The organism is Pseudomonas pichavaramensis (assembly GCF_050473265.1).
In the GTDB taxonomy this organism is placed as follows: domain Bacteria; phylum Pseudomonadota; class Gammaproteobacteria; order Pseudomonadales; family Pseudomonadaceae; genus Aquipseudomonas.
In genome coordinates this window covers 55,926-112,509 of the sequence record NZ_JBJKFJ010000008.1, presented here as the reverse complement: position 1 = coordinate 112,509, position 56,584 = coordinate 55,926, and the positions used below count along the sequence as shown (strand labels likewise).

Sequence of the window (56,584 nt, the reverse complement as noted above, 5' to 3'; positions counted from 1 at the left end):
GCAGACCCGCCCGCTGGTCGATACTCCCTGGCACCTGACGCTGCTCAGCCCACTGCAGGAGCAACGCAGCGCGGCGTTGCTGATTGCCCTGCTGGCTGCAGTGGCCTGCGCCTTGCTGGCCTTTCTGCTGATTGCCTGGAACGAACGGCGCAAGGTCATCGCCACCCGCCTGGCGGCACGCGAGGCATTGCAGGCGGCCAACGACGAACTGGAACGCAAGATCACCGAACGCACCGCCGACCTGCAGGCCAGCAATGCACGCCTGCTGGCGGAAGTGAGCGAGCGCGAGCAGGCCGAAACCACCCTGCGCCAAGCCCAGGACGAACTGGTCCAGGCTGGCAAACTGGCGGTGATCGGGCAGATGTCCACCAGCATCGCCCACGAGCTCAACCAGCCATTGGCCGCCTTGCGCACCCTGTCGGGCAATACGGTGCGTTTTCTCCAGCGCGGTGCCCTGGATGTCGCCAGCAGCAACCTGCAGAACATTGCCGAACTGGTCGACCGTATGGGCAAGATCACCGCCAGCCTGCGCGCCTTCGCCCGCCGCGCCGGCGACCAGGGTGAAGCCTCGCTGCAGCAGGCCGTAGACGCCGCCCTGCTGCTGTTGCACCCGCGCCTGCAACGTACGCGACTGCAGATACATCAGGACTTCGCCGACACCCGCCTGGCCATCGAGCAGATTCGTCTGGAGCAGATTCTGGTCAACCTGATCAGCAACGCGCTCGATGCACTGCAACCACAGGCCGACCGGCAGATCTGGCTGAGCGGCAACGCCGAAACCGAGCACTATCAGCTGGAAATCCGCGACAACGGCCCCGGCATCGCGCCGGAAACCCGCGCCCATCTGTTCGAGCCGTTCTTCACCACCAAACCGGGTGAACAGGGCCTGGGACTCGGCCTTACCCTCTCCGCCAGTCTCGCCGCCGCCGCGGGCGGCAGCCTTACCGTGCGCCACCCGGCAGAGGGCGGTACCGCCTTCATCCTCAGCCTGCCCTATCCGCGAGAGCCACAAGCATGAGCGACAGCCTCACCGTCCTGATCGTCGAAGACGACCCCCATGTGCTACTCGGCTGCCAGCAGGCCCTGGCCCTGGAAGACATTCCCAGCATCGGCGTGAGCAGCGCCGAGGAAGCGCTGGCGCAGGTCGACGCCGATTTCGCCGGCATCGTCGTCAGCGATATCCGCCTGCCCGGCATCGATGGCCTGGAGCTGCTGACCCGCCTCAAGCAGCGCGACGCCAGCCTGCCGGTGGTGCTGATCACCGGCCACGGCGACATCGGCATGGCCGTGGGGGCAATGCGCAACGGCGCCTATGATTTCATGGAAAAACCCTTCTCCCCCGAACGCCTGGTCGACGTAGCCCGCCGCGCCCTGGAACAACGCGCCCTGGCCCGCGAGGTCAGCGCCTTGCGGCGGCAACTGGCCGGGCGCCAGGCGCTGGAACAACGCATCATCGGCCGCTCGCCTGCCATGCAGCAGTTACGCGAGCTGATCGCCAACGTCGCCGATACCAACGCCAACGTACTGATCGAGGGCGAGACCGGCACCGGCAAGGAACTGGTCGCGCGCTGCCTGCACGACTTCAGCAGGCGGCAGGGCAAGCAGTTCGTCGCGCTCAACTGCGGCGGCCTGCCGGAAAGCCTGTTCGAGAGCGAGATATTCGGCCACGAGGCGCATGCCTTTACCGGCGCCGGCAAACGCCGCATCGGCAAGATCGAGCACGCCAACGGCGGCAGCCTGTTCCTCGATGAAATCGAGAGCATGCCGATCAACCTGCAGATCAAGTTGCTGCGCGTATTGCAGGAACACAGCCTGGAGCGCCTCGGCTCGAACCAGTCGGTAGCGGTCGACTGCCGGGTGATCGCCGCGACCAAGTCCGATCTGGATGAGCTGGGCAAGCGTGGCGAGTTCCGTAGCGACCTGTACTACCGGCTGAACGTGGTGACCCTGGAGTTGCCACCGCTGCGCGAGCGCCGCGAAGACATCGCCCTGCTCTTCGAGCACTTCCTGCAACTGGCGACCCTGCGTTTCGACCGCGCCGTGCCGGAACTCGACCGTCAGACCCTGGCTGCGCTAACCGCACATGACTGGCCCGGCAACGTGCGCGAACTGCGCAATGTCGCCGAACGCTTCGCCCTGGGTTTGCCGGTGTTCAAGAAGAGTGGGCAGGCCGACACCAACACGCTGGGTTTCAACGAAGCGGTGGAAGCCTTCGAGCGCAGCCTGCTCAGCGCCGCGCTGGAGCGCCATGCTGGCAATCTCAGCCAGGCAGCACAGACCCTCGGCATGGCCAAGACCACGCTGTTCGACAAGGTCAAGAAGTACGGACTGTAGGAGCGGCTTCGGCCACGAACGGGCCAGATAGCGCCATACCGAAGCGCAGAGTGCACTTGGTGTCCTACAACAGAAAAAGGGAGCCCGAAGGCTCCCGAAGAAAGGCGCGGACCAATGCGCCCAGGGCCGTGAAACTCAGGCTGCGCTGAAGGTCTTGTGCGGGTCGATGACGAATTTTTTCGGCGCACCAGCGTCGAATTCGCCATAACCGCGCGGCGCGTCATCCAGGCTGATCACCTGTACGCCCACCACTTCAGCGATGTTGATGCGGTCCCACATGATGGCCTGCATCAGCTGACGGTTGTACTTCATGGTCGGGGTCTGACCGGTGTGGAAGCTGTGCGACTTGGCCCAGCCCAGACCGAAGCGAATGCTCAGCGCGCCCATCTTGGCAGCGGCGTCGACAGCGCCCGGATCTTCGGTCACGTACAGGCCCGGAATACCGATGTTGCCGGCCACGCGGGTTACCTGCATCAGCGAGTTGAGAACGGTAGCCGGCGCTTCGTGCTTGGCACCTTCGTGACCATGGCCACGGGCTTCGAAGCCTACGCAGTCGATGGCGCAATCCACTTCCGGCTCGCCCAGCAGGTCAGCGATCTGCTCGTGCAGCGGGGTGTCCTTGGACAGGTCGGCGATTTCGAAGCCCTGGGCCTTGGCGTGAGCCAGACGAGCCGGGTTCAGGTCACCGACGATGACCACGGCAGCGCCCAGCAGGCGGGCCGAAGCAGCAGCAGCCAGACCAACCGGGCCAGCGCCGGCAACGTATACGGTGCTGCCTGGGCCAACGCCAGCAGTCACAGCGCCGTGGTAGCCGGTCGGCAGGATGTCGGACAGGCAGGTCAGGTCACGGATCTTCTCCATGGCCTTGTCGCGGTCCGGCAGTTTCAGCAGGTTGAAGTCGGCGTACGGAACCATCACGTACTCGGCCTGGCCACCGGTCCAGTCGCCCATGTCGACGTAGCCGTAGGCACCGCCGGCACGTGCCGGGTTGACGGTCAGGCAGACGCCGGTGTGCTGCTCCTTGCAGGAACGGCAGCGACCGCAAGCGACGTTGAACGGAACGGAAACCAGGTCGCCGATCTGCATACGCTCGACGTCGGAACCCTTCTCGACGATTTCACCGGTGATCTCGTGACCCAGAACCAGGCCAACCTGCGCGGTGGTGCGACCACGAACCATGTGCTGGTCCGAGCCGCAGATGTTGGTGGATACCACTTTCAGGATGACACCGTGCTCGATCTTCTTGCCGCGCGGGTCCTGCATTTTCGGGTAGTCGATCTTCTGTACTTCGACTTTGCCCGCACCGAGATATACAACACCACGATTACCAGACATGCGTAACTCTCCTTTCTTTTTGTGGACACAAGGCGCGGCCGACGACCACGCGGTCTTGCACTGGAGCTTTTCGTCTGTTGCCATTCACCGCCGACAACACTGGCAGAGCGATGAAAGAAATTGTCCCGAAGGTCGTTCGGGTAGGTTTCAAGCGTTGAGCACCACCGTACGGTTGGCGTTGAGGAACACGCGACGGTCGATGTGATAACCGACAGCGCGCGCCAGGGTCAGACACTCGATGTCCCGCCCTTTGGCGATCAGATCTTCGGGGTAGTGGGCATGATCCACCGCCTCCACACCCTGGGTGATGATCGGCCCCTCATCGAGATCGTTGTTGATGTAGTGCGCCGTGGCACCAACCAGCTTGACGCCCTTCTGATACGCCTGATGGTAGGGTTTGGCGCCCTTGAAACCGGGCAGCAGCGAGTGATGGATATTGATCGCCCAGCCGTCGAGTTTCTTGCACAACTCGGGCGACAGCACCTGCATGTAGCGCGCGAGCACCACCAGTTCGGCGCCGGTATCCTCGATCACCTGCAGCACGCGACGCTCTTGCGCGGGCTTGTCGGCCGGATCCAGCGGGAAGTGGTGATAGGGAATACCGTGCCAGCGTGCCAGAGGTTCCAGATCAGGGTGATTGGACACCACTGCCACAACATCCATGGCCAGTTGGCCAATACGCTGACGATAGAGCAGGTCGTTCAGGCAGTGGTCCGCCTTGGAGACCATCAGCACGACCTTGGCGCGATAGCCTGGCGGGGTCAGCTCGACCTGCATGTCGAATGGCGACAGACGCTCGGCGAGGCCGGAGCGAAAGGCCTGTTCGTCAAACCCTTCGGGCTGACGGAACTCGACACGAATGAAGAAGCGCGACGAGAGTCGGTCATCGAAACTGTGATGCTCGGTGACGTAGCAACGCTGCTCGACGAGAAAGCGGGTAACCGCATCCACGGTGCCGAGCACGCTCGGGCAGTGGGCCGTGAGAATCCAGGTATCGGGGGTGCGGCTCATAATAGACTCCGAGACAAACTCCGTTGCTGTTCACCCCTCTCCCATTCATGGGAGAGGGGCCGAGGGAGAGGGCTGTCCGAGTCAACACGGTCTGCCCTTCCCGTCTCCCCAGAGGGAGCCGTTCGTGTCAGCCTCAGGCCTCGACCGCCAACCCGTACTCGGCACTGGCATCCTGCAGCCACAGCCAGAAGTAGTCGGAGAAGCTGCGGCGAACCAGCAGCTCCCAGGTGTCTTCGCCAGTGTGGCGAATCACCAGTTGCGACTTGGCGAATACAGTGCCGACTGCCTTGCCTACCGGGAAGTTGCTCGGGTGCACGTCATAAGACGTGGACTTCATCAGCAGCTCGCGCACTTTCGGCCCGGACAGCTCCAGCAGGGTCTGACCACCGCTGACGTTGACCACCGAGATGTGCTGACCGGCCAGGGCCTCACGCAGCTTGCCCTCGACCTCGAACTCGGTACCACCGGGTACGATCAGCAGCCATTCGTCCGGGCCCAGCCACTGCAGCGAGGTATCGCCGTCGGCAACCAGAGTAAGCGCCACCGGCAACTCCAGGCCCAGTGCCTTGTGCACACCGCCAGCGAAGTTGGCATCGTCAGCGTCGCCGCGCAGCACCAGATGGCCGAGCAGCTTCTTCTCACGCAGGGTCACCCCAGCGCCTTTACGACCCTTGCCGACCAGCTCGGGCAGGCCGGCGTGGTGCAGGGGCGATTGCCCGGCGATGTCCGCAGGGCGTTGCTGATAAACATTGATGTTAGACATGCTGGCGATCCCCTTTCGGGTCATAGAACACGGGGCTTACGATTTCGGCTTCAATCACGCTGCCATCGACCAGCGGCGCGAATACACGCTCACCGATACGCGACAGGCCACCCCTGACCAGTGCCATGGCGAAGCTGTAACCCATGGCCGAACTCATGTAGCTGGAGGTGACGTGACCGACCATGGTCATCGGGATCGACTGCTTGGGATCGAACACCAACTGCGCGCCTTCCGGCAGAACCTTGTTCGGGTCCAGCGGCTTGAGGCCGATCAGTTGCTTGCGGTTTTCCTTCAGGCAGTCCTCACGGTTCATACCGCGCCAGCCGATCCAGGAGAACGGTTTGGTGCGACCCACGCACCAGCCCATGCCCAGGTCGTCCGGAGTGACCGAACCATCGGTATCCTGACCCACGATGATGAAGCCCTTCTCGGCACGCAGCACGTGCATGGTCTCGGTGCCGTAAGGCGTCAGGCCGTGTTTCTTGCCGGCTTCGACGATCTTCTCCCACACGCCCAGGGCATAGTCGGCCTGTACGTTGACTTCGTAGCTCAGCTCACCGGTGAAGGAGATGCGGAACACGCGAGCCGGTACACCACCGACCTTGCCTTCCTTCCAGGTCATGAAGGGGAAGGCGTCTTTATCCAGATCGATGTCCGTGACCTCGGCCAGCAGCTTGCGGCTGTTGGGGCCGGACAGGGTCATGGTCGCCCAGTGGTCGGTAACCGAGGTGAAGTACACCTTCAGCTCAGGCCACTCGGTCTGGTGGTAGATTTCCAGCCACTCCATCACACGCCCGGCACCGCCAGTGGTGGTGGTCATGACGAAATGGTTGTCGGCCAGACAGGCAGTGACGCCGTCGTCGAAGACCATGCCGTCTTCCTTGCACATCAGGCCGTAGCGGGCCTTGCCCACGTCCAGCTTGGTCCAGGCGTTGGTGTAGACGCGGTTGAGGAACTCACGCGCATCCGGGCCCTGGATGTCGATCTTGCCCAGAGTCGAAGCGTCTAGGATGCCCACCGCGTTGCGTACGGCCAGGCACTCGCGCGCCACGGCGGCATGCATGTCTTCGCCGTTCTTGGGGAAGTACCAGGGACGCTTCCACTGGCCGACGTCCTCGAACTCGGCGCCGTTCTCCAGGTGCCATTTCTGCATGGCGGTGTAGCGCTTGGGCTCGAACAGTTCGCCACAGTGACGGCCGGCGATGGCGCCGAAGGTCACCGGGGTGTAGTTCGGGCGGAACATGGTGGTGCCCATTTCGGTGATGCTGATGCCGATCGAACGGGCCGCGATGGCCAGACCGTTGATGTTGCCCAGCTTGCCCTGGTCGGTACCGAAGCCCAGCGCGGTGTAGCGCTTGACGTGCTCGACCGACTCGAAGCCCTCACGGGTGGCCAGCTCGATACCAGCAGCGGTGACGTCGTTCTGCTGATCGACGAACTGCTTCGGCGCACGCGCGGTGCCCTTGTCGTGCGGCACCTGGAACAGCGCGACCGTGGCTTCCTCGATACGCTTCTCAGCCTTAGGCACGCTGCCGCTCACGGCCTTGAAGCCTACTTCGGCGGCTGCCTTGGCACCGGCTTCGAAACCGTCGGCGAGGCTGTCGCCCAGACCGAACACACCGTTGACTGCGCCAGCGCAATGACGCTTCTGGAAGCCTTCACCCGGCACGAAGGCCAGGATGTCTTCACGCCAGACAGGACGGCCGCCAAGGTGCGATGCCAGGTGCACGACCGGGCTGTAGCCACCGGAGCTGACGATCAGGTCACAGTCGACCACTTCGCCCGGGCTGGTGACTTTATGCTTGGCCAGATCGATGGCGCAGATGCGCGCACCGCTGACACGCTTGCTACCACGCGCTTCAACCACGGCGCTGCCGGTGAGTACGCGCACACCACGACGGCGTGCTTCTTCGACCCAGCTGCCACGCGGATTGCTACGGGCGTCGGCCACCGCAACCACCTGGCGACCGGCATCGAGCCAGTCCAGTACCACGCGGTAGGCGTAATCGTTGTTGGTCGACAGCACCAGCTTCTGACCGGGCGCCACGCCATAACGACGGACATAGGTCGACACGGCATCGGCCAGCATGTTGCCGGGCACGTCGTTGTTGGCATACACCAGCGGACGCTCGTGGGCACCGGTGGCCAGCACGACACGACCAGCACGCACGCGATGCATGCGCTGACGCGGCTGCCCCATGGGCGCGACTTCGCCGAGGTGGTCGGTAAGACGCTGATGAATGGTGAGGAAGTTGTGGTCGTGGTAGCCGTTGACCGTGGCACGCGGCAGCAGGGTCACTTCCGGCAGGCTCGAGAGCTCAGCGATGGCCTTGGCAGCCCAATCGGCAGCCGGCTTGTCATCGAGCATCTCGCGGGTGGAGAGCAGACTGCCGCCGAACTCTTCCTGTTCGTCGGCGAGAATCACCCGAGCACCACTGCGACCGGCAGCCAGGGCTGCAGCCAGACCGGCAGGGCCGGCGCCGACCACCAGCACGTCACAATGCTGGTTCAGGTAATCGTAGATGTCCGGGTCGTTTTCCTTCGGCGAACGGCCGAGACCGGCGGCCTTACGGATGTATTTCTCGTAGGTCAGCCACAGGTTCTGCGGATACATGAAGGTCTTGTAGTAGAAACCGGGCGGCATCATGCCACCGCCGACCTTGCCGAGAATGCCCATCAGGTCGGTGTTGACGCTCGGCCAGCCGTTGGTGCTGGTAGCGTTCAGGTTCTGGTACAGCGCCTGCTGGGTGGCCCGCACGTTGGGGATCTGCGCCGCTTCGGCGGAACCGATCTGCAGCACGGCATTGGGCTCTTCGGCACCCGCGGCGACGATGCCGCGCGGACGGGAATACTTGAAGCTGCGGCCAATGACGTCAACGCCGTTAGCCAGCAACGCGGCAGCCAGGGTATCACCGGCATAACCCTGGTAGGTCTGGCCGTTGAAGGTGAAGTTCAGGGGCTTGCTGCGGTCGACGCGGCCACCCTGGGAAAGACGATTGACCTGGCTCATGCCGTTACTCCTTGGTCGACGGCCTTTTTCGCGGCGAGCGAAGCCTCAGTCACGCTGGGGCGCTCGCCGATCTTGTAGGTTTCGAGAATCTCGTAGCTCACCGTGTGACGGGTGACGTTGAAGTACTGACGGCAACCCGCCGCGTGAATCCACAGTTCGTGGTGAATGCCGCGCGGGTTGTCGCGGAAGAACAGGTACTCGCCCCACTCCTCGTCGGTGCAGGCGTTCGGATCAAGCGGGCGGGCGATGTGCGCCTGGCCGCCGGCGTGAAACTCTTCTTCGGAACGCAGTTCGCCACAGTGAGGGCAGAAGATATGCAACATGCTCGGTACCTCCAGAAAACCATCGGCCCTCTCTCACCGAGAGAGGGCGCCATAATCAGTGCGCCACACCGGCTGCGCCGTGTTCGTCGATCAGCGCACCATTGTGGAAACGCTCGATGGAGAACGCCTTGGCCAGCGGATGCATCTCGCCCTTGGCCAGGCTGGCAGCGAACACGTTGCCCGAGCCCGGAGTGGCCTTGAAGCCGCCGGTACCCCAGCCGCAGTTGAAGAACAGGTTCTTCACTGGCGTCTTGGCGATGATCGGGCAGGCGTCTGGCGTGGTGTCGACGATGCCGCCCCACTGGCGGTTCATGCGCACGCGCGAGAGCACCGGGAACATCTCGACGATGGCCTGCAGGGTGTGTTCGATGGTCGGATAGGAACCACGTTGGCCGTAGCCGTTGTAGCCGTCGATACCGGCGCCGATGACCAGGTCGCCCTTGTCCGACTGGCTGATGTAGCCGTGTACGGCGTTGGACATGATCACGGTGTCGATGATCGGCTTGATCGGCTCGGATACCAGCGCCTGCAGCGGGTGCGATTCCAGCGGCAGACGGAAGCCCGCCAGCTTGGCCAGGTGCCCGGAGTTACCGGCTGCGACCACGCCGACGCGCTTGGCGCCGATGAAGCCCTTGCTGGTCTCGACACCGATCACGGCGCCGTTTTCCTTGCGGAAACCGACCACTTCGGTCTGCTGGATCAGGTCGACGCCCAGGGCGTCGGCGGCACGAGCGAAGCCCCAGGCCACGGCATCGTGACGGGCAACGCCGCCGCGGCGCTGCAGCGAGGCACCGAGAATCGGATAACGGGTGTTCTTCGAGCAATCCAGGTACGGAATCATCTCCGCCACCTGCTTGGCGTCCACCACTTCACCGTCGATACCGTTGAGACGGTTGGCACTGACGCGGCGCTCGATGTCGCGCATATCCTGCAAAGTGTGGCCGAGGTTGAACACGCCGCGCTGGGAAAACATGACGTTGTAGTTGAGGTCCTGCGACAGACCTTCCCACAGCTTCATCGCGTGCTCGTACAGGTGCGCGGACTCGTCCCACAGATAGTTGGAACGCACGATGGTGGTGTTGCGCGCGGTGTTACCGCCGCCGAGCCAGCCCTTCTCCACCACAGCGACGTTCTTCACGCCGAATTCTTTGGCCAGATAGTAGGCCGTGGCCAGGCCATGACCACCACCACCGACGATCACTACGTCGTAAACCGGCTTGGGCGTCGGATTGCGCCACATGCGCTGCCAGTTCTCATGATGGCTGAACGAGTGCTTGAACAGGCCGAAGCCGGAATAACGTTGCATAAGGGTGCTCCTGGGCTCTACTCCCCTCTCCTGTTACGGAGAGGGGCTGTGACGGCCCGCTTAAGAGGGTCGACTCTACTTAGCGATACACAGGATAGTCGGCGCACAGCGCGGCCACTTGCTTGGCGACCTGCGCCTCGACATCGGCATCACCCAGGTGATCGAGGATGTCGCAGATCCAGCCTGCCAGTGCCTCACACTGCGCGACTTTGAAGCCACGCGTGGTCACGGCCGGAGTACCGATACGGATACCGGAGGTGACGAAAGGCGACTGTGGGTCGTTAGGCACAGCGTTCTTGTTCACAGTGATGCCGGCACGGCCAAGGGCGGCATCGGCTTCCTTACCGGTCAGGCCCTGCTTGATCAGGCTGAGCAGGAACAGGTGGTTGTCGGTACCACCGGAAACGACTTCGTAACCGCGCTCGACGAATACCGCGGCCATGGCCTGGGCGTTGTCGATCACTTGCTGCTGATAGGCCTTGAATTCCGGTTCCATGGCTTCCTTGAAGCACACCGCCTTGGCAGCGATCACGTGCATCAGCGGGCCACCCTGCGCGCCCGGGAATACAGCGGAGTTGAGTTTCTTCTCGATCTCTTCGTTGGCCTTGGCCAGGATCAGGCCGCCACGCGGACCACGCAGGGTCTTGTGGGTGGTGGTGGTGACCACATCGGCGAACGGGATCGGGTTCGGGTACAGGCCAGCGGCGACCAGACCGGCCACGTGCGCCATATCGACGAACAGCAGCGCACCGACCTTGTCAGCGATGGCACGGAAGCGCGGGAAGTCCAGGGTCTTGGAGTAGGCGGAGAAGCCGGCCACGATGATCTTCGGCTTGTGCTCGACAGCCAGACGCTCGACTTCGTCGTAGTCGATCAGGCCAGTGGCAGGATTCAGGCCGTACTGCACAGCATTGTACAGCTTGCCCGAGGACGACACCTTGGCGCCGTGGGTCAGGTGACCGCCGTGAGCCAGGCTCATGCCCAGAATGGTATCGCCCGCGTTGAGCAGCGCCAGGTAGACCGCCGAGTTGGCCGAGGAACCGGAGTGCGGCTGAACGTTGGCGTAGTCGGCACCGAACAGCTCCTTGGCGCGATCAATGGCCAGTTGCTCGACCTTGTCGACATACTCGCAACCGCCGTAGTAGCGCTTGCCCGGATAACCTTCGGCGTACTTGTTGGTCAGACCGCTGCCCTGCGCTTCCATCACGCGCTGGCTGCAATAGTTCTCCGAGGCGATCAGCTCGATGTGCTCTTCCTGACGGCGCTCTTCCTGATTGATAGCGGCGAGCAACGCGTCATCGTAACCCTGGATCTTGTCCTGCTTGCTGAACATCTCGTTTCTCCTGCGGCGCTTACTGGCCACGGTCTCTTGGACGGGAGGGCTGGTGGGCCCATTTGCAGCGATGGTAGGGCCGGCCCTGCGCCATCAGATGCCTGCCAACGCCGTGAGAGCATTCGTTTGCGACATACCTCTGTCGCTATCAGATGCGCCTTCCCAGAGGCCGTTCTTGCGCACAGAAACAGGGGATCAAACGGTGGATAAAACGTGCATGAAAGGCCACAGAGCCGATACGCCGGGGGCTTGCCCAGCAAGAGCATTTATTGAGCATTTTCAATAAGTTAATAAAAAGGATGATTCACAGAAGCTGTGCAACAGCCTGTGGACAAGCTGTAGGCATTCGACGCCGAGGCCCAGCAGCCATGGCTTTGCGGAAAATGTTCGATATCCGTACAAGCAGACGAACGGACAGGCTTATCCACTCGCGACATCGACGGCCGCCAGCAAGAAGCCTGGGATATGCACAGATGCTGTGGATGACGCTGTGCATAGACTGTTCGGCCAGCGCCCCAGCCCAGCACCGGCGCGGCCTCCGGAGGAAAGAACAAAATATGAACAGAATCAGATAGATAGGCTTGGCTTGTGCACAAATACTGTGAGCACCGCTGTGGTCTACCTGTGAATAGTTGGCGCAAAGCCAGAGCCCGCAAGGCTCCGGCTCAGGCGCCTGCTATTTGCTCAATCACCCATCAGGACTTGAGCTTGCTGCTGCAACTGCTGGATGCATTCACCAGGCGCTGCTGCATGGCCTGATCAGGCGGTGACTGGCGACTCATGGCCTGCAACTCGGCCTCGCTGAACTCCTGGCTGACCTTGGTTGCCGCGCACTCGCAATAGGCACGCAACTGCGGCTCCTCGTAGCCTGCCGGAGCACCAGCGATGCACTGCTGAACAAACTCGGTCTTGGCGTTATCGGACCACTGCGCAGCGGAGGCCGGTACGGCTACGACCAAAGGCAGAGCGATGGCGAGCAGGTGACGATACGTCATGTGCAACTCCTTCTCTTGATTTGAGCGAACCGAATGCCGCCCTCTAGGCTGGGAGCCGCATCCATGCCGCGGAGTTCCCCGCCCGCGCTGAATGGCAAGCCGGAATTCGACTCAGCAGTACGCATCGATACAACAAGTCGTCGCGGCGTCGGACCCGTATCAGCCAGCTTGCGCGGTACAGTTACGTTTTGCTGGCGACTCCGCCAGCCCGCTTCTCAGAAGGACCCGTCAATGCCCGAAAATGCCCAGCAATTTGCCAGCGACAACTACTCCGGCATCTGCCCGGAAGCCTGGGCCGCCATGGCCGAAGCCAACCAGGGCCATCAGCGCGCCTACGGCGACGACGAGTGGACAGCCCGCGCGGCCGACCACTTTCGCCGCCTGTTCGAAACCGACTGCGAAGTGTTCTTCGCTTTCAATGGCACGGCGGCCAATTCGCTGGCCCTGGCGTCGTTGTGCCAGAGCTATCACAGCGTGATCTGCTCCGAGACGGCGCACGTGGAAACCGACGAATGCGGCGCGCCGGAATTTTTCTCCAACGGCTCCAAGCTGCTGCTGGCCAGAACCGAGAGTGGCAAGCTGACGCCGCAGGCGATTCGCGACGTGGCACTCAAGCGCCAGGACATTCATTACCCGAAACCCCGAGTCGTGACCCTGACTCAGGCCACCGAGGTCGGCACCGTCTACCGCCCCGAGGAAGTCCGCGCCATCAGCCAGATTTGCGAGGAGCTCGGCCTGCACCTGCACATGGACGGCGCGCGCTTCTCCAACGCCTGCGCGTTTCTGGGCTGCAGCCCGGCCGAGCTGACCTGGAAGGCCGGCGTCGACGTACTGTGCTTCGGCGGCACCAAGAACGGCATGGCCGTCGGCGAAGCCATCATCTTCTTCGACAAGGCACTGGCCGAGGACTTCGACTACCGCTGCAAGCAGGCCGGTCAGCTGGCCTCGAAGATGCGCTACCTGTCCGCGCCCTGGGTCGGCATCCTGCAGGACGACGCCTGGCTGAAGTACGCCAACCATGCCAACCGCTGCGCGCAACTGCTGGCCACACTGGTCGCCGACGTACCGGGCGTCAGCCTGATGTTCCCAGTGGAAGCCAACGGCGTGTTTCTGCAATTGTCGGAGCCGGCCATCGCCGCCCTGACCACCCGCGGCTGGCGCTTCTACACCTTCATCGGCGCCGGCGGCGCACGCTTCATGTGCAGCTGGGACACCGACGAAGCCCGCGTACGCCAACTGGCCGCCGATATCCGCGAAGTGATGAGCGCCTGAAAACGACAGAAGCCCCATACGGGGCTTCTTGTTATGCAGAATATAGCCCGGATGCAGTCCGGGAAAATCTATCGACCTCCCCCGGATTGCATTCGACCTAATAAATGCATCCTGCCATCCCCGGATTTCATCCGGGCTACAACCTCGCGGCGATCGATCAGTAATCGATCGCCACGTCGCCTTTCGGCACACTGCAGCACGACAGGATGTAGCCTTCGGCCACGTCCTCGTCGGTGATACCGCCGTTGTGCTCCATGTCTACGTCACCGGAGGTCTTCATGACCTTGCAGGTGCCGCAAATCCCCATACCGCAAGCTTTGGGAATATGCAGGCCGAGCTTGGCAGCCGCCGCATGCACCGTCTCACCCGGGGCCACGCGGATGCTCTTGCCAGTGCTGGTGAACTCGACCTGGTGCAGATCACCAACCGGAACTTCCGGCGCCTCGGCGGCTTCGGCGGCGAGCTCCTTGACCTCGGCACGAATCTCCGGCGGTGTCGGGCCGAACGCCTCTTCGTGGTAACGGCTCATGTCGTAGCCGGCCGCTTCCAGCAAGCGCTTGACCGCACTCATGTAAGGCGTCGGGCCACAGCAGAAGATTTCCCGCTCAAGGTAGTCGGGCGCCATCAGCTCCAGCATCGGCTTGTTCAGGTAGCCGCGATAGCCCGCCCAGGACTCGCCCAGACCGTGCTTTTCGCAAATCACATGCAGGCTGAAGTTGTTGATGCGCGCCGCCATGTGCTCCAGCTCGCGCTGGTAGATGATGTCCTTCGGCGAACGCGCGCTATGTACGAACACCATATCGACGTTGGCATTGGTGTCGTAAAACCAGCGCGCCATCGACATCACAGGCGTGATGCCGACGCCCCCCGACAAGAACAGCACCTTGTCGGCCGGGAAGTCGATGGCATTGAACAGCCCGACAGGACCATGCACCGGTACCTCGTCGCCTTCCTTCAGGTTGTCGTGCAACCAGTTCGACACCTTGCCACCCGGCACACGCTTGATGGTGATGGAGAAGCTATAAGGCACCGAAGGCGAGCTGGAAATGGTGTACGAGCGCATGATCGGCTGCCCGTCGATCTCCAGCTCCAGGGTCACGAACTGCCCGGGTTTGAAGAAGAACAGCACCGGCAGGTCTGCCATGAAACAGAAGGTGCGCACATCCCAGGTTTCCTGAATGACCTTGACGCAGCGCACCAGGTGGCGGCCATTGGTCCAGGTCTGAGTAGTAACCGGATTGAGGAAGGCGTTGGCGGTCATGAACGGCTCTCCACATGGCCGGACATCGGCCTAATTGGGGCGGATTGTGCGAAAGGCCGAGGGAGGTCATTTATCTACCTGCGACATCCGCATACTTATCGCGACCTGCCCCAATACACGGGGTTTGGCGCGTCGGAAACAAATCCGGCCATGTCGCCCATGGATAAGGATTCACCTTTGCCCGGCTCCACACTCCGCCTCACCAAGCATGCGTGCCCTTAGCAGGCAGCAGCGGTCTATCAACACCTTGCGGCACATACCGTATCAGCCACTATTTTCGGCAGGTGCAAGGCACCAGCCACTTGAGGAGTCATCATGGACTGCACCCAAAACCTGAGCCTGGGCGACCCGCTGGAGCCCGTCCGCAAGGCCACCGCCCAAATGCTGCACGAGCGCGACCACAGCTTCTCGCTGCCTCAACCCTTTTATAACGATGAGCGCCTGTTCCAGGTCGACATGCAGGAGATCTTCCTCAAGGAATGGCTCATCGCCGGCATGGTCAGCGAGATCCCGGCCAAAGGGAACTTCATCACCCAGCAGATCGGTGACAACCCGGTCGTCATCATCCGTGGTAACGACAACCAGATTCATGCCTTCCACAACGTCTGCCGCCACCGCGGCTCGCGCCTGTGCGTGACCGACAAGGGCAAGGTGGCCAAGCTGGTCTGCCCGTACCACCAGTGGACCTATGAGCTGGATGGCCGCCTGCTGTTCGCCGGCACCGAAATGGGCGCCGACTTCAAACTGTCCGACTACAACCTCAAGCCGGTTGCCTGCAAAACCTCTGGCGGCTTCATCTTCATCTCCCTGGCGGAAAACCCGCCTGCCATCGACGAGTTCCTGGCCACCCTGGCCCATTACATGGAACCGTACGACATGGAGAACACCAAGGTTGCCGTGCAGAGCGTCATGCGTGAGCAAGCCAACTGGAAGCTGGTGCTGGAAAACAACCGCGAGTGCTACCACTGCAACGGTTCGCACCCGGAACTGCTCAACACCCTGCTGGAATGGGACGACGTTACCGACCCACGCGCCAGCCAGGCGTTCAAGGACCAGGTCGCCGAGTGCACCACCCGCTGGGACAAGGACAACATCCCGTACGCCCACGCCAGCTTCGGGCTGCGCAACCGTATCGTGCGCATGCCGCTGCTCAAGGGCACCGTATCCATGACCCTGGACGGCAAGCAAGGCTGCAAGAAGCTGATGGGCCGCATCACCGATCCGGACCTGGGCTCCATGCGCATCCTGCACCTGCCGCACTCGTGGAACCACTGCATGGGCGACCACATGATCAACTTCACCGTGTGGCCGGTCAGCGCCCAGGAGTCGATCGTCATCACCAAGTGGCTGGTACACAAAGATGCCGTAGAAGGCGTCGACTATGACGTGGCTCGCCTGCGCGAAGTCTGGGATGCGACCAACGACCAGGATCGCCGTCTGGGCGAAGAGAACCAGCGCGGCATCAACTCCACCGCCTACCAGCCCGGCCCGTACTCCAAGACCTACGAGTTCGGCGTGATCAACTTCCTCGACTGGTACAGCGAGCGCATGCTCAACAACCTTGACGACACCCCGGCGCAAACTCTGCGCCAGGTCGCGGGCGAGTGATGACGCTCAGCCTGCTACTGTTGATCGGGCTCACAGCCTACGGGCTGCTGGCCTGTCGACCGAACGCAGGCTAAGGCAAATAAAAGAAAACCCCGGCTCCGCAAGGAGACCGGGGTTTTCTTTTGCCATCTGATCGCCCTCTAAAGCAGCACTCGACAAAAAATTACCGCGAGCATTTTTTTGCGTCACCCCACAACGCCGCAGGGTAGTCGCGCAGACCATAAAAAAGCCCCGCCAGATAGCTCTGGCGGGGCTTTTCATTTCAGCCTGAAAAGACTCAGACCTTGGCGCGTTCGAAGCGCTTGCGGTCGTTCTCGTTCAGGTACTTCTTGCGCAGGCGGATCGACTTCGGCGTCACCTCCACCAGCTCGTCGTCGGCGATGAATTCCAGCGCCTGCTCGAGGGTGAACTTGATCGGCGGTACCAGGGCGATGACTTCGTCTTTGCCCGAGGCGCGCATGTTGTCGAGTTTCTTGCCCTTGGTGGGGTTGATCACCAGGTCGTTGTCACGGCTGTTGATGCCGGCCAGCTGACCTTCGTAGATTTCCTGGCCCGGCTCGAGGAACAGCTTGCCGCGCGCCTGCAGGGTTTCCAGCGAGTAGGTCAGCGCGGTGCCGGTGGCCATGGAGACCAGTACGCCGTTCTGACGGTTGGACACTTCACCGGCCTTGATCGCGCCGTAGTGGCTGAAGGTCGAGGTCAGGATGCCGCTACCCGAGGTCAGGGTCAGGAAGTTGTTACGGAAGCCGATCAGACCACGCGCCGGGATGGTGTATTCCAGGCGGATACGGCCCTTGCCATCCGGAACCATGTTGGTCAGGTCGCCCTTACGCAGGCCCATCTGCTCCATAACGGAGCCCTGATGCTGCTCTTCGATATCGATGGTGACGTTCTCGTACGGCTCTTGTTTCTCGCCGGCTTCGTTCTCGATGATCACCACTTCCGGACGGCCTACGGCCAGTTCGAAGCCTTCGCGGCGCATGGTTTCGATCAGTACCGACAGGTGCAGCTCACCACGACCGGAAACCTTGAACTTCTCCGGAGTCTCGCCCGGCTCGACGCGCAGGGCGACGTTGTGCAGCAGTTCTTTTTCCAGACGATCCTTGATGTTGCGGCTGGTGACGAACTTGCCTTCTTTACCGGCGAACGGCGAGTCGTTGACCTGGAAGGTCATGCTCACGGTCGGCTGGTCAACGGTCAGCGGCGGCAGGGCTTCGACGTTGTTCTGGTCGCACAGGGTGTCGGAGATGAACAGCTCGTCCATACCCGATACGCAGACGATGTCGCCCGCCTGAGCTTCCTGCACCTCAACGCGCTGCAGACCGGAGTGACCCATGATCTTCAGGATGCGGCCGCTGCGCTTCTTGCCGTCGGCGCCGATGGCGGTCACCGGGCTGTTGGCCTTGATGGTGCCGCGGGCGATGCGGCCGATACCGATCACGCCGAGGAAGCTGTTGTAGTCCAGCTGGGAGATCTGCATCTGGAACGGGCCGCTGGCGTCGACGACCGGAGCCGGTACGTGGTCGACGATAGCCTGGAACAGGGCGTCCATGTTGTCGTCCATCTTCTCGTGATCCATGCCGGCGATGCCGTTCAGGGCCGAGGCGTAGACGATCGGGAAGTCCAGTTGCTCGTCGGTGGCACCGAGGTTGTCGAACAGGTCGAAGATCTGGTCGATAACCCAGTCAGGACGCGCACCCGGACGGTCGATCTTGTTCACCACGACGATCGGACGCAGGCCGGCCTTGAACGCCTTCTGGGTCACGAAACGGGTTTGCGGCATCGGGCCGTCCTGGGCGTCAACCACCAGCAGTACGGAGTCGACCATGCTCATGACGCGCTCTACTTCACCACCGAAGTCGGCGTGCCCGGGGGTGTCGACGATGTTGATGTTGTAGTCGCCCCACTTCAGGGCAGTGTTCTTGGCCAGAATGGTAATGCCGCGCTCTTTCTCCTGGTCGTTGGAGTCCATCACGCGCTCGTTTTCCGCTTCTTTGCGGTCGAGGGTGCCGGACAGACGCAGCAGTTTGTCGACGAGGGTAGTTTTGCCATGGTCGACGTGGGCGATGATGGCGATGTTGCGCAGATTTTCGATCACTGTGTGTATCTCGATCAGAGGATTCGGTGTGTCGCCCAGCCTGGACGACGAATATGAACAAAACTGGATCAGCGAGCTGATCGGGGTACCTCTACAAACGTAGGCGAGGCAGTCAGTGCAAGGCGAAAACAAGCGAAAAACGGTCGGAGTCGCGCTCGACTTTACGAGCTATGTGAGCATTTTGAGCTTGTTTTTAACGCAGCAATGACAACGCAGGTAGTTTTTAGAGGTGCCCCGGGTCGGGAGGGCGATGGCGGATGCTCCCGCCATTAAGCCCCGGCGTTCTATGCCGGACGATAAACGCGCACATTGGCGTGTCCCTCGCTCAGCAGATGATGGGCATGCAGGCGACTCATCACGCCCTTGTCGCAATACAGCAGGTACTGGCGGTTCTCATCCAGTTCCTTGAATTTGTTGTTCAGCGCGTAGAACGGCAGCGGCTGCACCTCGATGCCCGGCACTTGCAGCGGCTCGTCCTCGGCGGCATCGGGGTGGCGGATATCGATGACGATCTGCCCGGCCAGCGCTTCACGCACCTCCTCGACCTGCACGTCCTTGCCCAACTCATCGATCACCCGATCGATAGGCAGCTGCGTGGCGCGCTCAAGCGCGCGTTCGAGGATGGCCATGTCGAACTGCGCCTCCTCCTTCTCCACACGATAGCCACGCGCCTTGGTAGTCGGGTTGACCGAAATCACGCCGCAATATTCGGGCATGTTCTTGGCGAACTCGGCGGTGCCGATCTGCGTGGCGGTGTCGATGATGTCCTGCTTGTGGCTGGCGATCAGCGGGCGCATCACCAGCATGTCGGTGGCCGAATCGATCACCGCCAGGTTGGTCAGGGTCTGGCTGGAGACCTGACTGATCGCCTCACCGGTCACCAGCGCTTCGATCTGCAGCTTCTCCGCGACGCGGGTTGCCGCGCGCAGCATCATGCGCTTGAGGATCACGCCCATCTGGCTGTTGTCGACCTTGCCGAGGATCTCGCCGACCACTTCCTCGAACGGCACGCTGATGAACAGCACGCGCTGCGAGCGACCGAATTTCTGCCATATATAGTGGGCCACTTCCATCACGCCCAATTCGTGGGCACGGCCACCGAGGTTGAAGAAGCAGAAGTGGCTGACCAGACCGCGACGCATCATCTGATAGGCCGCGACGGTCGAGTCGAAACCGCCACTCATAAGCACCAGGGTCTGCTCCAGCGAACCCAGCGGATAGCCGCCCAGACCTTCATGACGGTTGTGCACCACGAAGAGGCGCTGATCGCGGATCTCCATGCGCACTTCGACTTCCGGCTTCTTCAGATCGATGCCAGCCGCACCACATTCCTGGCGCAGGCGGCTGCCAACGTGGCGCTCAACATCGATGGAAGAGAAGGCATGCTTGCCGCCACGCTTGCAGCGCACGGCGAAAATCTTGCCTGGCAACTGGTCGGCGTAATGCCGCTTGCAATGCTCGGTAACCTCGTCGAGATCGCCCAGCGGGTATTCGTTGACTTCGAGGAACAGACCAATGCCCGGCGTGTTACGCAGGCGCTCGGTCATCTCAGCGAGCAGGCGCGGATCGGCGAGGTCGGTTTCCACCTCCAGGTTGTCCCACACACCGGTCACCCGCAGTGCGGGGTCGAGGTCGCGCAATACGGCACGAATGTTCTTCCCCAACTGGCGGATGAACTGCTTGCGCACCGGGCGACTCTTGATGGTGATTTCTGGGAAAACTTTGACGATCAGTTTCATGGATAAGGCGCCCGCTCGAGGCGACGAAAAAACAGGGGCGCGGATTATAGCGGAAATTGCTCAAGCTTTGACCAAAAATACTGCAGCATAGATACATCGCACCAAAATAGAGCGCAAGCACAATTGCAAGCCCTATTTGAGTGCAAATATCGACTGAAAAATCCCGTGTAGCCGGCGCTACGCCTGAGTTTGCAGGCCTCTGCCCAATACAGGGCACTGGCATGCAATTTGCTCCCTTGTGAGGCAGGTCGCCCTGGAGGACTATCCCGCCGGGCTTCACCGTACATTTGGGGCTCACAGATAAGAGCCTTTTCCACCTGGAGGACAACATGTCTAAGGCTGTTCAACTGATCAAAGAACACGACGTGAAGTGGGTAGACCTGCGCTTCACCGACACCAAGGGTAAGCAACAGCACGTGACCATGCCGGCCCGTGACGCCCTGGACGAAGATTTCTTCGAGCACGGCAAAATGTTCGACGGCTCGTCCATCCACGGCTGGAAAGGCATCGAAGCCTCCGACATGATCCTCTCGCCGGTTGACGAAACCGCCGTACTGGATCCCTTCACCGAAGAGCCGACCCTGATCATCGTTTGCGACATCATCGAGCCGAGCACCATGCAAGGCTACGATCGCGACCCGCGCTCCATCGCCAAGCGTGCCGAGGAATACCTGAAGTCCACCGGCATCGGTGACACCGTATTCGTTGGCCCGGAGCCAGAGTTCTTCATCTTCGACCAGGTCAAGTTCAAGTCGGACATCTCCGGCTCCATGTTCAAGATCTACTCCGAGCAAGGCTCCTGGATGACCGACCAGGACGTGGAAGGCGGCAACAAAGGCCACCGTCCGGCCGTCAAAGGCGGTTACTTCCCGGTTCCGCCGGTCGACCACGACCACGAAATCCGTACTGCCATGTGTAACGCCCTGGAAGAAATGGGCCTGGTCGTCGAAGTTCACCACCACGAAGTGGCGACTGCCGGCCAGAACGAAATCGGCGTGAAGTTCAACACTCTGGTCAACAAGGCTGACGAAGTTCAGACCCTGAAGTACTGCGTGCACAACGTTGCCGACGCCTACGGCAAAACCGCTACCTTCATGCCGAAGCCGCTGTACGGCGACAACGGTTCGGGCATGCACGTGCACATGTCCATCTCCAAAGATGGCAAGAACACCTTCGCAGGTGAAGGCTATGCCGGCCTGTCCGACACCGCCCTGTACTTCATCGGCGGCATCATCAAGCACGGTAAGGCCCTGAATGGCTTCACCAACCCGTCGACCAACTCCTACAAGCGTCTGGTCCCGGGCTTCGAAGCTCCGGTCATGCTGGCCTACTCGGCCCGTAACCGCTCCGCCTCGATCCGTATCCCGTACGTTTCCAGCCCGAAAGCCCGCCGCATCGAAGCGCGCTTCCCGGACCCGGCTGCCAACCCGTACCTGGCCTTCGCAGCGCTGCTGATGGCTGGTCTGGACGGTATCCAGAACAAGATCCACCCGGGCGATGCCGCTGACAAGAACCTGTACGATCTGCCGCCGGAAGAAGGCAAGCTGATCCCGCAGGTTTGCGGCAGCCTGAAAGAAGCCCTGGAAGAGCTGGACAAAGGCCGCGCGTTCCTGACCAAGGGCGGCGTATTCTCCGACGACTTCATCGATGCCTACATCGAGCTGAAAGCCGAAGAAGAAATCAAGGTCCGCACCTTCGTACACCCGCTGGAATACGACCTGTACTACAGCGTCTAACCCAGCCTTGCGCCGCCCTGTGCGGCGCAACCTGAAAAGCCCCGCCCGGCACTGCCTGGCGGGGCTTTTTCATGGGTAGACCAATACGCATTTTGTAGCCGGATATCACAGGCGTAGCGCCCTGTGCTTGTCAGGAACCGTAAGCAGTGCAAGGCTTAGCGCATCTCCTGCGGAAGGATTGGCCCATGCGCCCTTTACTCGCCTGCCTGCTGCTCGCACTGGCCCTGCCGGTCAGCGCACAGATTTACAAATACACCGACGCCAACGGCAACACGGTATTCACCAACCAGCCCCCTGAGGGGACGGCTGCCGAGAGCGTCGAACTGCCGCCGACCAACACGGTGAAAATGAAAACGCCGGACATACCGGTCGACAATTCGCGGGAAGACGACACCTCCAAAAGCGAGGCGCCATATTCCGTACTGAGCCTGAACGGCATTCCCGACGATGACGCCATGCGCGCCAACAACGGCACCTTCATCGTCAGCGTGAACATTCAGCCACGCCTGCAACCCGGCCACAGCCTGCGCCTGATTCTCGACGGCGAACCCTATGGCCAGGCGAGCAATGTCCCGAGCCTGCAACTGACCAACCTCGATCGCGGCGAGCACAGCCTTGCGGTGGCGGTGATGGCCGGTGAACGCATCATCCAGCAGAGCGCGACCGAGACCTTTACCCTGCAACGTATCAGCGTCAACAGCCCGAATCGCAGTGCGCCGTGAACGAACTCATCAAGATGCGCACACTGCTACTTTGCCTGCTGCTCGCAGCCCCTGCCGCCCTGGCCCAGGTCTATACCTACATCGACGCAGAGGGTAACCGGGTGTTCACCGACAAGCCGCGCAGCAGCAGTGCCGAACGAGTGATCCTGGCGCCCTCCAACAGCGTACAACTCAACCAAGCGACACCAACGGTGCGCGTCACGCCGCCGCCTGCCGTAACCAAGCCGGCCGTGCACTATCAGGTGCTGCGCATTATCGTGCCCGAGCCGGATGCCTCTATCCATAACGGTTCCGGCGACATGATCGTCACCCTCAACAGCGAGCCAGGTCTGCTGCCCGGTCACAGCTATCGCCTGCTGCTTGATGGTGAGATACAAGGCGATGTGAGCCGTAGCCCGGTGTTCTCCCTGCAGCATGTCGATCGCGGCACGCACCAACTGGCAGCGGAGATCATCGATTCAGCAGGCCTGATCGTCGAGCGCACGCCCGCGCAACCCTTCCACATGCACCGGATGAGCCTGGCACAGAAGCGCAAGATCAATCCGTGCAAGAAAGACGACTATGGCGTTCGCCCAGAATGCCCGCTGAAGGACAAGCCAGAAGAAGAAGTGAGCATCCTGCCCTTCCTCTGAATAAGAGCCCCATTTTGGTGCGCATCTGCGCACCACCTCCTAAAATCTCCCTGTTCTGGGTCGATTTTCCCCGCCCAGCCGTGCCGCCACACCACCAAAACCTGGCAGACCGCACAAAAAATGCGTCTTTTCGGGGCCTTGGTTTGCTTCTTGCATTTTCCTGCCCATTGCCGGAACGCGCTGCCTATGACCATCAACGACGCACTGCATCGCCTGCTACTCGACAACCTGACCACCGCCACCCTGCTGCTCAACAGCCAACTGTGCCTTGAGTACATGAACCCGGCGGCGGAGATGCTTCTGGCCGTCAGCGGCCAGCGTAGCCATGGTCAGTTCATCAGCGATCTGTTCACCGAGTCGCCTGAGGCGTTGTCCTCGCTGCGCCAGGCTGTGGAACAGGCGCATCCATTCAATAAGCGTGAGGCGGTGCTGACCTCCGTCACCGGCCAGACGCTGACCGTGGACTATGCAGTGACGCCGCTGTTCAGCAAGGGCGAAACCCTGCTGCTGCTGGAAGTGCACCCGCGTGACCGCCTGCTGCGTATCACCAAGGAAGAGGCGCAACTGTCCAAGCAGGAAACCACCAAACTGCTGGTTCGCGGCTTGGCTCACGAGATCAAGAACCCGCTCGGCGGCATTCGCGGCGCGGCGCAACTGCTGTCGCGCGAGCTGCCCAACGAAGACCTCAAGGACTACACCAACGTCATCATCGAAGAGGCCGACCGCCTGCGTAATCTGGTCGACCGCATGCTCGGCTCGAACAAGCTGCCGTCGCTGTCGATGACCAACGTGCATGAGGTGCTGGAGCGCGTCGCCAATCTGATCGAAGCGGAAAGCCAGGGTGGCATCACCTTGGTGCGCGACTACGACCCGAGCATTCCCGATCTGCTGATCGATCGCGAGCAGATGATCCAGGCCGTGCTCAATATCGTGCGCAATGCCATGCAGGCCATCGCCGGGCAGAAGCGCGACATGGGCCTGGGCCGCATCAGCCTGCGTACCCGCACCCTGCGCCAGTTCACCATCGGCCACACCCGCCACCGCCTGGTGGTGAAGATGGAGATCATCGATAACGGCCCCGGCATTCCGCCGGAGCTGCAGGAAACCATCTTCTATCCCATGGTCAGTGGCCGCGCCGACGGCACCGGCCTGGGCCTGGCCATTACCCAGAACATCATCAGCCAGCATCAAGGTCTGATCGAATGCGAGAGCTATCCCGGCCACACCGTATTCTCGATCTTCCTGCCGCTGGAACAAGGAGCGCCTACGCCATGAGCCGCAGTGAAACCGTCTGGATTGTCGACGACGATCGTTCCATCCGCTGGGTACTGGAAAAGGCCCTGCAGCAGGAAGGCATGACCACCCAGAGTTTCGACAGTGCAGACGGTGTACTCGCCCGCCTGACCCGCCAGCAGCCGGACGTGATCATCTCCGACATCCGCATGCCCGGCGCCAGTGGCCTCGATCTGCTGGCGCGGATTCGCGAGCTGTATCCGCGCCTGCCAGTCATCATCATGACCGCCCATTCCGACCTGGACAGTGCGGTAGCCAGCTACCAGGGCGGAGCCTTCGAATATCTGCCCAAGCCCTTCGACGTCGACGAGGCCGTGTCGCTGGTCAAACGCGCCTTCCAGCACGCCCAGGAGCAACAGAGCCTGGCCGCCCCTGCCGCCCAGGCGCGCACGCCTGAGATCATCGGCGAGGCGCCGGCGATGCAGGAGGTGTTCCGCGCCATCGGTCGTCTGAGCCATTCCAATATCACCGTGCTGATCAATGGCGAGTCCGGTACCGGCAAGGAACTGGTGGCCCATGCCCTGCACCGCCACAGCCCGCGCGCCGCTGCGCCCTTCATCGCTTTGAACATGGCGGCGATCCCCAAGGACCTGATGGAGTCCGAACTGTTCGGCCATGAGAAAGGTGCCTTCACCGGCGCGGCCAACCAGCGTCGTGGGCGCTTTGAACAGGCCGACGGTGGCACCCTGTTCCTCGATGAGATCGGCGACATGCCGGCCGACACTCAGACGCGCCTGCTGCGCGTACTGGCCGACGGCGAGTTCTACCGCGTTGGCGGTCACACGCCGGTAAAAGTGGATGTGCGCATCATCGCCGCCACCCACCAGAACCTGGAAACCCTGGTCACCGCCGGCAAGTTCCGTGAGGACCTGTTCCACCGCCTCAACGTCATCCGCATCCACATTCCACGCCTGGCCGACCGCCGCGAGGACATCCCCACCCTGGCCAACCACTTCCTCGCCCGCGCCGCGCAGGAGCTGTCGGTTGAACCCAAGCTGCTCAAGAGCGAAACCGAGGACTACCTCAAGCACCTGCCCTGGCCGGGCAACGTGCGCCAGCTGGAGAACACCTGCCGCTGGATCACCGTCATGGCGTCCGGTCGCGAAGTGCATGTCGACGACCTGCCGCCGGAACTGCTGACCCAACCGCAGGACGCCGCGCCCGTCACCAACTGGGAACAGGCGCTGCGCCTGTGGGCCGATCAGGCGCTCGCTCGTGGCCAGTCCAATCTGCTCGACACCGCTGTACCGGCCTTCGAGCGCATCATGATCGAGACCGCCCTCAAGCACACTGCCGGTCGCCGTCGCGATGCCGCGCTGCTACTGGGCTGGGGTCGTAATACCCTGACGCGCAAGATCAAGGAACTGGGCATGAAGGTCGACGGCGGGGACGACGACGACAGCGACGATTGATCTCGCCAACGTTACGAAAAGGGCATCTCATGAGATGCCCTTTTTATTTTCCCGGATTGCATCCGGGCTACGGGAAGACGGCCGTAGGGTGCGCCATGCGCACCGCCAATCGCTGCCAACTCAACCGCGCTGCGCGTTCTTGATCGAGATCTGCGTATTGAGGGTCCAGAAGTCGTAGAGCACGCCGACCAGGAACAGACCGCCCGTGAACAGATAGATGATCCCGGTGATCCACTTGCCCTGATACATGCGGTGCACGCCAAACACGCCAAGGAAGGTCAGCAGAATCCACGCCACGTTGTAATCGGTATCACCGGCGGTGAAACGCAGATCCGCCTCATGGTCCATCGAAGGGATCAGAAACAGGTCGATGATCCAGCCGATGAAAAGCAACCCCAGGGTAAAGAACCAGATGGTTCCGGTGACCGGTTTGCCGTAGTAGAAGCGGTGCGAACCGAGAAAACCGAAGATCCACAGCAGGTAACCGATCAGCTTGCTGTGCGTGTCCTGTCGTTGCATGGCTAACTCCTTGAGCGAGATACAGCGTCAGACGTTGTATGCCGATATAAGGTTTCATGCACGCCATGGGTCGCGCAACTCGATGAATTGCTTGATAGCTGTACGACGCCCATATACTGTATAAAAAAACAGTATAGATATCGCGTGCCATGCAACTGATCGAGAAGCTCACCATCCTCGCCGACGCCGCCAAGTACGACGCCTCCTGTGCCAGTAGCGGCGCACCGAAGCGAAGCTCCAGGGGCAAGGACGGTATTGGCTCGACCAACGGCATGGGCATCTGCCACAGCTACACACCGGACGGTCGTTGCGTCGCGTTGCTGAAAATACTGCTGACCAATTTCTGCCTGTACGACTGCCAATACTGCATCAACCGCCGTTCCAGCGATGTGCCACGTGCGCGCTTCACCCCCGAGGAAGTGGTCACCCTGACCCTCGACTTCTACAAGCGTAACTGCATCAGCGGGCTGTTCCTCAGCTCCGGCATCATCCGCTCGGCCGACTACACCATGGAGCAGTTGATCCGCGTTGCCAGACTGCTGCGCGAGGAACATCAGTTCCGCGGCTACATCCATCTGAAGACCATTCCCGACGCCGCGCCGGAACTGATCGCCGAGGCCGGCCTGTATGCCGATCGTCTCAGCGTCAACATCGAGCTGCCCACCGAAACCAGCCTGATCAAGCTGGCACCGGAGAAGAACGTCGGCAGCATCCACCAGGCCATGCAGCACATTCACCTGGGCGAGCGCGAGGCCAGGGAAGAACAGCGTGCGCCGCGCTTCGCTCCGGCCGGGCAGAGCACGCAGATGATCGTCGGTGCAGACGCCACCGACGACAACACCATCCTGCACAACGCCCAGACCCTGTATCACGACTACCGCCTGCGTCGCGTCTATTACTCGGCCTTCAGCCCGATTCCGCAGAGCCCGAAGAGCGTGCCCTTCGAAGCACCACCGCTGCTGCGCGAGCACCGTCTGTATCAGGCGGATTTTCTCATGCGCGGCTACGGTTTCAGCGCCACGGAATTGCTCGCAGGCCCCGGCAACCTGGCGTTGGATATCGACCCCAAACTCGCCTGGGCGCTGGCCAATCGCGAGCAATTCCCCGTCGACCTCAACCGCGCCGATGAAGCGCTGATCGCCCGCGTCCCGGGTATCGGCGTACTCAGCGCCAGGCGCCTGGGCGCGCTACGGCGTGAGCGACGCATTCGCTTCGAAGACCTGACCCGTCTGCGCTGCGTGTTGGAAAAAGCCAAGCCGTTCATCGTCACCCAGGATTACCGACCACCCCGTGCCGAGCATGAGTCCGTGGTCCTGCGCCAGCAACTGCGCGATACCCCGGCGCAAATGGCGTTGTGGTGATGCATAGCCTGCGCTTCGACGGCACCTTCACCACTTGGCGCCAGGCCGCGCGGCGCGCCCTGCTGCAAGGGCTGGCGCCGCATCAGCTGCAATGGCTGGACGAAGAGGCCGCGCCCAGCCTGTTCGATCAGGTAGCCGAGCGCGCAGAGGAGCCCAGCGGCCGCCTGCGCGTGTCACCCGAATTGCTGGAGCTGCTGGAGAGCGCCGCGCAGTATCGCGGCGGGGAGCGCTGGAGTCTGCTCTACCGCGTGCTCTGGCGCTTCGTACAGGGCGAGCGCAGTGCCGTACTGGCCGGCGACCACGACGGCAGCGAACTGCACCGGCGTCTGAAGGCCGTGCGCCGCGAAGCCCACCACCTGCATGCCTTCGTGCGCTTTCAGCCATGCAACACGCCGGGCGCGCCTGACTTCGTCGCCTGGTTCGAACCCGCGCACGACATTCTCGCCTCGGCCAGTAGCCATTTCGCCGAACGTCTTGGCAAACACAGCTGGTTGATCGCCACACCGCGCGACGGTGTGTTCTGGGATGGCCAGCGCCTGCAGCATGAGCGCAACTGCCCGGCGCAGTGGCGAGTGTGGGCGCAGCAACCTGACGACGATGGCCAGGCATTGTGGCGCGCCTATTACGGCAGCACCTTCAACCCGGCACGACTCAACCGCACGGCGATGCAGCAGCACCTGCCGCAACGGTTCTGGAAGCACCTGCCGGAAGGGCCACTGATTCCTCAGTTGATGAGCGAAGCACGCGCCGGTGCCCAGCGCGATGGTCAGGCCCTGGTGCTGGCCGGCAGAAAGGGCAAACGCATTGCCCAGATGAACGAAGGGGACGCTATGCGTCCCCCGTCAGGCGTCAGCGGAAACGACGCCCCGGATCTTCCTCGCTGACCTCCAGCTCCAGCCCCTTGGACATGCTGGTGAGGTGGTCGCCATCGGTCTCCGAGCCGAGCTTGATCATCAGGCGCAGGTCGTTCGCCGAGTCGGCGTAGAGCAGCGCATCTTCGTAGGTGATCTCACCCTGGGTGTAGAGGTTGTACAGCGCCTGGTCGAAGGTCTGCATACCCTGCTCGGTGGAACGCTTCATCAGGCCCTTGAGCTCGTGCACCTCGCCCTTGCGGATCAGGTCGGCGGCCAACGGGGTGTTGATCAGCACCTCGATCACCGCACGGCGTCCCTTGCCATCCGGTGTCGGCACCAGTTGCTGGGCGACGATGGCCTTGAGGTTGAGCGAGAGGTCCATCCACACCTGGTTCTGCCGGTCCGCCGGGAAGAAGTTGATGATACGGTCCAGCGCCTGGTTGGCGTTGTTGGCGTGCAGGGTCGCTAGGCACAGGTGACCGGTTTCGGCGAAGGCTACGGCGTGGTCCATGGTCTCGCGGGTACGGACCTCACCGATGAGGATCACATCCGGCGCCTGGCGCAGGGTGTTCTTCAGCGCCACCTCGAAGGACTCGGTATCGATGCCCACTTCGCGCTGGGTGACGATGCAGTTCTGGTGCTGGTGGATGTATTCGATCGGATCTTCGATGGAGATGATGTGGCCGCTGCTGTTCTTGTTGCGGTAGCCGATCATCGCCGCCAGCGAAGTGGATTTACCCGTACCGGTGGCACCGACGAACAGCACCAGACCGCGCTTGGTCAGCGCCAGCTTCTTGAGGATTTCCGGCAGTTTGAGATCGTCGATGGTGGGGATGTTGGTCTCGATACGACGCAGCACCATGCCCACGAGGTTGCGCTGATAAAAGGCACTGACGCGGAAACGCCCGATACCGCGGGCGCTGATGGCGAAGTTGCACTCGTGGTTCTCGGCAAAATCGCGGCGCTGCGCTTCGTTCATCACACCGAGCACCGTCTCGCGGGTCTGCTCGGGCGACATGGCGTTCTTGGTCACCGGCATGATCTTGCCATTGACCTTCATCGACGGCGGCACGCCGGCCGTGATGAACAGATCGGAACCACCTTTTTCGACCATCAGGCGCAGCAGTTTTTCGAATTCCATCGTCGCTCTCGCACATCCACACGCACTGTTCGGCATTCAGCGGCGCCTGCGGGCGTGTTCCGCATGCGCCGGCCGAACGGTTTAGAAGTTTTCCGGGCTCTTGGCCTTTTCCCGCGCACTGTCGCGGCTGACCAACCCCTTGGACACCAGGGTCTTGAGGCAGGCATCGAGGGTCTGCATGCCCAGCGCGCCGCCGGTCTGGATCGCCGAATACATCTGCGCCACCTTGTCCTCGCGGATCAGGTTACGGATGGCCGGCGTACCGATCATGATTTCGTGGGCAGCCACACGACCGCCGCCGATCTTCTTCAGCAGCGTTTGCGAGATTACCGCCTGCAGCGATTCGGAGAGCATCGAGCGAACCATGGACTTCTCTTCGGCCGGGAACACGTCGACCACCCGGTCGATGGTCTTGGCCGCGGAGGTGGTGTGCAAGGTGCCGAATACCAGGTGACCGGTTTCCGCGGCAGTCAGCGCCAGGCGGATGGTTTCCAAGTCACGCATCTCACCGACCAGAATGATGTCCGGGTCTTCCCGCAGTGCCGAACGCAGGGCTTCGGAGAAGCCATGGGTGTCACGGTGCACCTCACGCTGGTTGACCAGGCACTTCTTCGACTCGTGGACGAATTCGATCGGGTCTTCGATGGTGAGAATGTGGTGATACTTGTTGCTGTTGAGGTAGTCGAGCATCGCCGCCAGGGTGGTCGACTTGCCCGAGCCGGTAGGACCGGTGACCAGCACCAGGCCACGAGGCACGTCGGTGATCTTGCGGAACACCTCGCCCATGCCCAGGTCTTCCATGGTCAACACCTTGGACGGAATGGTACGGAACACCGCACCGGCGCCACGGTTCTGATTGAAAGCATTGACCCGGAAACGCGCCACGCCGGGCACTTCGAAGGAGAAGTCGGTCTCCAGAAACTCTTCGAAGTCCTTGCGCTGCTTGTCGTTCATGATGTCGTAGATCAGCGCGTGCACCTGCTTGTGATCCAACGGCGGCAGGTTGATGCGGCGAACGTCACCGTCAACGCGGATCATCGGCGGCAAGCCGGCCGAGAGGTGCAAATCCGACGCGCCTTGCTTGGCGCTGAAGGCGAGCAGCTCAGTGATATCCATGGGACTCCCCAATTACAAGCAAGCAGGTAGAATGCCGCGAACGCTTAACGAGCGGGCTTTATATAGAGCGCAGGTAATGTCCACGATAGCAGAGAATATTGCAAAGGTCGGAACGCGCATCCGTGAGGCGGCGCAAGCCTCGCAGCGCAATTTGCAGGATATCGGCCTGCTGGCCGTGAGCAAGACCAAGCCCGCGAGCGCGATTCGCCAAGCACATGCAGCCGGCATGCATGATTTCGGCGAGAACTACCTGCAGGAAGCGCTGGAAAAACAGGCCGAACTGGGCGATCTGCCCTTGATCTGGCACTTCATCGGCCCCATTCAGTCGAACAAGACCCGGCCTATCGCCGAGCATTTCGACTGGGTACATTCGGTGGACCGCCTGAAAATCGCCCAACGCCTTTCCGATCAACGCCCCGAGCACCTGCCGGCATTGAACATCTGCCTGCAGGTCAACGTCAGTGGCGAGGACAGCAAATCCGGCTGCAACCCCGACGAACTGGTGCAGTTGGCCAAGGCCGTAGCCGCCCTGCCCCATCTGAAATTGCGTGGCCTGATGGCAATTCCCGAACCCACCGACGACGTCGCCGCGCAACACGCCGCCTTCGCTCGCTTGCGCCAGCTGCGTGACGACCTAGGGCTGAACCTCGATACCCTTTCCATGGGCATGAGCCATGACCTGGAGGCCGCCATCGCCGAAGGCGCCACCTGGGTCCGCATCGGCACCGCCCTGTTCGGCGCCCGCGACTATGGTCAGCCCTCTCACTGAATGAAGGATTTTGTGCAATGAGCAACCCGATCATCGCCTTCGTCGGCGCCGGCAACATGGCCGCCAGTTTGATTGGCGGCCTGCGCGCCCAGGGCGTGGCCGCCGATGCCATACGCGCCAGCGAGCCAGGCACGGAACAGCGTGCGCGCCTGCAGCAGGAGCACGGTATCGCCACCTTCGGCAACAACGCCGAAGCCATCACGGGCGCCGACCTGATCGTCCTGGCGGTCAAGCCACAGATCATGAAGGCCGTCTGCCTGGATCTGGCGCCACACCTCGCGCCCAACCAGGTGATCATCTCCATCGCCGCCGGCATCAGCTGCGCCAGCCTGGAGAACTGGCTGGGCGAGCGTCCGGTCGTACGCTGCATGCCCAACACCCCGGCGCTGCTGCGCCAGGGCGTATCCGGGCTGTTCGCCAATCCACGTGTAAACAGCGAGCAGAAAGCGCAAGCCGAACAGGTACTGAGCGCTGTCGGCCTGGCCCTGTGGCTGGAGCAGGAAGCGCAGCTCGATGCGGTGACTGCCGTCTCCGGCAGTGGCCCGGCCTATTTCTTCCTGCTGATCGAAGCCATGACCGCGGCCGGCGAAAAACTCGGTCTGCCGCGCGAGACTGCAGCGCAGCTGAGCATCCAGACCGCGCTGGGCGCCGCGCGCATGGCCAGCGAGAACGATGTCGATGCCGCCGAGCTGCGTCGTCGCGTCACCTCGCCGAACGGCACCACCGAAGCAGCGATCAACACCTTCCAGGCCGGCGGTTTCGAAGCGCTGGTACAACAGGCGCTGAATGCCGCCGCCAATCGTTCAGCCGAGCTGGCTGAACAGCTGGGCCAATAAGGAGACAGCATGTCCGGACTTATCGAAGCGCTGATCTACATCATCCAGACCCTCGGCAGCCTTTACCTGCTGATCGTGCTGCTGCGTTTCATCCTGCAGCTGGTGCGCGCCGACTTCTACAACCCGCTGAGCCAGTTCGTGGTCAAGGCGACCCAGCCGCTGCTGACCCCTCTGCGGCGGATCATTCCCGGCTTCTCCGGGCTGGACCTGGCCTCGCTGGTCCTCGCCATTCTGGTGCAACTGGTGCTGATGGTCGTCACCCTGACGCTGATGGGCTACAACGTCGGCGGCTTTATCCTGCAACTGCTGGTGTGGTCGGTCATCGGCGTGACCTCGCTGTTTCTCAAGGTGTTCTTCTTCGCCCTGATCATCAGTGTGATTCTCTCCTGGGTCGCCCCGGGCAGCTACAACCCGGGCGCGCAGCTGGTCAACCAGATCTGCGAGCCGCTGCTCGCTCCGTTCCGCAAACTGTTGCCGAATCTGGGCGGCCTGGATATCTCGCCGATCTTCGCCTTCATCGCGATCAACCTTGCAGACCGCTTCATCATCGGCGGCCTGGCGGCGTACACCGGCCTGCCGCCCATGCTCAGCCCGTTCCTCTGAGGCAGTGAGCTATTTCCGCTGGGACGGCGAGGATCTGATCCTCGACTGTCACCTGCAGCCCAAGGCGAGCAAGGACGAGTTCGCCGGGCTGCATGGTGAGCGGCTGAAGATCCGCCTGACCGCTCCACCAGTCGAAGGCAAAGCCAATGCCCATCTACAGGCATTTCTGGCCAAGGCCTTTGGGGTTGCCAAGAGCCAGGTGACGCTGGAAAGCGGCGAACTCAACCGCCAGAAACGCCTGCGTATCCGCGCGCCACAATCCTTGCCGCCGCTTCCCGGGCTGCAGCGCGCCTGAGCACGACCGCTCAGCGGCCATAGCCGACCATAAGGCGGGAGTGCGCAGGCGGCTAATTGACGCCAGCCTTGCACCTCGCATAATGCAGATTATTCTTGCGATTGCCGTGCGTCCTGGCGGCGAACCGACGCGATCCGTGAAGAAGACGGTACGCGAACAGTCAATTCCCCCCTTGAACCCGCAAGCAACAGCGCTTGCCGACAGGAGAGCCAGGATGAGCATGGAACGTCTCAGCCAACAGGTCGATGCCTACGTCGCCTGGAAACGCGAGCTGATGCGTGAGATCACGCGCTATCGCAGCTGGCTGGAACATAACCGGCTCAACTCCGACGCTGTTCAGGCCAAGCTCGAACGCGCCCTCAAGATCCTGCGTACCGACCACATCACGCTGGCCTTCGTCGGTGAGTTCTCGCGCGGCAAGACCGAACTGATCAACAGCCTGTTCTTCTCCGAGTACGGCCAGCGCATGCTGCCCTCGCATGCCGGGCGCACCACCATGTGCCCCACCGAGCTGTTTTTCGACCCGCGCTCGGAACGCCCCTACATCCGTCTGCTGCCGATCGAAACGCGCACGGCATCCGCCAGCGTGGCGCAGTTCAAACGTATTCCCCGGCACTGGGTGAACATCCCGCTGGATGTCAGTGACCCGGCCAACATGGCCCTGGCCTTCGGCCAGGTGGCCAAGACCAAGCCGATGCCCGTGGAGCAGGCGATCCAGCTCGGCTTTCACCCCGACATGCTCGAGGGCACCGGTAAGCGCGGCCAGGTGCTGGTGCCCGCCTGGCGCCATGCCATGGTCAACTTCGACCACCCACTGCTGCGCCAGGGCCTGCGCATTCTCGACACCCCTGGCCTCAACGCGCTGGGTAGCGAGCCAGAACTGACCCTGTCGATGCTGCCCAACGCGCAGGCGATCATCTTCCTGCTGGCTGCCGATACCGGCGTCACAGCCAGCGACATGAGCATCTGGCAGCAACATATCCGCCAGCTCGACGAAGACACTCAGACCTGCCTGTTCGCCGTGCTGAACAAGATAGACGTACTGTGGGACGATCTGGCCGGCGAAGCCTTCGTGCAGAACGCCATCGAGCAGATCCAGAGCGCGACCGCCAAGCAACTGGGCATCACCAAGCAGGACGTGCTGCCGCTCTCGGCCAAGCAGGCCCTGCTGGCCAAGGTGCGCAAGGATGAAGAGCTGCTGGCACGCAGCCAGATGGCGCATCTGGAGACCCTGCTGTGCGAGCGTATCGTCGCGCAGAAGGAACGCCTGATCGAAGACCACGTGGTGCGTCAGGTCCTGGCGCTGCTGAACAACAGCCAGCACGTGCTCAACCTGCGCCTGGAGAAGGTCAGCGAACAGTTGGCCCTGCTCGGCAACCATCAGCAGGACAACGGCCAACTGCTGTTCGAGCTGACCGCCAAGACCAAGGAAGACCATACCCAGCATCACAAGCGCCTGCTTGGCCTGAAGACCAACCAGCGTCTGCTCAACCGTCAGGGCCAGTTGCTGCGCCACGCCGCCCGTAGCGAACGCCTGGATGAACACCTGGCTGCAGTGCGTCGTAACCTGACCGGCAGCTGGACGACCCTGGGTATCAACCAGGCCATCCTGCACTTCTTCCGCAGCGTGGAGCAGGACCTGCACAACCTGCAGCACGAAGCCGACATGGCCAACAAGATGGTTGCCGCCATCTACCGCCGGCATAACGAAGATAATCCGCTGAACGGTATCGATGCCCCACAGTTCAAGATTCAGCGCTATCTGCGCGAGCTGAAGAAACTGCAGGACAAGGGCGACCAGTTCCGCCTGCACCTGAAAACCCTGCTCACCGAACAGCGCAGCCTGACCCGACGCTTCTTCGCCACCTTGGCGCAGGAAGTGATAGGCCTGCACCAGCGCCTGCGCCGCGACGCCGAGCAGTGGGCAGCCGACGCCTTGATGCCGTTGATGCAGCACACGCTGGAACACAAACAGATGCTGGAAACCCACATGCTGCGCCTCAAGGCGCTGGCCCAGGAGACCCAGCAGACACGCAAGCGCAGCCAGCAACTGGCACGCTATCAGGAAGAACTGCAGCAACAGTTGGCGCAGGCCGCCGACATGCTCCGTGTCCTGCGCCGCCCTGCTCCTGTGCAGCGTCAGGGCAAGGTGGTCAGCCTGCCAACTGCGGCGCGCCTGCACGGCCTGGGCGAATGACCCAGTGGATGCCCGGCAGCCTGCCGGGTGTCCTTCTCCCCAGAAGCTCTGGCTTTCATCTCGCTGAACGAAAATCTGCTGCTACCGACCCGCGGTTAGACAGGCATCCTCTCCCCGGCTTAAGGTGCCCGACGATATCCCGCCGCGCGGCACCAGGCGCGCGGCCAGACAGCCGATAGGAGAGCGCAACATGAAAGCCATGACCCTCAGCAAACCCGGCGGCTTCGGGCAGATCACCCTCAGCGAGATCGCCGACCCCGGCCAGCCGGGAGCGGGCGAGATTCGCGTGGCGATCAAGGCCAGCTCGCTGAATTATCACGACCTGCTGGTGGCCAGCGGCGCGGCCCCGACCGAGGCCGATCGTATTCTCATGTCCGATGGGGCCGGCGTGGTCGAGGCCGTCGGTGCCGGTGTCAGTGAGTTTGCCGTGGGCGACTCGGTGGTATCGGTGTTCTTCCCCAACTGGCAGGCCGGTCTGCCGTTCGCCGGTGTCGGCCACTTCGGCCACACCCCGGGTGACGGCGTGCAGGGCATGGCCGCCGAAGTAGTGGTGCGCCCGGCCAGTGCCTTCACCAAGGCGCCGCAAGGCTGGAGCCATGCCGAAAGCGCGACCATCACCACCGCCGCATTGACGGCCTGGCGCGCCCTGGTGGTCGACGGCCAGCTCAAGCCCGGCGCCACGGTGCTGACCCTGGGCACCGGCGGCGTGTCGATTGCCGCGCTGCAACTGGCCAAGGCCACGGGCGCCAAGGTCATCGTCACCTCCTCCTCGGACGACAAGCTGGAGCGGGTCAAGGCACTCGGCGCCGACCACGTGATCAACTACAAGACCACGCCGAACTGGGCCGAGCAGGTGCTGGCCCTGACCGCCGGCGAAGGCGTCGATCACGTGGTCGAGCTGGGCGGCCCGGGCACTCTGGCGCAGTCCATCGAAGCGGTGAAGGTCGGTGGTCATATCGCCCTGATCGGCGTGCTCACCGGCCTGCAGGGCGACGTGCCGACCGCCACCCTGATGCGCAAACAAGCACGCCTGCAGGGCCTGATCGTCGCCAGCCGCAGCGATCAGCAGCAGTTCGTCGCGGCGCTGGAGCAAACCGGAATCCGCCCGGTAATCGACCGCACCTTCGCCTTCAGCGAACTGGCCGCCGCCTTCGAGCATCAAAAAAACGGCCAGCACTTCGGCAAGATCTGCCTGCAGTGGTAAATCGCCACGCCTGAGGGCCGCCGCGCCCTGGCCACGCCGCCCGTATGCTTGCTGCTGCGGGCGGTGCTCTTTAGACTTGGCGCCCTATTCCGAGTCATTAGCGGCGCCTTCATGCCCACTGCCTTTCCCCAAGATTCCGTCGGCCTAGTCAGTCCCCAGGTCTTCAAATTCAGCGAGCCGCTGGCCCTGGCCTGTGGCCGCAGCCTGAGCGAGTACGAACTGGTCGTCGAGACCTACGGCGAGCCCAACGCCCAGCGCAGCAATGCCGTGCTCATCTGCCACGCCCTGTCCGGCCATCACCATGCCGCCGGCTACCACAGCCCCGACGACCGCAAGCCGGGCTGGTGGGACAGCTGCATCGGCCCCGGTAAGCCGATCGACACCAACAAATTCTTCGTCGTCAGCCTCAACAACCTCGGGGGCTGCAATGGCTCCACCGGCCCCGGCAGCGCCAACCCGGCCACCGGCAAGCCCTATGGTGCCGACTTCCCGGTGATGACTGTAGAGGATTGGGTACACAGTCAGGCTCGCCTGGCCGACCAGCTCGGTATCGAGCAATGGGCGGCGGTGGTCGGTGGCAGCCTCGGCGGCATGCAGGCCATGCAGTGGACCATCAGCTACCCCGAGCGCGTGCGCCACTGCCTGGCCATCGCCTCGGCGCCCAAGCTGTCGGCGCAGAACATCGCCTTCAACGAAGTGGCGCGCCAGGCCATCCTCACTGACCCGGAGTTCCATGGTGGCCACTTCCAGGAACAGGGCGTGATCCCCAAGCGCGGCCTGATGCTGGCACGCATGGTCGGCCACATCACCTACCTGTCCGATGACGCCATGGGCGAGAAATTCGGCCGCGGCCTGAAGAGCGAGAAGCTCAACTACGACTTCCACAGCGTGGAATTCCAGGTCGAGAGCTACCTTCGCTACCAGGGCGAGGAGTTCTCCGGGCGTTTCGATGCCAACACCTACCTGCTGATGACCAAGGCGCTGGACTACTTCGACCCGGCCGCTGCCAATGATGGCGACCTAGCCAAGACGCTGGCCGTGGCCAAGGCCGACTTCTGCCTGATGTCCTTCACCACCGACTGGCGCTTCTCCCCCGCCCGCTCGCGGGAGATCGTCGATGCCCTGACGGCGGCGAAGAAGAACGTCTGCTACCTGGAAATCGATGCCCCGCAAGGCCACGATGCCTTCCTCATGCCGATCCCACGCTACCTGCAGGCATTCGGCAGCTACATGAAACGGATCGAGGTATGAGCATGCGAGCGGATCTGGACATCATCCAGGAGTGGATCGCCCCAGGCAGTCGTGTACTCGACCTGGGCTGTGGCGATGGCGAGTTGCTGGCCTGGCTGCGCGACAACAAGCAGGTGGCCGGCTACGGTCTGGAGATCGACCCGGACAAGATTGCCCTGTGCATCGAGCGCGGCGTCAACGTCATCGAACAGAACCTCGACCTGGGCCTGGGCAACTTCGCCAGCGACAGCTTCGACGTGGTGGTCATGACCCAGTCGCTGCAAGCCCTGCACTACCCGGACAAAGTGCTGGCCGAGATGCTGCGCGTCGGCAAGACCTGCATCATTACCTTCCCCAACTTCGGCCATTGGCGCTGCCGCTGGTACCTGACGACAAAAGGTCGCATGCCGGTTTCGGACTTCTTGCCCTACACCTGGTACAACACGCCGAACATCCACTTCTGCACCTTCGAGGACTTCGAGCGCCTGTGCCATGCTCAAGGTGCCCGCGTGGAGGAACGTCTGGCGGTGGATCGCGACCACCGTCACGGCCTGGCAAGCCGCATCTGGCCCAACCTGCTGGGCGAGATCGGCATCTACCGCATCAGCGGTGCGGATCTTCCCGCCCACCGCGTCGCGGTCTGAACGAGGAGAACATCATGCGCCGCATCATCCCCTTCCTGATCGCCCTGTGCCTGGCCCTGCCAGCCGCCGCCGAACGCAAGCAGAGCTTCGGCGATCTCGACGTGCATTACAGCGTGTTCAACTCCAGCTTTCTGCAGCCGGACATCGCCGCAGCCACCGGGCTCACACGCAGCAAGACCCAAGGCGTGGTCAACGTCGCCGTGCTCAAGGCCGGCAAGGCCAGCACCGCGCAGGTCAGCGGTAAGGTGAAGAACCTGCTGGGCCAGGACACTGCGCTGACCTTCCGCCAGATCACCGAGAGCGGCGCCATCTATTACGTGGCGCAATTCCCCGTCAGCAACCGCGAAGTGATGACCTTCACCCTCGACGTACGCCAGGGTGACGAGTCGCACCGCATCACCTTCAACCAAGAAATCTTCCCGGACGAATGATGCCCTTCACCGAACTGGTACTGGCCAGCCACAACGCCGGCAAACTCAAAGAACTGCAAGCCATGCTCGGCGATGCCGTGCGCGTGCGCTCGATCAGCGAGTTCAGCCAGGTAGAGCCGGAAGAGACCGGCCTGTCGTTCGTCGAGAACGCCATCCTCAAGGCGCGTAACGCGGCGCGGATTTCCGGCCTGCCGGCACTGGCCGACGACTCCGGCCTGGCCGTGGACGCCCTCGGCGGCGCGCCGGGCATCTACTCCGCGCGCTATGCCGACGGCCTGGGTGATGCGGCGAACAACGCCAAACTGCTCGCTGCCCTGAAAGACGTGCCGGACGCCGAGCGTGGCGCGCAGTTCGTCTGCGCCCTGGCCCTGGTGCGGCACGCCGACGACCCGCTGCCGATCCTCTGCGAAGGCCTGTGGCACGGCAGCATCCTGCACGAGGCACGTGGTGAACACGGCTTCGGCTACGACCCGCTGTTCTGGGTGCCGGAAACCAGCTGCTCCAGCGCCGAACTGCCAGCCGAGCAGAAGAACCGATTGAGCCACCGTGCCCGCGCCATGGCCCTGCTCAAGCAGCGTCTGGGGCTGGCATGAGCGACAACGCTGGCGGGGGCTTCCTGCTCCCGCCCCTCGCGCTCTACATCCACATTCCGTGGTGCGTGCGCAAATGCCCCTATTGCGACTTCAACTCCCACGCCGCCGGGCCGACCCTGCCGGAAGAGGAGTACGTCGACGCCCTGCTCGCTGACCTTGATCTCGATCTGCAGCACGCCCACGGTCGGCCGCTGACCTCGATCTTCTTCGGTGGCGGCACGCCCAGCCTGTTCTCCGACCGCGCCCTGGGCCGCCTGCTGGAAGGCGTCGAGCGCCGCGTGGCATTCGCGCCAGACATCGAGATCACCCTGGAGGCCAACCCCGGCACCTTCGAACAGGCCAAGTTCAAGGCCTATCGCAACCTTGGCATCAATCGTCTGTCGATTGGCGTACAGAGTTTCCAGGAGGCCAAGCTCAAGGCGCTGGGCCGTATCCACAATGGCGACGAGGCGATCCGCGCCGCCGACATGGCGCGCGCCGCCGGCTTCGACAACTTCAACCTCGACCTGATGCACGGCCTGCCCGAGCAGAGCATCGAGGACGCCCTGTTCGACCTGCGCACCGCGATTGCCCAGGCCCCGACACACCTGTCCTGGTACCAGCTGACCATGGAGCCGAACACGGTGTTCTGGAGCCAGCCGCCGCAGCTTCCCGAAGACGATCTGCTGTGGGACATCCAGGAGGCCGGCCAAGCCCTGCTCGCCGCCGAAGGTTACGCGCAGTACGAAGTGTCGGCCTACGCCCAGCCGGGCAAGCAGGCGCGGCACAACCTCAACTACTGGACCTTCGGTGATTTTCTCGGCATCGGCGCTGGTGCGCACGCCAAGCTCAGCACGCCGGCTGGACGCATCCTGCGCACCTGGAAAACCCGCCTGCCCAAGGACTATCTCGACCCGGCCAAGGCCTACCAGGCTGGCGAGCGTCTGCTCGAGGCAGACGAACTGCCGTTCGAGTTCCTGATGAACGTGCTGCGCCTGACCGAGGGCGCAGCGGCCGAGCTGTTCAGCCAACGCACCGGCCTGCCGCTGCAACAGCTGGAGCAGGCACGCCGCGAAGCCGAACGCCTGGGCTTGCTGCAGGCCGACGACACGCGCCTGGTCGCCACGGCCAAAGGCCAGTTGTTTCTCAACGACCTGCTGCAGCTGTTCCTCGCCTAGATCACCCACTGAGCCCGCGCAATCCGGTAGGCTTGTGCGCTTCGCTCGTGCAGCCGCTGGCTGTGCTGCACCGACCGTTACCAAGGAGCCTGCATGGATCTGCTACTGGACCTGATCGTCACCCTGTCTCGCTGGAGTCGCAGCCACCTCAGCGATATATCCCTGGCCATCATGGCTACCCTGCTGGTGCTGTTCGGCCCGGTTATCAATGCCTGGGTCCAGCGCACCATCGGCAATCTCAACTTCGTGCTGCGCACCCTGCTGTTCGTGATCTTCTGCGCGGTCGGCTATGGCCTAGCGATCATCTTCCTCACGCCCTGGCTGACCAAGGGCCTGACCTATTTCAACAACTTCACCCTGGCACCCGTGCTGATTCTGATCTTCGTGGTGATCGGCATCCTCGCCGACCGCAACTAGCGCAATGCGCAGGCGGCGAAGTCGTCACAGCACGAACTTCGCCACTTCGTCACCGATCTGTCGGCCCAGTCCCTGCAGCTTGCCTGCAGCGACCGAAGCAGCATGACTGCTGTCCGACATTTCATCGCCCATGGCACGAATGTTCTCGGTGTTACGGTTCACTTCGATGGTCACCGAAGCCTGTTCTTCCGCAGCCGAGGCGATCTGCGCCGCCATGTCATTGATCGCGCCTACGGCGTCGGTTACGCGCTGTAGCAGCTCACTCGCTGCCTGAGCATCGGAGACACTCTGCGCGGCCTTGTCGCCGGCACTTTCCATCACCCCCACCGCTTTCTGCGTGGTGCTCTGCAGCATGTTGATCATCGACGCAATTTCCTGGGTCGACTCATGGGTACGCCGCGACAACACACGCACCTCATCGGCCACCACTGCGAACCCCCGACCGTGCTCACCGGCGCGAGCCGCCTCGATCGCCGCATTGAGCGCCAGCAGGTTGGTCTGATCCGCGATGCTGGCGATGGTCGACAGGATCGAACTGATCTCCTGGGAATGCCGCTGCAGCTCGTTGATGATGCGCCCGGCGCCGGCCACCTCGTCCGACAGCTGGGAAATGGACGACTGGCTGCGCTCGACCTGATGCCGGCCCTCGACGCTGAGATTCACCGAATCCAGGGCCTGGTTCGATGCAACCTCGGCATTCTGCGAAATCTCCTGCGTAGCGGCAGCCATCTCGGTCACCGCAGTGGCCACCAGATGCAGCTCGGACTGGTGTTGCTGCACGCGATCGTTCTGCCGCCCGGCTTCCTCGGCAGCCCGCCCGGATTCGCCCGACAACGCCACGGAGACATCGCGCATCCGGCTGATGATGCCGTGCAACTGGTCGATGAAACGATTGAAACTGCCTGACAGCTGGCCGATCTCGTCGTTGGAGTTCACCGGCAGGCGCCGGGTCAGATCGCCATTGCCCGCGGCGATGGCATTGAGGTTCGTGCGGATCTGCTCAAGATCACGAAACAGCACGCGACTGAGCAAGGTCAGCACGCCGATGGCCAACAGCAGCATGATGCTGCCAATCGCCAGCTGCACCAGCAGTTGATGACGGATCGGCGCCAGCACGGTGGCCTTGTCCATGACCATGACCAGCGTCCAGCGCGTATTGGGAATGTCGACGGCATACAACAGGCTCTGCGCCCCGCCGATATCGGCTTCACGCAAGCGCCGCTGCTGCACCAGCGATTGCAGTTGATCGGCACTCAGGCTGGGCGAGAAATCAGCGGCGAGCTTGGTCCGCCACTCGGCATCGGGGTGGGCGATCAACTGACCGCTGCGGTCGATCAGCAGCCCGTAGCCGTCCCCCGGAATACTCAACTTGCCGATCGTATCGGTCAGCGCATCGAGAGTCAGGTTGGCACCGACCACACCGATCAATGCACCGTTGCGCTGCGCCGGGTAGGCGATGGTGACCACGTACTTGCCGTCGGTCAGCGACACATAGGGATCGCTGATGAACAGCCCGCTGCTCTTCTCTGCGCCCTGATACCAGCTGCGCTGCCGGGGATCGTAGTTCTGCAGGATGACCGTCGGATCGTTCTGCAGCATGCGCCCATCCGTGGTGCCCAGATAGGTGATGTTGAATGCGAAGCTGGCCCAGGTCTGCTGCAAGAGTATGTGCGGCTCGATCTGCGGATGCTGTACCAGGCTGTCGGAGGTGCTTTTCACCGCCGTGATGCGGTCATTCATCCAGTTGCCGAGGTTGACCGACAAGGACTGCGCGAAGCCATCGATATCGCTGCGCAACGTGCCATTGACCGTTTTCCCCAGCGAACTGACGCTTTGCCAGATCAGGGCAATGCTTACCAGCGACATCAAGATGGCTGCGGTCAGAATGATCTTGCGGCGCAACGGCCAGTCTTTGATGCTCATGCTCTCTACTCCGTTACTGGCGTACGGCGAAGCAGAGGCCGTAGCGCGGGCGGCCACGAACCGGGCCTACCCAGGCAAAGGCGACCAATGACGCAGAGAAATGAAGGCCGCAGGCAATCTTTCCGGGCAGAAGCACGCCAGCCAGAGAGGCCGCGACTGCCTGACAGCAGAAATGAAAAGGCCGCCCGGAAGGCGGCCATCATGCTCGGCTGTGCGATCAGTTGCCTTCGCGGCGTAGCGCCTGCGGCGTGAAGTCACGCGGGCTCAGCTTGGCGTTGAAGTCGTACATCGGCTCGTTGTTATCCAGCCCATCGGCGAAGTAGCGGCCGCCCTTGAGGTCGTAGATGGTCTCCAGGGTCGAACCGAACATCGGCACGTCGTAGTAGCTGATCGGGTGGGCTTCCTGCAGGCCGATCAGCTCACCGCTGCGGTCGTACAGGTCAACGGCAAGAATCTGCCAGCTGTCCTCATCCAGATAGAAACGACGCTTACCGTAGGGGTGACTGAAGCCCTTGCGCAGCTCGGCCTCCACCACCCAGACCCGGTGCAGCTCATAACGCAGCAGCTCCGGATTGACGTGCTTGGCCTGCAGGATATCGCCGTAGCCAATGCCACGCTGATGCACGGCGTAGCTGTTATAGGGCATCAACATCTCGCGCTTGCCCAGCAGCTGCCATTCATAACGATCCGGCGCCCCGTTGTAGGAGTCCACCTGGTCGGCGGTTGCCATGCCGTTGGTGTCCGGCTGCAGGGTGTCATAGGCGAGCATCGGCAGGCGACGCACACGGCGCTCACCGCGGTTGAAGCGCCAGGCCTTGCGAATGGCCAAGACCTGATCGAGGGTTTCCTGCACCACCAGCGCCGAGCCGGCCAGTTTGGCTGGGGCCACCACCTTGTACTTGTAATAGAACAGGGTGTTGTCGAGATCCTGCGGAGTTACGCCATCACGCCCGTAGAGGAAGTAGATCTCACGCTCGAGCTTGAGCAGGTTGTAACTGCCGTTGGCAAGCACCGCCGCCTGGTTGGTAACCATGCTGATCTGGTCGCCACGGTAGCGCATGATGTGGTTCCAGATGGCTTCCTGGCCATTTTGCGGCAACGGGAAAGGTACGCCAGACGCTGCACCCTGCACACCATTGCCACCGGAGATCAGTTCGGCGTTGAGCGCGTTGAAGCGCGTGGCATCGTAGATCCGTTGCGGCGCCGCAGCGCTGCGGCGGGTGGGGAACACTCGCAGGTAGAAGCTGGGGTTCTGCTGCAGCAGCGTCTGCAAACCAACTGGCAGCAGCTGCTCATATTGCGCCAGGTTCTGGCTGTCGACGCGGTATAACAGCTGGTCGCCAGCATAGGGATCAGGATGGTGCATACCCGCCTGGTAACCCGCAGGCGGACTCGCCAGGCCACCGCTCCAGGCTGGAATGGTGCCGCTGGCATTGCCCGCGCGCTCGCCACCCAGCGGGGTCAGATCCTGCCCCAGACGCGCGGCCTGGTTGCTGTCGACCTTGGCCTGCACCTGAAACGTCAGGGCAGTCAGCAGAAGAAAGGAAACCGATCTCAACACAATGCTCTCCTTGCGACACCATTACAGCGGCATCGCCAATACGTGCACGCCCTGCAGGCGTGCTTATCGTTGTTGTGTTTTGCGGTGAGGTGCCATCCTGGCCGTCGGTTTATCCGATCTAATCGTGCATCCTGCCGGTTCTGATCCAATGCATCCTATGCACAGGAACAGGGAAGTATCACTCCTGGCGCTGGAACTTGAGGTCCCACACACCGTGCCCGAGGCGTTCGCCACGGCGCTCGAACTTGGTTACCGGACGCTCCTCGGGACGCGGCACGTAGGTGCCGTCGGCGGCCAGATTGCGGTAACCCGGTGCAGCATTCATCACTTCGAGCATGTGCTCGGCGTAGTTCTCCCAATCGGTTGCCATGTGCAGCACGCCACCGATCTTCAGCTTGCTGCGCACCAGCTCGGCGAAAGCCGGCTGAACGATGCGGCGCTTGTGATGACGGGCCTTGTGCCAAGGGTCCGGGAAGAACAGCAAGACGCGATCCAGGCTGGCATCGGCCACACAGGTCTTGAGCACCTCGATAGCGTCGCAGCTGTATACCCGCAGATTGCTCAGGTTCTGCGTCATGGCGCCATTGAGCAGGGCGCCGACACCCGGCTTGTGCACCTCGACACCGATAAAGTCATGCTCCGGCGCGGCTGCAGCCATTTCCAGGGTGGAGTGGCCCATACCGAAACCGATCTCGAAGGTACGCGGCGCACTGCGGCCGAACACCTGATCGAAGTCGCGCAAGCCGTCTTCCAACTCCAGGCCAAACAGCGGCCAGCCCTTGTCGAGGCCGCGCTGCTGGCCCTCGGTCATGCGTCCGGCACGCATCACGAAGCTCTTGATCGCGCGGCGCTGGCGACCGTCTTCGGTCAGTTCGGGCTGTTGGGTATCGGTCATGCTGTGCTCTTTGAGTGGGTGCTTAACAACTGGCGGCCGGCGTCCTGCACGTCTGAGGTAAACGCCGCAGGGCCGACGCGCAGCCAATCGCTCTTACTTGATCAGACCATCCAGCGGCGACGAGGCGCTGGCATAGAGTTTCTTCGGCATACGCCCGGCAAGATAGGCCAGACGACCGGCTTCGACCGCGTGCTGCATGGCACGCGCCATGAGAATCGGGTCCTGCGCGTGAGCGATGGCGCTGTTGAGCAGCACCGCCTCGCAGCCCAGTTCCATGGCGATGGCCGCATCGGACGCGGTGCCCACGCCAGCATCGACCAGCACCGGCACCTTGGCTTCTTCGAGGATAATGCGCAGGTTGTACGGGTTGCAGATGCCCAGACCCGAGCCGATCAGACCAGCCAGCGGCATCACCGCGATGCAGCCGATCTCGGCCAGCTGGCGGGCAATGATCGGGTCATCGCTGGTGTACACCATCACGTCGAAACCGTCCTTGACCAGCACTTCGGCGGCCTTGATGGTCTCGATGACGTTGGGGAACAGGGTCTTCTGGTCAGCCAGCACTTCCAGCTTCACCAGATTGTGGCCATCGAGCAGCTCACGGGCCAGACGGCAGGTGCGCACGGCCTCGACCGCATCAAAGCAGCCGGCTGTGTTAGGCAGAATGGTGTACTTGTCAGGGCTGATCACGTCGAGCAGGTTCGGCTCATCGGGATTCTGACCAATGTTGGTACGGCGCACCGCCACGGTAACGATCTCGGCGCCGGAGGCAGCGATGGCATCGCGGGTTTCGTCCATATCCTTGTACTTGCCGGTGCCGACCAACAGACGCGACTGGTAGGTACGACCGGCCAACACGAAGGGCTTGTCGTTGCGAACTTGGCTCATGGGAAACTCCTCAAGGGGATCAACCGCCACCGATGGCGTGCACCACTTCGACCTGATCGCCCTCGGCGAGCAGGGTGCTGTCGTGTTGGCTGCGTGGAACGATGTCCAGGTTGAGCTCGACCGCCACACGACGGCCGGTCAGATCGAGGCGAACCAACAGGTCGGCGACGCTCTGATTTTCCGGCAGTTCGAAGGGTTCACCATTCAACTGAATGCGCATGACGGCTCGGTCATAACTAGAAAGAGGGCCGGCATTCTAGCCCGTTAACTGGCCACTACCAAGGCTAAATGGCGCCATTGGTCCTCATTTCTGACGCCAGGGTCAGGTCAGTTTCCAGGCGGCCAACCCCAGACACAGCCAGCCAACCAGGAAGGCGAGCCCGCCGAACGGAGTAATGATCCCCAGCTTGCCGACGCCACTCAGGGTAAGCAGATAAAGGCTGCCGGAGAACAGCAGGATACCCAGGGCAAAGGCGCCGCCCGCCAGGTTCACCAGTCGTCCGGGCGCATGCAGCGCCAGCAGGCCGACGCCGAACAGCGCCAGCGCATGGATCAACTGGTAATGCGTCCCCGTCTGGAAAACCGCCAGATAATCGGGTGTCAGTTTGTGCTTAAGACCATGCGCAGCGAAGGCGCCCAGGGCGACACCGGTAAAACCGGCAAAAGCGGATAACAGCAGCCAGAGACGGGCCATGAAAACTCCTGATGAGATCAAGGTGCACGCAGTTTAACCATTGAGCCCAAGAGCGAAACGGTTGTTATTGTCACACCTGCGCTCAATCCTGCGCGGTCGCGAGAATGCCCTGAGCACTTTCTGGTGCCTGCCGTCCCTGGCGGCAACCCTTCGGGCAGTCGCAGAGCGACGTCAAAAATCGCTCCAGGCGATTTTTTGCTACCTGCCATCCCTGGCGGCAACCCTCCGGGCCGTCGCAAGCGACGTCAAAAATCGCTCCAGGCGATTTTTTGTTTTAATAGCGGCTGATTCCATAACTGCGAACACTCATGCTCCGAGCACTGACCCGCCGCCTGCTGAAACTGCTGCTCTGGCTGATCCTGGCCAGCGTGCTGTTGGTGCTCGCCCTGCGCTGGGTGCCGCCGCCCGGCACGGCGCTGATGATCGAACGCAAGATCGAGTCCTGGGGCAGCGAGCAGCCCCTCGAACTGAAGCGCCAGTGGCGTCCCTGGAACGAGCTGCCGGACAACCTGAAGATGGCGGTGATCGCCGCGGAAGACCAGAAGTTCGCCAACCACTGGGGCTTCGACCTTGGTGCCATCCAGGCCGCCCTGCAGCACAACCAGAATGGTGGCTCGCTGCGCGGCGCCAGCACGCTGAGTCAGCAGGTGGCGAAGAACCTGTTCCTCTGGTCCGGCCGTAGCTGGCTGCGCAAGGGCCTGGAAGCCTGGTTTACCGCGCTGATCGAGCTGCTCTGGTCGAAGGAGCGCATTCTCGAGGTGTACCTCAACAGCGTGGAATGGGGGGACGGCATCTTCGGCGCCGAGGCCGCCGCTCAGCACCATTTCGGCGTCGGTGCACCCTATCTGAATCGCCAGCAGGCCAGCCAGTTGGCTGCAGTGCTGCCCAATCCGCTACGCTGGAGCGCCGGCCGCCCGGACGCATATGTGGCCCGCCGTGCTGCCTGGATTCGCCAGCAGATGAACCAGCTGGGGGGCGGTCACTATCTCAACCAGCTCAAGCCGGACTATCCGCACTGGTGGCCGCGCTGGCTGTAGAAACGCTGCTGTAGTCGATGCGCGCGGCGCACCCTACGGGCGTGCAGGCGAGCGATGTAGGGTGCGCCGTGCGCACCGAAAGTGACGCAGCCGGATCGAACAGGCCACGTCGGTCGGCGCAGCCAGCTCCCTAGCGGTGAGGCGCGAACGCGCGCTTGGGCACGGCGTGCAGCAAGGCGACGTCATCATCATGCAGATGCACGGTCAGCCCCCATTGCGGATAGACCCTGGCCTGCCCCTCGGCCAGCTCCAACGTCAGGCGCGGTTGCCCGAGGCTGGCAGCGAGGCGCTCACTGGCCAGGGCATCCGGTGCTTGCAGACTGAGACTGGCGATAGCGAAACCGGCAATCTGCCGGGCCAGCGACTCATCCAGAGCTGATTCGGTATCGCCTGCCTTCAGGCCTTGTGCAGCGACCAGACTGTCGCGCTGAGCGGGGCTCAAGGCCAGCTCAGCCTGCAGCGACCACTCACCCTCTTCCCCTTCGAGCGTCGCGCGATAGTACAAGCGCGCGCCATCCAGGCGCGGCTGCAGCCACAGCTCGCCCGGCGCCAGCGCCAGCAGATCACGCAGCGTCAGTTGGTCGTCCGCCAGCGGCTGCAACAACGTATCTCGCCACTGCTGCAGATTGGCCACCGGGCGAATCTCCGTACTGCGCATCAACCAGGCGCCCCAGGCGAAGAACAATACGGCCACGACAACGAAAACCAGCCAGTGCTGCGCTTTCAACGGCGGTTTGTTCATGGCATTTCTCCGGGCAGAAAAAAGCCGCACCTGAGTGCGGCTTCTTTGGTTAACACGTCACGATCAGGCGGCGATGCTGCCCTTGAGCTTGTTCATGGCGTTCTTCTCCAGCTGACGAATACGCTCGGCCGACACGTTGTACTTGGCAGCCAGGTCATGCAGCGTGGCTTTCTCTTCAGCCAACCAGCGCTGATAGAGGATGTCGCGGCTGCGCTCGTCGAGGCTTTCCAGCGCTTCGTGCAGGTTGCTGCTGGAGCTGTCGCTCCAGTCGGCGTCCTCGAGCTGGCGGGCCGGGTCGTAGCGATGGTCTTCCAGGTAGTGCGCAGGCGACTGGTAGGCGCTGTCGTCGTCGGCATCGGCGGCCGGATCGAAGGCCATGTCCTGACCGGTCAGGCGGCTCTCCATCTCGCGCACTTCATGCGGCTCGACGCCCAGGCTCTCGGCCACGGCGGTCACTTCATCGTTGTTCAGCCAGGCCAGACGCTTCTTCTGGCTGCGCAGGTTGAAGAACAGCTTGCGCTGGGCCTTGGTGGTGGCCACTTTGACAATGCGCCAGTTCTTCAGGATGAACTCGTGGATCTCGGCGCGGATCCAGTGCACGGCGAAGGACACCAGGCGCACACCCATTTCCGGGTTGAAGCGCTTGACCGCCTTCATCAGGCCGACGTTGCCTTCCTGGATCAGGTCAGCCTGGGCCAGACCATAGCCGGAGTAGCTGCGGGCGATATGCACCACGAAGCGCAGGTGCGCCAGCACCATCTGGCGGGCGGCGTCGAGATCCTGCTGGTAGTAGAGATTTTCGGCCAGTTCACGCTCCTGCTCGGGCGTCAGCAGCGGAATGCTGTTGACCGCATGCACGTACGCTTCCAGGTTGGCGCCTGGAACCAGAGCATGAACAGGTTGCAAGGAAGTGGACATTCGAACCCTCCGATTCACAAAACTCGTGCAGTGTAGCACTGCGCTATCTGATGCAGGGCCTGTGGATAAGTTCCCTGAGAGATAGTCAACATCAACCAAAACAATGACTTGTCAGCTTACGTTCAGCCTCAGCGAGGGGCGAGTTCGTTGAGGTGACGCGCCACCGCCAGCCAGGCGCCAATATAGCCCAACAGCACGGCACCGAGCAGCAGCGAAAAACCGTCGCCCGAAGGTACGCCACCCAGCGCGAAATCGCTACCGTAAAGACCGGCCAAACGTACTACAGCATCGTTCAGCCAATCCAGCCCGAAGGCCAGCAGCAGCCAGGCGAAGATGCCGGCGCCGAAACCGTACAACGCGCCCATATAAAGGAAGGGCCGGCGCACATAGCCGTCGGTGCCACCGACCAGCTTGATCACCTCGATCTCGGCACGGCGGTTCTCGATATGCAGGCGGATGGTGTTACCGATCACCAGCAGCAGCGCCAGGATCAGCAGCACGCTGAGGCCGAAGACGAAGCGGTCACCCAGTTTGAGAATCGCCGTCAGGCGCTCGACCCAGACCAGATCCAGTTGCGCCTGCTCCACCTTGGGCAGCTCGGCCAGACGCTGGCGCAGGGCTTCCAGCTTGGCCTTGTCGACTTCCTTGGGCGTCACCAGCACCACGCCGGGCAGCGGGTTCTCCGGCAGTTCCTTGAGCGCCTGGCCGAGGCCGGACAGTTGCTGGAACTCCTCCAGCGCCTGTTCTCGGCTGATCCAGTCGACCTCGGCAACATCGTCCATCGCCGTGATATGCTCGCGCAGCGCCTGGCCGTCGCGCTCACTGGCGGACAGGTCGAGGAACAGGGAAATTTGCGCCGCACGCTGCCAGGAGCCGCCGAGCTTTTCGACGTTGTCCAGCAGCAGCGACAGCCCCATAGGCATGCTCAGCGCCACGGCCATCACCAGGCAGGTGAAGAAGCTGCCGATGGGCTGGCGCGCGAGGCGGCGCAGGCTGTCGACAACGCTGGCTCGGTGGCTTTCCAGCCAGGCGTGGAACAGGGTGCGAAAATCCGGCTCGTCCGCCGGGCGATCCGCCACCTTGTTCCGCGGCGCCGCGCCGACGCGCTCGGCCGGTTGTGGCGTGGGCATCTTCGACGCACTCATCAGGCCGCCTCCCCGTCGCCGATCAGGCGGCCACGTTGCAGGGTGAGCATGCGCTGGCGCATGCGCGCGATCAGGGCCAGGTCGTGGCTGGCGATCAGCACCGTGGTACCGAGCTGATTGATGTCTTCGAACACGCCCATGATCTCCGCGGCCAGACGCGGGTCGAGGTTACCGGTGGGTTCGTCCGCCAGCAGCAGTGCCGGGCGATGGACGATGGCGCGGGCGATGCCGACGCGCTGCTGCTGACCGGTAGAAAGATCGCCCGGTGCCTGGGCGGCCTTGTCGCTGAGGCTGACGCGCTCCAGCGCAGCGCCGACGCGCTTGGCAATGTCGGGCTTGGACAGACCGAGAATCTGCAGCGGCAGGGCGACGTTGTCGTACACCGTGCGGTCGAACAGCAACTGGTGATTCTGGAACACCACACCGATCTGCCGGCGCAGGAAGGGAATCTGCGCGTTGGTGATGGTCGACAGGTCCTGCCCGGCCAGCAGCAGCTTGCCGCTGGTGGGGCGCTCCATCGCCAGCAGCAGGCGCAGCAGCGTGCTCTTGCCGGCACCGGAGTGACCGGTGACGAAGAGAAACTCGCCGGGGCGAACGCGGAAGGTCAGTTCGTGCAGCCCGACATGGCCGTTGGGATAACGCTTGGCGACCTGCTCGAATCGGATCATCTGCGTTCACGCTCCTCGAAGAGTGCCTGGACGAAGTCCTGCGCCTGGAACGGACGCAGATCATCGATGCCTTCACCTACGCCGATATAGCGAATCGGCAGGCCGAACTGCTTGGCCAGGGCGAAGATGACGCCGCCCTTGGCGGTGCCGTCGAGCTTGGTCAACGCCAGGCCGGTGAGGTTCACTGTCTGGTTGAACTGCTTGGCCTGGCTGATGGCGTTCTGTCCGGTGCCGGCGTCAAGTACCAGCAGCACTTCGTGCGGCGCGGTGTCATCCAGTTTGCCGATCACCCGACGGACCTTCTTCAGCTCTTCCATCAGGTTGTCCTTGGTGTGCAGGCGCCCGGCGGTGTCGGCGATCAACACGTCGACGCCGCGCGACTTGGCTGCCTGCACCGCATCGAAGATCACCGAGGCCGAGTCGGCGCCGGTGTGCTGGGCGATAACCCCAATGTTGTTGCGCTCACCCCAGACCTGCAGCTGCTCCACGGCAGCGGCGCGGAAGGTGTCGCCGGCGGCGAGCATGACCTTCTTGCCTTCGAGCTGCAGCTTCTTGGCCAGCTTGCCGATGGTGGTGGTCTTGCCCACGCCGTTCACCCCGACCACAAGGATCACGTAGGGCTGCTTGGCCTTGTCGATCTGCAGCGGCTGCTCGACCGGTTTGAGCAGGGTCACCAGCTCTTCCTGCAGCGCCTTGTACAGCGCACCGCTGTCGGCCAGCTCCTTGCGCGCTACGCGCTTGGTCAGGTTGCCGATGATCTCGGTGGTCGCCTCGACGCCAACATCGGCGGTGAGCAGGCGGGTTTCCAGGTCGTCGAGCAGGTCGTCGTCGATCGCCTTCTTGCCGAGGAACAGGCTGGCCATGCCCTCGCCGAGACTGGCGCTGGTCTTGGACAGGCCCTGCTTGAGGCGGGCGAAGAAACTGGGTTTCTCCTGCGTGGCCGGCGCGGCGACGGCCACCGGCTGCGCTGCTGGCTCGGGCTCGGGCTCGGGAGCAGGTGCAGGTGCAGGTGCAGGTGCGACGACCGACTCAGGCGCGGGCGTCTGCTGCACAGGCTCGACCACTTCGGGGGCGGCAGGCGGAACCTCCACCGGCTGCGGCTCGGGCTGCACAACGGGCGCCGCCTCGGGCACGGCAACGACCGACTCGACAGTTTCGCCTGCTTGCGGCTCGGCTGGCGGAGCAGGCTCGGCAGCCGGTGGATTGGCCGGCGGCGTCGGCTCGGCCGCAGGCTCGGCGGGCTTCTTGCGCCACCAACTGAACAGGGATTTCTTTTCTTCGGTCACAGGCGGGGTCTGCGCGCCAGCATCGGCCGGCGACTTCTTGTCGTCATTGGAACCAAACATGGGTCGCTTGCATCTCAAGGGAGCGTTCGCTCACAGGCCGCAAAGCCTTGCTGCGCCGCCCCGGAAAAGGATGGGGTATCCTAGCACCTCTTCGCCCGCTGGCGGTACGACCGCCCAGGCTATCCGACAGGTCAGACTCTCGATGAATGCCATTGCCCGCCGCTCCCTCGGCCTGCTGTTCGGCGCACTATGCGCACCAATAGCGGCCTTCGCCTCACCCGCTCAACCTACTCACGAATTCACGCTCGACAATGGCCTCAAGGTCATCGTTCGCGAAGACCATCGCGCCCCCGTGGTGGTCTCCCAGCTCTGGTACAAGGTCGGCTCCAGCTACGAGACGTCCGGCTCCACCGGGCTGTCCCATGCACTGGAACACATGATGTTCAAGGGCAGCGCCAAGCTCGGCCCGGGCGAAGCCTCGCAGGTGCTGCGCGACCTGGGGGCGGAAGAGAACGCCTTCACCAGCGACGACTACACCGCCTACTACCAGGTACTGGCCAGCGACCGCCTCGGTGTGGCGCTGGAGCTTGAAGCCGACCGCCTGGCCAGCCTGCAATTGCCGGCCAACGAATTCGACAAGGAAATCGAGGTGATCAAGGAGGAGCGCCGCCTGCGCACCGACGACCGCCCCTCGTCCAAAGCCTTCGAACTGTTCAAGGCCATGGCCTACCCGGCCAGCGGTTACAACATTCCCACCATTGGCTGGATGGCCGACCTCGAGCGCATGCACATCGACGAGCTGCGTGCCTGGTACCAGACCTGGTACGCACCGAACAACGCCACCCTGGTGGTGGTCGGTGACGTCAGCGTCGATCAGGTCAAAACCCTGAGCCAGCGCTACTTTGGCGATATCCCTCGCCGTGAAGTGCCCAAGGCCAAGCTGCCACTGGAACTGCCGGGCGCAGGCGAGCGGCGCACCACGCTGTACCTCAAGACCCAGCTGCCGAGCCTGATGATGGGCTTCAACGTACCCGGCCTCGCCACGACTGAGACGCCGCGTCAGGTCTACGCCCTGCGTCTGGCCGCCGCCCTGCTCGACGGCGGTTACAGCGCGCGCCTGTCGACCCGCCTGGAGCGCGGCGAGGAGCTCGTCTCCGGCGCCAGCGCCTGGTACAACGCCTTCACCCGTGGCGACAGCCTGTTCGTCCTCTCGGCCACACCCAACGTGCAGAAGGGCAAGACCCTGGAGCAGGTCGAAGCCGGCCTTTGGGGGGAACTGGAAGACCTCAAGAAAACCCCACCATCGGCTGCCGAACTGGCCCGCGTGCGGGCTCAGGTCATCGCCGGCCTGGTTTACGAGCGTGATTCGATCACCAGCCAGGCCAGCAGCATCGGCCAACTGGAAACCGTCGGCCTGTCGTGGAAGCTGATCGACCAGGAACTGGCCGAGCTGGAAGCCGTGACCCCGGCCGATATCCAGCAGGCTGCCCGCACCTTCTTCGTTCGCGATCGCCTCAGCGTCGCCCACGTTCTGCCCGAGGAATCCCGTAATGAGGAGCCCCGTCATGAAGACTGAGCACCGCCGCCTGGGCCTGCTCGGCCTGGCCCTGTCCGCCGCCCTGACACTCGGCGCATGCAGCGTCGTATCCAACCACGCGACGACCGATGACGGCGCCAAACTGCAATCGCTGGCAGCTCTCGATGATCAGGCGCCGACTCGCCGTACGCTGGACATCCAGACCTGGAACACCGCCCAGGGTACCAAGGTGCTGTTCGTCGAAGCCCATGAGCTGCCGATGTTCGACCTGCGCCTGACCTTCGCCGCCGGCAGTAGCCAGGACGGTGACGTGCCCGGCCTGGCCGCCCTGACCAACGCCATGCTCAACGAAGGTGTACCAGGCAAGGACGTCGGCGCCATTGCCGCCGGCTTCGAGGGCCTGGGCGCCGACTTCGGCAACGGCTCCTACCGCGACATGGCGGTGGCCAGCCTGCGCAGCCTCAGTGCCCGCGAGCAGCGCGAGCCGGCGCTGGCGCTGTTCAGCCAGGTACTGGGCAAACCGACGTTCCCGGCCGACTCCCTGGCGCGGATCAAGAACCAGTTGCTCGCCGGCTTCGAGTACCAGAAGCAGAACCCCGGCAAGCTGGCCAGCCTGGAGCTGTTCGAGCGTCTGTACGGCAAGCATCCCTATGCACACCCGAGCGACGGCACGCCGCAGTCGATTCCGACGATCACACGCCAACAGCTGCAGGCCTTCCATGCCCGCGCCTATACCCCCGGCAATCTGGTGATCGCTCTGGTTGGCGACCTTTCGCGCAGCGAGGCCGAGACCATCGCCAACCAGGTTTCCGCCGCCCTGCCGCAGGGCCCGGCACTGGCGAAGATCGCTCAGCCGCAAACGCCCAAGCCGGGTAGCAGCCATATCGAGTACCCGTCCAACCAGACGCATTTGATGCTCGCTCAGCTCGGCATCGACCGCCGCGATCCGGACTACGCCGCCCTGTACCTGGGCAACCAGATCTTCGGCGGTGGCGGTTTCGGTACCCGCCTGATGAGCGAAGTGCGCGAGAAGCGTGGCCTGACCTACGGCGTCTATTCCGGCTTCAGTGCCATGCAGGCACGCGGCCCGTTCATGATCAACCTGCAGACCCGTGCCGAGCTCAGCGAAGGCACCCTGGCGCTGGTCAAGCAACTGCTTGCCGACTACCTGCGCGACGGCCCGACCCAGCAGGAACTGGATAACGCCAAGCGCGAGCTGGCCGGCAGCTTCCCGCTGTCCACCGCGAGCAACGCCGATATCGTCGGCCAACTGGCCTCGATGGGCTTCTACGACCTGCCACTGAGCTACCTGGACGACTTCATGCGCAACGTGCAGAGCCTGACCACCGAGCAGGTGAAAGCAGCGATGGCCAAGCACCTCGACCCGGAGGCGCTGGTGGTGGTCACAGCCGGCCCGACCGTCGCGCAGAAAGAACTGCCGGCGCCCACCGAGCGCCCGGCCGAACGTCCCAGCACGGTGCCGCACTGATGCGCGGTCGTTCTCCGCAGAAAACAGCTGGCAAGGCCCACGGCGGTATGGGCCAGCTGCGCATCATCGGCGGCCAGTGGCGCTCGCGGCGCTTCGCCTTTCCTGATGGGCCGGGCCTGCGCCCGACTCCGGACCGGGTGCGCGAGACGCTGTTCAACTGGCTCGCGCCCTATGTCGAGGGCGCCCATGTGCTCGACCCCTTCGCCGGCAGCGGTGCGCTGCTGCTCGAAGCACTGTCGCGCGGCGCGGCC

Annotated in this window: 52 protein-coding genes and 1 pseudogene (2 of these 53 only partly in view); 27 read left to right on the top strand and 26 right to left on the bottom strand. The window is 62.8% G+C overall.

What is annotated here, in order from left to right:
* Positions 1-1,018, top strand: the 3' portion of a protein-coding gene (locus tag ACJRW5_RS14725; RefSeq protein WP_484571250.1) for a sensor histidine kinase. The gene continues 857 nt to the left of window position 1, outside the view; 1,018 of the gene's 1,875 nt are visible here — the last part of the coding sequence; the start codon falls outside the window, past its left edge; the stop codon is at positions 1,016-1,018.
* Entirely contained in the window at positions 1,015-2,334 is a 1,320-nt protein-coding gene (gene aauR / locus ACJRW5_RS14720; RefSeq protein ID WP_484571249.1) for a two-component response regulator AauR, read from the top strand. Before ACJRW5_RS14725 ends, aauR begins: the two co-directional genes overlap by 4 nt.
* A gap of 135 nt (positions 2,335-2,469) precedes the next feature.
* On the opposite strand, the gene fdhA is transcribed toward aauR, so the two are convergent.
* The 8 genes from fdhA to ACJRW5_RS14680 all read right to left on the bottom strand — a co-directional run bounded on the left by fdhA (position 2,470) and on the right by ACJRW5_RS14680 (position 12,410).
* On the bottom strand, positions 2,470-3,669 hold the full coding sequence (fdhA, locus tag ACJRW5_RS14715) for a formaldehyde dehydrogenase, glutathione-independent (protein WP_484571248.1): 1,200 nt from the start codon (positions 3,667-3,669) through the stop codon (positions 2,470-2,472).
* Between the two features lie 147 nt (positions 3,670-3,816).
* On the bottom strand, positions 3,817-4,680 hold the full coding sequence (gene purU / locus ACJRW5_RS14710) for a formyltetrahydrofolate deformylase (RefSeq protein ID WP_484571247.1): 864 nt from the start codon (positions 4,678-4,680) through the stop codon (positions 3,817-3,819).
* A 133-nt stretch (positions 4,681-4,813) separates the two neighbouring features.
* Entirely contained in the window at positions 4,814-5,443 is a 630-nt protein-coding gene (locus ACJRW5_RS14705) for a sarcosine oxidase subunit gamma (protein ID WP_484571246.1), read from the bottom strand.
* A complete protein-coding gene (locus ACJRW5_RS14700) occupies positions 5,436-8,453 on the bottom strand; it encodes a sarcosine oxidase subunit alpha (protein WP_484571245.1) in 3,018 nt (1,005 codons plus the stop codon). The genes ACJRW5_RS14705 and ACJRW5_RS14700 overlap by 8 nt, the downstream gene beginning before the upstream one ends.
* Positions 8,450-8,776 carry a sarcosine oxidase subunit delta gene (locus ACJRW5_RS14695; RefSeq protein WP_021445212.1) on the bottom strand — a complete coding sequence of 109 codons (327 nt, stop codon included), beginning with the start codon at positions 8,774-8,776 and terminating at the stop codon, positions 8,450-8,452. Before ACJRW5_RS14695 ends, ACJRW5_RS14700 begins: the two co-directional genes overlap by 4 nt.
* A gap of 55 nt (positions 8,777-8,831) precedes the next feature.
* Positions 8,832-10,082: a sarcosine oxidase subunit beta family protein gene (locus tag ACJRW5_RS14690; protein ID WP_484571244.1), complete on the bottom strand. Its 1,251-nt coding sequence runs from the start codon at positions 10,080-10,082 to the stop codon at positions 8,832-8,834.
* 79 nt (positions 10,083-10,161) lie between these two features.
* Positions 10,162-11,415 carry a serine hydroxymethyltransferase gene (gene glyA / locus ACJRW5_RS14685; protein ID WP_484571243.1) on the bottom strand — a complete coding sequence of 418 codons (1,254 nt, stop codon included), beginning with the start codon at positions 11,413-11,415 and terminating at the stop codon, positions 10,162-10,164.
* A 695-nt stretch (positions 11,416-12,110) separates the two neighbouring features.
* Positions 12,111-12,410, bottom strand: coding sequence for a hypothetical protein (locus tag ACJRW5_RS14680; protein ID WP_484571242.1), 300 nt, complete (start codon positions 12,408-12,410; stop codon positions 12,111-12,113).
* Between the two features lie 231 nt (positions 12,411-12,641).
* On the opposite strand from ACJRW5_RS14680, the gene ACJRW5_RS14675 reads away from it, so the two are divergent.
* Complete coding sequence (locus ACJRW5_RS14675; RefSeq protein WP_484571241.1) at positions 12,642-13,682, top strand: threonine aldolase family protein; 1,041 nt, start codon at positions 12,642-12,644, stop codon at positions 13,680-13,682.
* 157 nt (positions 13,683-13,839) lie between these two features.
* Here ACJRW5_RS14675 and gbcB read toward each other — a convergent pair whose 3' ends face one another.
* Positions 13,840-14,943, bottom strand: coding sequence for a glycine-betaine demethylase subunit GbcB (gene gbcB, locus ACJRW5_RS14670; protein ID WP_484571240.1), 1,104 nt, complete (start codon positions 14,941-14,943; stop codon positions 13,840-13,842).
* Positions 14,944-15,258: 315 nt separating this feature from the next.
* Between gbcB and gbcA the strand changes: the two genes are divergently transcribed.
* Positions 15,259-16,551 (top strand): glycine-betaine demethylase subunit GbcA, encoded by a 1,293-nt coding sequence (gene gbcA, locus ACJRW5_RS14665; protein WP_484571239.1) that lies wholly within the window; start codon positions 15,259-15,261, stop codon positions 16,549-16,551.
* A 277-nt stretch (positions 16,552-16,828) separates the two neighbouring features.
* Here the strand turns inward: gbcA and typA are convergent, their stop codons facing one another.
* The gene (gene typA / locus ACJRW5_RS14660; protein ID WP_484571238.1) at positions 16,829-18,649 is read right to left on the bottom strand and encodes a translational GTPase TypA; all 1,821 of its coding nucleotides are present in this window, start codon (positions 18,647-18,649) and stop codon (positions 16,829-16,831) included.
* A 284-nt stretch (positions 18,650-18,933) separates the two neighbouring features.
* The gene (gene thiI, locus ACJRW5_RS14655) at positions 18,934-20,388 is read right to left on the bottom strand and encodes a tRNA uracil 4-sulfurtransferase ThiI (RefSeq protein ID WP_484571237.1); all 1,455 of its coding nucleotides are present in this window, start codon (positions 20,386-20,388) and stop codon (positions 18,934-18,936) included.
* A 329-nt stretch (positions 20,389-20,717) separates the two neighbouring features.
* On the opposite strand from thiI, the gene glnA reads away from it, so the two are divergent.
* From glnA to ntrC, 5 genes are all read left to right on the top strand, one after another.
* Positions 20,718-22,124, top strand: a complete 1,407-nt coding sequence (gene glnA, locus ACJRW5_RS14650) for a glutamate--ammonia ligase (RefSeq protein ID WP_484571236.1) — start codon at positions 20,718-20,720, stop codon at positions 22,122-22,124.
* A 185-nt stretch (positions 22,125-22,309) separates the two neighbouring features.
* Positions 22,310-22,846 carry a DUF4124 domain-containing protein gene (locus tag ACJRW5_RS14645; protein ID WP_484571235.1) on the top strand — a complete coding sequence of 179 codons (537 nt, stop codon included), beginning with the start codon at positions 22,310-22,312 and terminating at the stop codon, positions 22,844-22,846.
* A 14-nt stretch (positions 22,847-22,860) separates the two neighbouring features.
* The gene (locus ACJRW5_RS14640) at positions 22,861-23,478 is read left to right on the top strand and encodes a DUF4124 domain-containing protein (RefSeq protein ID WP_484571388.1); all 618 of its coding nucleotides are present in this window, start codon (positions 22,861-22,863) and stop codon (positions 23,476-23,478) included.
* 186 nt (positions 23,479-23,664) lie between these two features.
* Positions 23,665-24,753 carry a nitrogen regulation protein NR(II) gene (gene glnL, locus ACJRW5_RS14635; protein ID WP_484571234.1) on the top strand — a complete coding sequence of 363 codons (1,089 nt, stop codon included), beginning with the start codon at positions 23,665-23,667 and terminating at the stop codon, positions 24,751-24,753.
* The gene (gene ntrC, locus ACJRW5_RS14630) at positions 24,750-26,183 is read left to right on the top strand and encodes a nitrogen regulation protein NR(I) (protein ID WP_484571233.1); all 1,434 of its coding nucleotides are present in this window, start codon (positions 24,750-24,752) and stop codon (positions 26,181-26,183) included. Before glnL ends, ntrC begins: the two co-directional genes overlap by 4 nt.
* Positions 26,184-26,303: 120 nt before the next feature.
* Here the strand turns inward: ntrC and ACJRW5_RS14625 are convergent, their stop codons facing one another.
* Entirely contained in the window at positions 26,304-26,702 is a 399-nt protein-coding gene (locus tag ACJRW5_RS14625) for an NINE protein (RefSeq protein WP_484571232.1), read from the bottom strand.
* Between the two features lie 149 nt (positions 26,703-26,851).
* On the opposite strand from ACJRW5_RS14625, the gene ACJRW5_RS14620 reads away from it, so the two are divergent.
* Positions 26,852-28,063 carry a putative DNA modification/repair radical SAM protein gene (locus tag ACJRW5_RS14620; RefSeq protein WP_484571231.1) on the top strand — a complete coding sequence of 404 codons (1,212 nt, stop codon included), beginning with the start codon at positions 26,852-26,854 and terminating at the stop codon, positions 28,061-28,063.
* Positions 28,063-28,947, top strand: a complete 885-nt coding sequence (locus ACJRW5_RS14615; RefSeq protein WP_484571230.1) for a TIGR03915 family putative DNA repair protein — start codon at positions 28,063-28,065, stop codon at positions 28,945-28,947. The genes ACJRW5_RS14620 and ACJRW5_RS14615 overlap by 1 nt, the downstream gene beginning before the upstream one ends.
* Here the strand turns inward: ACJRW5_RS14615 and ACJRW5_RS14610 are convergent.
* Positions 28,913-30,058 (bottom strand): PilT/PilU family type 4a pilus ATPase, encoded by a 1,146-nt coding sequence (locus tag ACJRW5_RS14610; RefSeq protein WP_484571229.1) that lies wholly within the window; start codon positions 30,056-30,058, stop codon positions 28,913-28,915. The genes ACJRW5_RS14615 and ACJRW5_RS14610 overlap by 35 nt on opposite strands.
* A gap of 81 nt (positions 30,059-30,139) precedes the next feature.
* A complete protein-coding gene (gene pilT, locus ACJRW5_RS14605; RefSeq protein WP_003463935.1) occupies positions 30,140-31,174 on the bottom strand; it encodes a type IV pilus twitching motility protein PilT in 1,035 nt (344 codons plus the stop codon).
* A gap of 76 nt (positions 31,175-31,250) precedes the next feature.
* Here pilT and ACJRW5_RS14600 point away from each other — a divergent pair, with 76 nt between their 5' ends.
* The 12 genes from ACJRW5_RS14600 to ACJRW5_RS14545 all read left to right on the top strand — a co-directional run bounded on the left by ACJRW5_RS14600 (position 31,251) and on the right by ACJRW5_RS14545 (position 41,550).
* Positions 31,251-31,943, top strand: coding sequence for a YggS family pyridoxal phosphate-dependent enzyme (locus ACJRW5_RS14600; RefSeq protein ID WP_484571228.1), 693 nt, complete (start codon positions 31,251-31,253; stop codon positions 31,941-31,943).
* A gap of 17 nt (positions 31,944-31,960) precedes the next feature.
* On the top strand, positions 31,961-32,779 hold the full coding sequence (proC, locus tag ACJRW5_RS14595) for a pyrroline-5-carboxylate reductase (protein ID WP_484571227.1): 819 nt from the start codon (positions 31,961-31,963) through the stop codon (positions 32,777-32,779).
* Positions 32,780-32,788: 9 nt separating this feature from the next.
* Positions 32,789-33,382, top strand: coding sequence for a YggT family protein (locus tag ACJRW5_RS14590; RefSeq protein WP_484571226.1), 594 nt, complete (start codon positions 32,789-32,791; stop codon positions 33,380-33,382).
* 4 nt (positions 33,383-33,386) lie between these two features.
* Positions 33,387-33,677 (top strand): DUF167 domain-containing protein, encoded by a 291-nt coding sequence (locus ACJRW5_RS14585; RefSeq protein WP_484571225.1) that lies wholly within the window; start codon positions 33,387-33,389, stop codon positions 33,675-33,677.
* Positions 33,678-33,891: 214 nt separating this feature from the next.
* A complete protein-coding gene (locus ACJRW5_RS14580) occupies positions 33,892-35,874 on the top strand; it encodes a dynamin family protein (RefSeq protein ID WP_484571224.1) in 1,983 nt (660 codons plus the stop codon).
* A 190-nt stretch (positions 35,875-36,064) separates the two neighbouring features.
* The gene (locus ACJRW5_RS14575; protein ID WP_484571223.1) at positions 36,065-37,078 is read left to right on the top strand and encodes a zinc-dependent alcohol dehydrogenase family protein; all 1,014 of its coding nucleotides are present in this window, start codon (positions 36,065-36,067) and stop codon (positions 37,076-37,078) included.
* 111 nt (positions 37,079-37,189) lie between these two features.
* The gene (gene metX, locus ACJRW5_RS14570; protein ID WP_484571222.1) at positions 37,190-38,329 is read left to right on the top strand and encodes a homoserine O-succinyltransferase MetX; all 1,140 of its coding nucleotides are present in this window, start codon (positions 37,190-37,192) and stop codon (positions 38,327-38,329) included.
* Positions 38,330-38,331: 2 nt separating this feature from the next.
* Positions 38,332-38,952: a methionine biosynthesis protein MetW gene (gene metW / locus ACJRW5_RS14565; protein ID WP_484571387.1), complete on the top strand. Its 621-nt coding sequence runs from the start codon at positions 38,332-38,334 to the stop codon at positions 38,950-38,952.
* Between the two features lie 14 nt (positions 38,953-38,966).
* Positions 38,967-39,383, top strand: coding sequence for a DUF4426 domain-containing protein (locus ACJRW5_RS14560; RefSeq protein WP_484571221.1), 417 nt, complete (start codon positions 38,967-38,969; stop codon positions 39,381-39,383).
* Positions 39,380-39,976 carry an RdgB/HAM1 family non-canonical purine NTP pyrophosphatase gene (gene rdgB / locus ACJRW5_RS14555; RefSeq protein WP_484571220.1) on the top strand — a complete coding sequence of 199 codons (597 nt, stop codon included), beginning with the start codon at positions 39,380-39,382 and terminating at the stop codon, positions 39,974-39,976. The genes ACJRW5_RS14560 and rdgB overlap by 4 nt, the downstream gene beginning before the upstream one ends.
* Positions 39,973-41,133, top strand: a complete 1,161-nt coding sequence (gene hemW / locus ACJRW5_RS14550; protein ID WP_484571219.1) for a radical SAM family heme chaperone HemW — start codon at positions 39,973-39,975, stop codon at positions 41,131-41,133. Before rdgB ends, hemW begins: the two co-directional genes overlap by 4 nt.
* A 93-nt stretch (positions 41,134-41,226) precedes the next feature.
* Complete coding sequence (locus ACJRW5_RS14545) at positions 41,227-41,550, top strand: DUF3392 domain-containing protein (RefSeq protein WP_484571218.1); 324 nt, start codon at positions 41,227-41,229, stop codon at positions 41,548-41,550.
* Between the two features lie 24 nt (positions 41,551-41,574).
* Here the strand turns inward: ACJRW5_RS14545 and ACJRW5_RS14540 are convergent, their stop codons facing one another.
* From ACJRW5_RS14540 to ACJRW5_RS14510, 7 genes and pseudogenes are all read right to left on the bottom strand, one after another.
* Positions 41,575-42,405: a methyl-accepting chemotaxis protein gene (locus ACJRW5_RS14540; RefSeq protein ID WP_484571386.1), complete on the bottom strand. Its 831-nt coding sequence runs from the start codon at positions 42,403-42,405 to the stop codon at positions 41,575-41,577.
* Between the two features lie 27 nt (positions 42,406-42,432).
* Positions 42,433-43,290 (bottom strand): annotated as a pseudogene (locus ACJRW5_RS14535) (cache domain-containing protein); the annotation flags it as partial.
* Positions 43,291-43,690: 400 nt separating this feature from the next.
* The gene (locus tag ACJRW5_RS14530; protein WP_484571217.1) at positions 43,691-45,034 is read right to left on the bottom strand and encodes a DUF1329 domain-containing protein; all 1,344 of its coding nucleotides are present in this window, start codon (positions 45,032-45,034) and stop codon (positions 43,691-43,693) included.
* 178 nt (positions 45,035-45,212) lie between these two features.
* Positions 45,213-45,929 carry a tRNA (guanosine(46)-N7)-methyltransferase TrmB gene (trmB, locus tag ACJRW5_RS14525; RefSeq protein ID WP_484571216.1) on the bottom strand — a complete coding sequence of 239 codons (717 nt, stop codon included), beginning with the start codon at positions 45,927-45,929 and terminating at the stop codon, positions 45,213-45,215.
* A 93-nt stretch (positions 45,930-46,022) separates the two neighbouring features.
* Positions 46,023-46,817, bottom strand: a complete 795-nt coding sequence (locus ACJRW5_RS14520) for a thiazole synthase (RefSeq protein WP_484571215.1) — start codon at positions 46,815-46,817, stop codon at positions 46,023-46,025.
* 19 nt (positions 46,818-46,836) lie between these two features.
* Positions 46,837-47,037, bottom strand: a complete 201-nt coding sequence (gene thiS, locus ACJRW5_RS14515; RefSeq protein ID WP_484571214.1) for a sulfur carrier protein ThiS — start codon at positions 47,035-47,037, stop codon at positions 46,837-46,839.
* A 102-nt stretch (positions 47,038-47,139) separates the two neighbouring features.
* Positions 47,140-47,511 carry a DUF423 domain-containing protein gene (locus ACJRW5_RS14510; protein WP_484571213.1) on the bottom strand — a complete coding sequence of 124 codons (372 nt, stop codon included), beginning with the start codon at positions 47,509-47,511 and terminating at the stop codon, positions 47,140-47,142.
* Positions 47,512-47,819: 308 nt separating this feature from the next.
* On the opposite strand from ACJRW5_RS14510, the gene mtgA reads away from it, so the two are divergent.
* Positions 47,820-48,548 (top strand): monofunctional biosynthetic peptidoglycan transglycosylase, encoded by a 729-nt coding sequence (mtgA, locus tag ACJRW5_RS14505; protein ID WP_484571212.1) that lies wholly within the window; start codon positions 47,820-47,822, stop codon positions 48,546-48,548.
* 130 nt (positions 48,549-48,678) lie between these two features.
* On the opposite strand, the gene ACJRW5_RS14500 is transcribed toward mtgA, so the two are convergent.
* The 5 genes from ACJRW5_RS14500 to ftsY form a co-directional block, all read right to left on the bottom strand.
* Positions 48,679-49,290, bottom strand: coding sequence for a hypothetical protein (locus tag ACJRW5_RS14500; RefSeq protein ID WP_484571211.1), 612 nt, complete (start codon positions 49,288-49,290; stop codon positions 48,679-48,681).
* A 63-nt stretch (positions 49,291-49,353) separates the two neighbouring features.
* On the bottom strand, positions 49,354-50,208 hold the full coding sequence (gene rpoH / locus ACJRW5_RS14495) for an RNA polymerase sigma factor RpoH (protein WP_484571210.1): 855 nt from the start codon (positions 50,206-50,208) through the stop codon (positions 49,354-49,356).
* Between the two features lie 128 nt (positions 50,209-50,336).
* On the bottom strand, positions 50,337-51,353 hold the full coding sequence (gene ftsX, locus ACJRW5_RS14490; RefSeq protein WP_484571209.1) for a permease-like cell division protein FtsX: 1,017 nt from the start codon (positions 51,351-51,353) through the stop codon (positions 50,337-50,339).
* Positions 51,353-52,021 (bottom strand): cell division ATP-binding protein FtsE, encoded by a 669-nt coding sequence (gene ftsE, locus ACJRW5_RS14485; RefSeq protein WP_484571208.1) that lies wholly within the window; start codon positions 52,019-52,021, stop codon positions 51,353-51,355. Before ftsE ends, ftsX begins: the two co-directional genes overlap by 1 nt.
* Complete coding sequence (gene ftsY / locus ACJRW5_RS14480) at positions 52,018-53,367, bottom strand: signal recognition particle-docking protein FtsY (protein ID WP_484571207.1); 1,350 nt, start codon at positions 53,365-53,367, stop codon at positions 52,018-52,020. The genes ftsE and ftsY overlap by 4 nt, the downstream gene beginning before the upstream one ends.
* A gap of 142 nt (positions 53,368-53,509) precedes the next feature.
* Between ftsY and ACJRW5_RS14475 the strand changes: the two genes are divergently transcribed.
* The 3 genes in view from ACJRW5_RS14475 to rsmD are tightly spaced (each overlapping or abutting the next) and all read left to right on the top strand, a layout consistent with a single transcriptional unit that may run on beyond the window.
* A complete protein-coding gene (locus tag ACJRW5_RS14475; RefSeq protein WP_484571206.1) occupies positions 53,510-54,883 on the top strand; it encodes a M16 family metallopeptidase in 1,374 nt (457 codons plus the stop codon).
* Positions 54,873-56,333, top strand: a complete 1,461-nt coding sequence (locus ACJRW5_RS14470; RefSeq protein ID WP_484571205.1) for a M16 family metallopeptidase — start codon at positions 54,873-54,875, stop codon at positions 56,331-56,333. Before ACJRW5_RS14475 ends, ACJRW5_RS14470 begins: the two co-directional genes overlap by 11 nt.
* Positions 56,333-56,584, top strand: the 5' end (the start) of a protein-coding gene (rsmD, locus tag ACJRW5_RS14465; protein ID WP_484571204.1) for a 16S rRNA (guanine(966)-N(2))-methyltransferase RsmD. Its footprint extends 366 nt past the window's final position; the window shows 252 of its 618 coding nt (coding positions 1-252); its start codon is at positions 56,333-56,335; its stop codon lies beyond the right edge, outside the window. The genes ACJRW5_RS14470 and rsmD overlap by 1 nt, the downstream gene beginning before the upstream one ends.

Bases quoted from the DNA above. Each gene is read 5' to 3' on its own strand.
- ACJRW5_RS14475 (WP_484571206.1), top strand. From the start codon at position 53,510: ATGAATGCCATTGCCCGCCGCTCCCTCGGCCTGCTGTTCGGCGCACTA.
- ACJRW5_RS14700 (WP_484571245.1), bottom strand. From the start codon at position 8,453: ATGAGCCAGGTCAATCGTCTTTCCCAGGGTGGCCGCGTCGACCGCAGC.
- ACJRW5_RS14675 (WP_484571241.1), top strand. From the start codon at position 12,642: ATGCCCGAAAATGCCCAGCAATTTGCCAGCGACAACTACTCCGGCATC.
- ftsX (WP_484571209.1), bottom strand. From the start codon at position 51,353: ATGAGTGCGTCGAAGATGCCCACGCCACAACCGGCCGAGCGCGTCGGC.
- pilT (WP_003463935.1), bottom strand. From the start codon at position 31,174: ATGGATATCACTGAGCTGCTCGCCTTCAGCGCCAAGCAAGGCGCGTCG.
- ftsE (WP_484571208.1), bottom strand. From the start codon at position 52,021: ATGATCCGATTCGAGCAGGTCGCCAAGCGTTATCCCAACGGCCATGTC.
- gbcB (WP_484571240.1), bottom strand. From the start codon at position 14,943: ATGACCGCCAACGCCTTCCTCAATCCGGTTACTACTCAGACCTGGACC.
- ACJRW5_RS14590 (WP_484571226.1), top strand. From the start codon at position 32,789: ATGTCCGGACTTATCGAAGCGCTGATCTACATCATCCAGACCCTCGGC.
- rpoH (WP_484571210.1), bottom strand. From the start codon at position 50,208: ATGTCCACTTCCTTGCAACCTGTTCATGCTCTGGTTCCAGGCGCCAAC.
- trmB (WP_484571216.1), bottom strand. From the start codon at position 45,929: ATGACCGATACCCAACAGCCCGAACTGACCGAAGACGGTCGCCAGCGC.
- ACJRW5_RS14575 (WP_484571223.1), top strand. From the start codon at position 36,065: ATGAAAGCCATGACCCTCAGCAAACCCGGCGGCTTCGGGCAGATCACC.
- metX (WP_484571222.1), top strand. From the start codon at position 37,190: ATGCCCACTGCCTTTCCCCAAGATTCCGTCGGCCTAGTCAGTCCCCAG.
- ACJRW5_RS14510 (WP_484571213.1), bottom strand. From the start codon at position 47,511: ATGGCCCGTCTCTGGCTGCTGTTATCCGCTTTTGCCGGTTTTACCGGT.
- mtgA (WP_484571212.1), top strand. From the start codon at position 47,820: ATGCTCCGAGCACTGACCCGCCGCCTGCTGAAACTGCTGCTCTGGCTG.
- proC (WP_484571227.1), top strand. From the start codon at position 31,961: ATGAGCAACCCGATCATCGCCTTCGTCGGCGCCGGCAACATGGCCGCC.
- ftsY (WP_484571207.1), bottom strand. From the start codon at position 53,367: ATGTTTGGTTCCAATGACGACAAGAAGTCGCCGGCCGATGCTGGCGCG.
- ACJRW5_RS14600 (WP_484571228.1), top strand. From the start codon at position 31,251: ATGTCCACGATAGCAGAGAATATTGCAAAGGTCGGAACGCGCATCCGT.
- ACJRW5_RS14560 (WP_484571221.1), top strand. From the start codon at position 38,967: ATGCGCCGCATCATCCCCTTCCTGATCGCCCTGTGCCTGGCCCTGCCA.
- ACJRW5_RS14695 (WP_021445212.1), bottom strand. From the start codon at position 8,776: ATGTTGCATATCTTCTGCCCTCACTGTGGCGAACTGCGTTCCGAAGAA.
- ACJRW5_RS14545 (WP_484571218.1), top strand. From the start codon at position 41,227: ATGGATCTGCTACTGGACCTGATCGTCACCCTGTCTCGCTGGAGTCGC.
- ntrC (WP_484571233.1), top strand. From the start codon at position 24,750: ATGAGCCGCAGTGAAACCGTCTGGATTGTCGACGACGATCGTTCCATC.
- ACJRW5_RS14500 (WP_484571211.1), bottom strand. From the start codon at position 49,290: ATGAACAAACCGCCGTTGAAAGCGCAGCACTGGCTGGTTTTCGTTGTC.
- ACJRW5_RS14645 (WP_484571235.1), top strand. From the start codon at position 22,310: ATGCGCCCTTTACTCGCCTGCCTGCTGCTCGCACTGGCCCTGCCGGTC.
- aauR (WP_484571249.1), top strand. From the start codon at position 1,015: ATGAGCGACAGCCTCACCGTCCTGATCGTCGAAGACGACCCCCATGTG.
- metW (WP_484571387.1), top strand. From the start codon at position 38,332: ATGCGAGCGGATCTGGACATCATCCAGGAGTGGATCGCCCCAGGCAGT.
- ACJRW5_RS14640 (WP_484571388.1), top strand. From the start codon at position 22,861: ATGCGCACACTGCTACTTTGCCTGCTGCTCGCAGCCCCTGCCGCCCTG.
- thiS (WP_484571214.1), bottom strand. From the start codon at position 47,037: ATGCGCATTCAGTTGAATGGTGAACCCTTCGAACTGCCGGAAAATCAG.
- glnA (WP_484571236.1), top strand. From the start codon at position 20,718: ATGTCTAAGGCTGTTCAACTGATCAAAGAACACGACGTGAAGTGGGTA.
- ACJRW5_RS14680 (WP_484571242.1), bottom strand. From the start codon at position 12,410: ATGACGTATCGTCACCTGCTCGCCATCGCTCTGCCTTTGGTCGTAGCC.
- ACJRW5_RS14615 (WP_484571230.1), top strand. From the start codon at position 28,063: ATGCATAGCCTGCGCTTCGACGGCACCTTCACCACTTGGCGCCAGGCC.
- hemW (WP_484571219.1), top strand. From the start codon at position 39,973: ATGAGCGACAACGCTGGCGGGGGCTTCCTGCTCCCGCCCCTCGCGCTC.
- glyA (WP_484571243.1), bottom strand. From the start codon at position 11,415: ATGTTCAGCAAGCAGGACAAGATCCAGGGTTACGATGACGCGTTGCTC.
- fdhA (WP_484571248.1), bottom strand. From the start codon at position 3,669: ATGTCTGGTAATCGTGGTGTTGTATATCTCGGTGCGGGCAAAGTCGAA.
- ACJRW5_RS14520 (WP_484571215.1), bottom strand. From the start codon at position 46,817: ATGAGCCAAGTTCGCAACGACAAGCCCTTCGTGTTGGCCGGTCGTACC.
- purU (WP_484571247.1), bottom strand. From the start codon at position 4,680: ATGAGCCGCACCCCCGATACCTGGATTCTCACGGCCCACTGCCCGAGC.
- thiI (WP_484571237.1), bottom strand. From the start codon at position 20,388: ATGAAACTGATCGTCAAAGTTTTCCCAGAAATCACCATCAAGAGTCGC.
- gbcA (WP_484571239.1), top strand. From the start codon at position 15,259: ATGGACTGCACCCAAAACCTGAGCCTGGGCGACCCGCTGGAGCCCGTC.
- ACJRW5_RS14470 (WP_484571205.1), top strand. From the start codon at position 54,873: ATGAAGACTGAGCACCGCCGCCTGGGCCTGCTCGGCCTGGCCCTGTCC.
- ACJRW5_RS14540 (WP_484571386.1), bottom strand. From the start codon at position 42,405: ATGCGCGATGTCTCCGTGGCGTTGTCGGGCGAATCCGGGCGGGCTGCC.
- ACJRW5_RS14690 (WP_484571244.1), bottom strand. From the start codon at position 10,082: ATGCAACGTTATTCCGGCTTCGGCCTGTTCAAGCACTCGTTCAGCCAT.
- ACJRW5_RS14580 (WP_484571224.1), top strand. From the start codon at position 33,892: ATGAGCATGGAACGTCTCAGCCAACAGGTCGATGCCTACGTCGCCTGG.
- ACJRW5_RS14625 (WP_484571232.1), bottom strand. From the start codon at position 26,702: ATGCAACGACAGGACACGCACAGCAAGCTGATCGGTTACCTGCTGTGG.
- ACJRW5_RS14705 (WP_484571246.1), bottom strand. From the start codon at position 5,443: ATGTCTAACATCAATGTTTATCAGCAACGCCCTGCGGACATCGCCGGG.
- ACJRW5_RS14620 (WP_484571231.1), top strand. From the start codon at position 26,852: ATGCAACTGATCGAGAAGCTCACCATCCTCGCCGACGCCGCCAAGTAC.
- glnL (WP_484571234.1), top strand. From the start codon at position 23,665: ATGACCATCAACGACGCACTGCATCGCCTGCTACTCGACAACCTGACC.
- rdgB (WP_484571220.1), top strand. From the start codon at position 39,380: ATGATGCCCTTCACCGAACTGGTACTGGCCAGCCACAACGCCGGCAAA.
- ACJRW5_RS14610 (WP_484571229.1), bottom strand. From the start codon at position 30,058: ATGGAATTCGAAAAACTGCTGCGCCTGATGGTCGAAAAAGGTGGTTCC.